This is a genomic window from Paraburkholderia diazotrophica (genome assembly GCF_900108945.1).
GTDB lineage: Bacteria > Pseudomonadota > Gammaproteobacteria > Burkholderiales > Burkholderiaceae > Paraburkholderia > Paraburkholderia diazotrophica.
This window is the reverse complement of the sequence record NZ_FNYE01000052.1, coordinates 1-48,649: the sequence shown is the minus strand read 5'-3', so window position 1 is coordinate 48,649 and position 48,649 is coordinate 1. Positions and strand designations below refer to the sequence as shown.

36 protein-coding genes and 15 pseudogenes are annotated in these 48,649 nt (G+C 59.4%); 18 read left to right on the top strand and 33 right to left on the bottom strand.

The genetic code is table 11. The annotated features are described in order from the left end of the window. Window positions 1-249 precede the first annotated feature (249 nt). Window positions 250-477, bottom strand: a pseudogene (locus BMW76_RS36265) (LysR family transcriptional regulator); the annotation flags it as partial. A 92-nt stretch (window positions 478-569) separates the two neighbouring features. Between BMW76_RS36265 and BMW76_RS36260 the strand changes: the two are divergent. The 4 genes from BMW76_RS36260 to BMW76_RS36245 all read left to right on the top strand — a co-directional run bounded on the left by BMW76_RS36260 (window position 570) and on the right by BMW76_RS36245 (window position 3,055). Next, complete coding sequence (locus tag BMW76_RS36260; RefSeq protein WP_012406825.1) at window positions 570-1,490, top strand: EamA family transporter; 921 nt, start codon at window positions 570-572, stop codon at window positions 1,488-1,490. A 14-nt stretch (window positions 1,491-1,504) separates the two neighbouring features. After that, window positions 1,505-1,810: a hypothetical protein gene (locus BMW76_RS41705; RefSeq protein WP_041747043.1), complete on the top strand. Its 306-nt coding sequence runs from the start codon at window positions 1,505-1,507 to the stop codon at window positions 1,808-1,810. Continuing rightward, on the top strand, window positions 1,807-2,250 hold the full coding sequence (locus tag BMW76_RS36250) for a DUF3757 domain-containing protein (RefSeq protein WP_012406826.1): 444 nt from the start codon (window positions 1,807-1,809) through the stop codon (window positions 2,248-2,250). The genes BMW76_RS41705 and BMW76_RS36250 overlap by 4 nt, the downstream gene beginning before the upstream one ends. Window positions 2,251-2,467: 217 nt before the next feature. Beyond that, entirely contained in the window at window positions 2,468-3,055 is a 588-nt protein-coding gene (locus tag BMW76_RS36245; RefSeq protein WP_062827025.1) for a chorismate mutase, read from the top strand. 1,023 nt (window positions 3,056-4,078) lie between these two features. On the opposite strand, the gene BMW76_RS36230 is transcribed toward BMW76_RS36245, so the two are convergent. From BMW76_RS36230 to BMW76_RS36210, 3 genes and pseudogenes are all read right to left on the bottom strand, one after another. Beyond that, window positions 4,079-4,630: a HesB/IscA family protein gene (locus tag BMW76_RS36230; protein WP_233445561.1), complete on the bottom strand. Its 552-nt coding sequence runs from the start codon at window positions 4,628-4,630 to the stop codon at window positions 4,079-4,081. A 652-nt stretch (window positions 4,631-5,282) separates the two neighbouring features. Continuing rightward, window positions 5,283-5,974: pseudogene (locus BMW76_RS42310) on the bottom strand (DDE-type integrase/transposase/recombinase). A 143-nt stretch (window positions 5,975-6,117) separates the two neighbouring features. Next, entirely contained in the window at window positions 6,118-7,278 is a 1,161-nt protein-coding gene (locus BMW76_RS36210; RefSeq protein WP_090873598.1) for a porin, read from the bottom strand. Window positions 7,279-8,214: 936 nt separating this feature from the next. Between BMW76_RS36210 and BMW76_RS42920 the strand changes: the two are divergent. After that, window positions 8,215-8,501, top strand: a pseudogene (locus BMW76_RS42920) (IS5/IS1182 family transposase); the annotation flags it as partial. Between the two features lie 48 nt (window positions 8,502-8,549). Then, window positions 8,550-9,566, top strand: a complete 1,017-nt coding sequence (locus tag BMW76_RS36205) for a 1-aminocyclopropane-1-carboxylate deaminase (RefSeq protein ID WP_090873597.1) — start codon at window positions 8,550-8,552, stop codon at window positions 9,564-9,566. A 14-nt stretch (window positions 9,567-9,580) separates the two neighbouring features. Here BMW76_RS36205 and BMW76_RS36200 read toward each other — a convergent pair. Both BMW76_RS36200 and BMW76_RS42305 read right to left on the bottom strand, forming a co-directional pair. Continuing rightward, window positions 9,581-10,148: pseudogene (locus tag BMW76_RS36200) on the bottom strand (IS6 family transposase); the annotation flags it as partial. Window positions 10,149-10,206: 58 nt separating this feature from the next. Continuing rightward, window positions 10,207-10,377: pseudogene (locus tag BMW76_RS42305) on the bottom strand (LysR family transcriptional regulator); the annotation flags it as partial. 33 nt (window positions 10,378-10,410) lie between these two features. On the opposite strand from BMW76_RS42305, the pseudogene BMW76_RS42300 reads away from it, so the two are divergent. After that, window positions 10,411-10,727: pseudogene (locus tag BMW76_RS42300) on the top strand (pirin family protein); the annotation flags it as partial. A 77-nt stretch (window positions 10,728-10,804) separates the two neighbouring features. Here the strand turns inward: BMW76_RS42300 and BMW76_RS42295 are convergent. Further along, window positions 10,805-11,084 (bottom strand): annotated as a pseudogene (locus BMW76_RS42295) (IS6 family transposase); the annotation flags it as partial. 765 nt (window positions 11,085-11,849) lie between these two features. Here BMW76_RS42295 and BMW76_RS36180 point away from each other — a divergent pair. After that, the gene (locus BMW76_RS36180) at window positions 11,850-13,232 is read left to right on the top strand and encodes a cytochrome c peroxidase (RefSeq protein WP_090873596.1); all 1,383 of its coding nucleotides are present in this window, start codon (window positions 11,850-11,852) and stop codon (window positions 13,230-13,232) included. 600 nt (window positions 13,233-13,832) lie between these two features. Here BMW76_RS36180 and hypE (BMW76_RS36170) read toward each other — a convergent pair. The 15 genes from hypE (BMW76_RS36170) to BMW76_RS36100 all read right to left on the bottom strand — a co-directional run bounded on the left by hypE (BMW76_RS36170) (window position 13,833) and on the right by BMW76_RS36100 (window position 27,594). Then, window positions 13,833-14,879, bottom strand: coding sequence for a hydrogenase expression/formation protein HypE (gene hypE, locus BMW76_RS36170; RefSeq protein ID WP_090873595.1), 1,047 nt, complete (start codon window positions 14,877-14,879; stop codon window positions 13,833-13,835). Further along, entirely contained in the window at window positions 14,876-16,006 is a 1,131-nt protein-coding gene (hypD, locus tag BMW76_RS36165; protein WP_015004143.1) for a hydrogenase formation protein HypD, read from the bottom strand. Before hypD ends, hypE (BMW76_RS36170) begins: the two co-directional genes overlap by 4 nt. Beyond that, complete coding sequence (locus BMW76_RS36160; protein WP_012406406.1) at window positions 16,003-16,269, bottom strand: HypC/HybG/HupF family hydrogenase formation chaperone; 267 nt, start codon at window positions 16,267-16,269, stop codon at window positions 16,003-16,005. Before BMW76_RS36160 ends, hypD begins: the two co-directional genes overlap by 4 nt. A 116-nt stretch (window positions 16,270-16,385) precedes the next feature. Beyond that, window positions 16,386-18,593 carry a Kae1-like domain-containing protein gene (locus BMW76_RS36155; RefSeq protein WP_245763537.1) on the bottom strand — a complete coding sequence of 736 codons (2,208 nt, stop codon included), beginning with the start codon at window positions 18,591-18,593 and terminating at the stop codon, window positions 16,386-16,388. Further along, a complete protein-coding gene (hypB, locus tag BMW76_RS36150) occupies window positions 18,580-19,458 on the bottom strand; it encodes a hydrogenase nickel incorporation protein HypB (RefSeq protein ID WP_090873594.1) in 879 nt (292 codons plus the stop codon). The genes BMW76_RS36155 and hypB overlap by 14 nt, the downstream gene beginning before the upstream one ends. Before the next feature lie 149 nt (window positions 19,459-19,607). Continuing rightward, window positions 19,608-19,913: a hydrogenase maturation nickel metallochaperone HypA/HybF gene (locus BMW76_RS36145; RefSeq protein ID WP_233445509.1), complete on the bottom strand. Its 306-nt coding sequence runs from the start codon at window positions 19,911-19,913 to the stop codon at window positions 19,608-19,610. Between the two features lie 28 nt (window positions 19,914-19,941). After that, window positions 19,942-20,952, bottom strand: coding sequence for a HupK protein (locus BMW76_RS36140; RefSeq protein ID WP_090873593.1), 1,011 nt, complete (start codon window positions 20,950-20,952; stop codon window positions 19,942-19,944). Next, window positions 20,949-21,629: a [NiFe]-hydrogenase assembly chaperone HybE gene (hybE, locus tag BMW76_RS36135; RefSeq protein WP_090873592.1), complete on the bottom strand. Its 681-nt coding sequence runs from the start codon at window positions 21,627-21,629 to the stop codon at window positions 20,949-20,951. The genes BMW76_RS36140 and hybE overlap by 4 nt, the downstream gene beginning before the upstream one ends. Continuing rightward, on the bottom strand, window positions 21,629-22,507 hold the full coding sequence (locus BMW76_RS36130; protein WP_090873591.1) for a hydrogenase expression/formation protein: 879 nt from the start codon (window positions 22,505-22,507) through the stop codon (window positions 21,629-21,631). Before BMW76_RS36130 ends, hybE begins: the two co-directional genes overlap by 1 nt. Then, complete coding sequence (locus BMW76_RS36125; RefSeq protein ID WP_090873590.1) at window positions 22,504-22,950, bottom strand: thioredoxin domain-containing protein; 447 nt, start codon at window positions 22,948-22,950, stop codon at window positions 22,504-22,506. Before BMW76_RS36125 ends, BMW76_RS36130 begins: the two co-directional genes overlap by 4 nt. Next, window positions 22,947-23,255 (bottom strand): HypC/HybG/HupF family hydrogenase formation chaperone, encoded by a 309-nt coding sequence (locus BMW76_RS36120; RefSeq protein ID WP_012406414.1) that lies wholly within the window; start codon window positions 23,253-23,255, stop codon window positions 22,947-22,949. Before BMW76_RS36120 ends, BMW76_RS36125 begins: the two co-directional genes overlap by 4 nt. Continuing rightward, window positions 23,255-23,899: a HyaD/HybD family hydrogenase maturation endopeptidase gene (locus tag BMW76_RS36115; RefSeq protein ID WP_012406415.1), complete on the bottom strand. Its 645-nt coding sequence runs from the start codon at window positions 23,897-23,899 to the stop codon at window positions 23,255-23,257. The genes BMW76_RS36120 and BMW76_RS36115 overlap by 1 nt, the downstream gene beginning before the upstream one ends. A 3-nt stretch (window positions 23,900-23,902) precedes the next feature. After that, window positions 23,903-24,613 (bottom strand): Ni/Fe-hydrogenase, b-type cytochrome subunit, encoded by a 711-nt coding sequence (gene cybH, locus BMW76_RS36110; RefSeq protein ID WP_015004150.1) that lies wholly within the window; start codon window positions 24,611-24,613, stop codon window positions 23,903-23,905. A 33-nt stretch (window positions 24,614-24,646) separates the two neighbouring features. Continuing rightward, a complete protein-coding gene (locus BMW76_RS36105; RefSeq protein ID WP_090873589.1) occupies window positions 24,647-26,437 on the bottom strand; it encodes a nickel-dependent hydrogenase large subunit in 1,791 nt (596 codons plus the stop codon). Next, window positions 26,434-27,594 (bottom strand): hydrogenase small subunit, encoded by a 1,161-nt coding sequence (locus tag BMW76_RS36100; protein WP_012406418.1) that lies wholly within the window; start codon window positions 27,592-27,594, stop codon window positions 26,434-26,436. Before BMW76_RS36100 ends, BMW76_RS36105 begins: the two co-directional genes overlap by 4 nt. A 798-nt stretch (window positions 27,595-28,392) precedes the next feature. Here BMW76_RS36100 and ectB point away from each other — a divergent pair. From ectB to hypF, 6 genes are all read left to right on the top strand, one after another. Further along, entirely contained in the window at window positions 28,393-29,661 is a 1,269-nt protein-coding gene (gene ectB, locus BMW76_RS36090) for a diaminobutyrate--2-oxoglutarate transaminase (protein WP_090873600.1), read from the top strand. Window positions 29,662-30,244: 583 nt separating this feature from the next. Continuing rightward, window positions 30,245-30,391, top strand: a complete 147-nt coding sequence (locus tag BMW76_RS41495; RefSeq protein WP_177200599.1) for a hypothetical protein — start codon at window positions 30,245-30,247, stop codon at window positions 30,389-30,391. Window positions 30,392-30,539: 148 nt separating this feature from the next. Continuing rightward, window positions 30,540-31,160 carry an N-acetyltransferase gene (locus BMW76_RS36085; protein ID WP_090873588.1) on the top strand — a complete coding sequence of 207 codons (621 nt, stop codon included), beginning with the start codon at window positions 30,540-30,542 and terminating at the stop codon, window positions 31,158-31,160. A 236-nt stretch (window positions 31,161-31,396) separates the two neighbouring features. Beyond that, window positions 31,397-32,215, top strand: coding sequence for an isochorismatase family cysteine hydrolase (locus BMW76_RS36075; protein ID WP_245763536.1), 819 nt, complete (start codon window positions 31,397-31,399; stop codon window positions 32,213-32,215). A gap of 82 nt (window positions 32,216-32,297) precedes the next feature. Continuing rightward, window positions 32,298-33,323 carry a hydrogenase expression/formation protein HypE gene (hypE, locus tag BMW76_RS36070; protein ID WP_090873585.1) on the top strand — a complete coding sequence of 342 codons (1,026 nt, stop codon included), beginning with the start codon at window positions 32,298-32,300 and terminating at the stop codon, window positions 33,321-33,323. Next, window positions 33,317-35,692, top strand: a complete 2,376-nt coding sequence (gene hypF, locus BMW76_RS36065; protein ID WP_090873584.1) for a carbamoyltransferase HypF — start codon at window positions 33,317-33,319, stop codon at window positions 35,690-35,692. Before hypE (BMW76_RS36070) ends, hypF begins: the two co-directional genes overlap by 7 nt. Window positions 35,693-35,705: 13 nt before the next feature. Here the strand turns inward: hypF and BMW76_RS36060 are convergent. The 8 genes and pseudogenes from BMW76_RS36060 to BMW76_RS36030 all read right to left on the bottom strand — a co-directional run. Further along, window positions 35,706-35,900, bottom strand: a pseudogene (locus tag BMW76_RS36060) (Rid family hydrolase); the annotation flags it as partial. Then, a complete protein-coding gene (locus BMW76_RS42285) occupies window positions 35,861-36,220 on the bottom strand; it encodes an FAD-binding oxidoreductase/lyase (RefSeq protein ID WP_245763535.1) in 360 nt (119 codons plus the stop codon). The pseudogene BMW76_RS36060 and the gene BMW76_RS42285, both read right to left, overlap by 40 nt. Beyond that, window positions 36,217-36,648: an FAD-dependent oxidoreductase gene (locus BMW76_RS42280; protein WP_245763538.1), complete on the bottom strand. Its 432-nt coding sequence runs from the start codon at window positions 36,646-36,648 to the stop codon at window positions 36,217-36,219. Before BMW76_RS42280 ends, BMW76_RS42285 begins: the two co-directional genes overlap by 4 nt. 26 nt (window positions 36,649-36,674) lie before the next feature. After that, window positions 36,675-37,471 (bottom strand): annotated as a pseudogene (locus BMW76_RS36050) (ABC transporter permease). An 18-nt stretch (window positions 37,472-37,489) separates the two neighbouring features. After that, window positions 37,490-38,172 (bottom strand): annotated as a pseudogene (locus BMW76_RS36045) (ABC transporter permease). Then, window positions 38,159-38,857, bottom strand: a pseudogene (locus BMW76_RS36040) (ABC transporter ATP-binding protein); the annotation flags it as partial. The pseudogenes BMW76_RS36045 and BMW76_RS36040, both read right to left, overlap by 14 nt. A gap of 62 nt (window positions 38,858-38,919) precedes the next feature. Next, window positions 38,920-40,983: a maltose alpha-D-glucosyltransferase gene (gene treS, locus BMW76_RS36035; RefSeq protein ID WP_090873582.1), complete on the bottom strand. Its 2,064-nt coding sequence runs from the start codon at window positions 40,981-40,983 to the stop codon at window positions 38,920-38,922. 88 nt (window positions 40,984-41,071) lie between these two features. Further along, window positions 41,072-42,550, bottom strand: a complete 1,479-nt coding sequence (locus BMW76_RS36030; protein WP_015004164.1) for an aldehyde dehydrogenase family protein — start codon at window positions 42,548-42,550, stop codon at window positions 41,072-41,074. Between the two features lie 391 nt (window positions 42,551-42,941). Between BMW76_RS36030 and BMW76_RS36025 the strand changes: the two are divergent. Both BMW76_RS36025 and BMW76_RS36020 read left to right on the top strand, forming a co-directional pair. Then, window positions 42,942-43,154 (top strand): annotated as a pseudogene (locus BMW76_RS36025) (hypothetical protein); the annotation flags it as partial. Beyond that, a pseudogene (locus tag BMW76_RS36020) lies at window positions 43,154-43,365 on the top strand (transposase domain-containing protein); the annotation flags it as partial. The pseudogenes BMW76_RS36025 and BMW76_RS36020, both read left to right, overlap by 1 nt. Before the next feature lie 1,510 nt (window positions 43,366-44,875). On the opposite strand, the pseudogene BMW76_RS36010 reads toward BMW76_RS36020, so the two are convergent. Then, a pseudogene (locus BMW76_RS36010) lies at window positions 44,876-45,168 on the bottom strand (IS3 family transposase); the annotation flags it as partial. A 667-nt stretch (window positions 45,169-45,835) separates the two neighbouring features. On the opposite strand from BMW76_RS36010, the gene BMW76_RS36000 reads away from it, so the two are divergent. Then, the gene (locus tag BMW76_RS36000; RefSeq protein ID WP_015004168.1) at window positions 45,836-47,677 is read left to right on the top strand and encodes an alpha/beta fold hydrolase; all 1,842 of its coding nucleotides are present in this window, start codon (window positions 45,836-45,838) and stop codon (window positions 47,675-47,677) included. Window positions 47,678-47,785: 108 nt separating this feature from the next. Here BMW76_RS36000 and BMW76_RS42270 read toward each other — a convergent pair. Together BMW76_RS42270 and BMW76_RS41490 are read right to left on the bottom strand one after the other, a co-directional pair. Beyond that, a pseudogene (locus tag BMW76_RS42270) lies at window positions 47,786-47,940 on the bottom strand (IS6 family transposase); the annotation flags it as partial. 95 nt (window positions 47,941-48,035) lie between these two features. After that, window positions 48,036-48,224 (bottom strand): hypothetical protein, encoded by a 189-nt coding sequence (locus tag BMW76_RS41490; protein ID WP_041766561.1) that lies wholly within the window; start codon window positions 48,222-48,224, stop codon window positions 48,036-48,038. 266 nt (window positions 48,225-48,490) lie between these two features. Between BMW76_RS41490 and BMW76_RS42915 the strand changes: the two genes are divergently transcribed. Then, window positions 48,491-48,649, top strand: a 159-nt coding sequence (locus tag BMW76_RS42915) for a hypothetical protein (protein ID WP_177200598.1), incomplete at its 3' end; no start/stop codon positions are given.

Below are 48,649 nucleotides of genomic sequence, written 5' to 3'. Positions count from 1 at the left end.
CGAAAAGATGGCCAAGCGCCGCGCCAAGCATCTGGGTTCCTTTGAACAGGGCAAGCCCGACTGTGGGGTGAAGTCCAACATCAAGTCGCTGCCCGCTGTAATGGTCGGGCGACGGCACGCTAAATGAACTCGATAACACACTTGCATCTATTGAAAGATTCCGATTCCATTGCAACAGCGTTTGCTCATGCGTATATGATCGCCAACATGGGTCGGAATTGGTTCGTGGCCAACATGGACGAGGCGCGCAAGCGGGTGCGCGTACGGCAGTAGTACGCTGCCCGCCGAAGTCGGCTTCATGTCGCGCGGCGAACGTTCGAGCAGGCGTCAGCATGCCTCTTCGTCTTCAAGACGACGAAGAGGCATGCTGACGGCAGCCTGAGTGAGATGAAGTGCCATTGCAGCATTACTCACGCTGCCGGCTTCAACCACCGTCACGAACGTACGCAGCAGCGTGCTGTCGAGATCTGGAATCATCAATTTCCCTCATGCACACATAAAGATTTCCAGCTTATACCACGCATACATCTGCGGTTAGTATCCTTCCTTCACTCACGCGAGAAATATGGATGAGCGGGGAATTTAACGCAAAACACGCCAAATACGCGTTGTCGAGAGCGTCCGTGCTGTTCTCGCACGCGATCGCGCTGATGTTCGCCTTCGCGTCGATGTGCAGCATTCAACTCGGTGCCGCGCTATCGCTGTCCACGACGATAAAACACAGTACCGTTGGCATAACCTGGTTGCGGTTGTGCTTCGCAGCGATAGCGCTCGCGGCCATTGCGAGACCGCCGCTTCACAAGTATTCTCGCCAGCACTGGGGTGCCGCGGTCGCGCTTGGCAGTGCGGCGGCGTGTATGACGCTGTGCTTCTTCGAGGCAGTGCGGCGTGTGCCGCTTGGGTTTGCAGTGGCCGTCAGCTTCCTTGGGCCGGTCGCGGTCGCGACATTCGGCGAGCGCAGACTCAGAAGATTGATGTGGCCGGTGTTCGCAGTCGCGGGCGTGCTATTGCTAGCTCGGCAGGACGGCATGTGGGTGGTCAGCCCCGTTGACTTGGTCTTCCCGATTGGATCGGCGCTCGGCTGGGTTGCGCACATCGTGTTGAAGAAGCGCGTCGGCATGATGTTTGAGGGGCCGGAAGGGCTTTCTGTGTCCCTGATCGCAGCCGCTGTCATTACCGGGCCATTCGGTATTCTGCTGAGCGGCGGCCATTTGCCCGTGGGGCAACTCGTCAATGCCGCGTATATTGCAGTCTTGGTGCCGATTGTCCCATACATACTTAAACTGATCGCCCTGCGTCGGATGAGCGCATCCGCATTCGGTGTCGTGATGTGCACCGAGCCTGCGATCGCGGCGGCGATCGGCTGCCTCGTACTTGCACAGCCGATAAGCAGATCCCAGTTCGTTGGAACGCTGTGCGTTGTTTGCGCATGCATCGGTGCAGTGGTAGGCGGTATCCGTGCTCACTCATCTCCACGGGGTCGCGTGTGACTGCGAATCGCCTGATGGACGGTCTGCGTGGCGAGCCGTACGTGCTGTGGCGTGCCATGGCGTCCAGTTGGGTGTTCGTCCGTGTCGCTGCAAAAGCGGTGCGACAACACTACGGCCGCGCTTTTCTTCAAGCACGTGTCTCGCTACAGTTCAGCCCCGCGCAAGATCGTCACCGCAGGTACCCTGCGGCCAACGCAGACACTCCAACGTTGCAAGATCGGACGGGCGTGAAAACGTCGCTTGAGAATTCGTCTTTTGAGTCGAAAGGCGAGACGATTTGCAAGAACTCGTTAATCAATATTTCAAAGGAGTACAAATGAGGAAGAAGAAAGGTTTTTTGATTTTCATACTTTCGCTTGGCGTATCAGCTCATACGCTGGCTGCAACGGTAGAAAGCTGCCCTTCTCCAGCCCAGATCAAGAGGACAGTGGGCGTGTACTCGGCGCGAACCAGTGATAACGAAGGTGAATGGCTGGGTATTGCGCCAGCAGGTAGCGGAGGCAATATCAGGCAGTTTAACGCCGCCACGTTTTATCCAGCGCAGGATGATGACGTATCGCGAGGATCGTTAGCCAAGTGCTCTTATGAAGTTGACAAAGGTACCGTAGACTTACGATATAAACCTAATTCGCTTCCGGAGCCGGTTGTCGCGTTGGAGGGTAGTACAGTGTGGCATCGGAAAGAAGGCCCGTTTGGCGTTATCTACTATGAATGCACTGATCCGACCGCTTCGGGTTGTAAATTCACCATCGTTCGATAGTCGGGATGATGCCTTTCCTTCTAGAAAGGCGTCGTAAGAGACGAACCATCTCGGTGCTCTCACGTTCTTCCTCCCGAATTTGGCCTGTCCGTCTGTGCTAGGTCAGGGGCGCATTGACGGAGATTTCCCCGGTCGCTCGACCGGTATCGGGCGACGAGGTGTCTCCAGTCGCTATGCCGCTGGCAAGTATCGACCAATAGGAGTAGCAGTATTGGAAATGAAGAAGAAGGTTGGGCCCGTTGGGACTCGGCATGCCGTGACACTTGCACTAGCTTTATGGTTCGCGGCAGGCTGCTCGCCCGGCATTGGAGCGCAGCAGGATGCGTTCGTGCCGCTTGTGCGTAGCATGGCGGATCGCCTTAACACCGCTGACCAGGTCGCTCTTAGCAAGTGGGACACTGGTCAACCCGTCTACGACGGTCAGCGGGAAGCGCAAGTCATTGCAAATGCGGCGACGATGGCGTCTGAGTACGGGCTAACTACGGAGGATGCGATAAACATTTTCTCGGACCAGGTTGAAGCCAACAAAGAAGTTCAGTACGCGCTGCTTAACAACTGGAGACGTCAGGGCGATGCTCCTGCCACGCCGCGGCAGAGCTTAGCGGGTGTCATCCGACCAATTCTAGATAAGCTACAGGCCTCTATCATGCAGAATCTGCAGAGCGTGGCGCCTCTGCGCAGCATCGCAGATTGCCATGCACTGGTTGCAGCGGCAGTGGGGCAAGTAGCTCAACAAGCGTCGCTTGATGTCCTTCATCGCGCGGCGCTCGATCGTGCGGTCGCACGGATATGTGTCAAATCTTGATTTTCCGACGAGTCTGAAGACGCGCAAACGTCCATTTGAAGGGCACCCTATCCGAGGGTCGGCTCGGAATACCCCCATCGGCAAATTTGGGCGAAACGACGGCCGCTGAACCGTCTGGAACAGGGCAGCCCGATCGTCGCGGTGCGCATAATCAGAGAGTTTCGAGGAAAGCCATGAACTTGTCGGCTGCGTGAAAACACGGCGTCCGCGGCCCGATAGGCTACAAGCGTCATCCGTGTGCGCAAGGTGGGACTCTTGGTCGATGCGTTGTGTCGATGCTTTCATTGTCCAGCAACAATGCGATGACACTGATGTCGATGTCGGCCTGCAACAGATGCGTCGCCGTCGCGTGCCTTATGACCGGGGCGATTTGTGCTTTTTCGACAGACTCGGATAGGTATGCACCACTTCGACGATCGCCTTTTCAGGATGCGATCGACGCTATTGCGGGTCGACGTCTCGCTGCAGTAGTTGGTGAACAATAGCGAGGTCGGCATCGCGTCTCGTTCGCGCATCCATTTCCCGATCGCGTCAGCCGTCCTAGTTCAGAGTGGCACACACCGCTCCTTACGTTCTTGCCGTGAAGATGCAGAAGCTGCTGCGACTGACGAACTCAATCTGTGCAAGAGATTATCGTAATCGCCGCAACTCGTGCGCCGGTGTTATACATCGGTAGCTGCATCGCGTGATGACGTGCTTCGAACGGGGTCGAGAGGTCAGGAGCAGCAAAAATCGCTTGAATTTCGGCTCGCGGCAACGCGCGAATCGGACGTCGATCGGCACGTTTGGTTTGGATGGACAGTACGGACATGGCCAAAGCCGATTGTCGCTTGATTGCTGTCTTGCGTATTGATCTGGTCATTGAAGTCTAAGTTTGAAGTCAGGATCGAGGTGGCCGCTCGTAGTTCGTGGCGTAGGTCATAGAGATCTTCGTCATGAGCCCGCGAGAGACGCAACCACCACCGTTTGTTTCCGCTACGACGCCAATCGAATCAACGAGCAACGTTTTATCGCGTTCCAACTTCAACGAGGACACGTCGAAAAGGCACTACTGTGACCGCAAAACGTTTGTTCGTTCAGGCTATCGATCACGAAGCACGGGTGGGGTGCTCGCTCATCATAGTCGATCTGGGCGCCCGCGAGATACTTCAAGCTGGCGTTATCAATAAATATGGCAACGCCCTGCGTTTTTACCTTAATGTCGGAATGACCGACTGAATCATCTAGCACGATAAAATATCTTATATCGTCGAAGCCACGCACTTCGGCGCGCAGACGAATGTAAATCTGCGTCTCGTCTTGCAGTTTGACCAGTTCTGCGATTTTTTCTGCTGCTCGAGGCGTGAGCGTCGCCATATCATGCGCAGGTTCTGCTAAAAGGGACGAACGTTGAACAACCATAGAAGTTTTTCTCAATAATTGGTTGGGAAGACAGACCGCGTTGCTCGCTAAGCGAAAATGCAAGGTTCGTACCATGCTGAATTTGTGAGGCATGCACTGAATTATTGCGTCAGTTTTGTCAAGTTCGTCGGCATTGTCGACCGATATCGATAGCTTGTGCTTGAAAATTGACATCCTTCAGATGCGTGTACATCCGTCTCAAAACACATGTCATGGAAACTTTCGATTCGCAGCACCACGATTTGGCAGCGAAAGGGGCTGACGGCGACTGTCAACACGCCGCTTCTCGAGCTTTCGCGCAAGCGGCTCGGTTCAAATCGGCAGGCGATCGAATCCAGCGCGGATGTCGGGCAACGCGCGCGTCGCTGTCTTTCATGGAATTAGTCGTGAACGCGGCCCGTGTCGGGAATGAAAGAGAGGCGCGCCGAGCCCTCACGAAGGTTGCCACGGCAGGCGGGCCAGCCCCCATGCAGCTGGCCGTACCGAAGGCGCTGAACCGTATCCCCGACGAACTGCTGCAACAGGCCATTGAGGAATTCCGATGAACCGGGCAATCCAGACACACGAAGGCTCGAAACCGGCAAGCGGATGACATACCGCGCACGCCAACGCTGCCGGAATTCTCCGACAAGGCGGCCGCGCAGAGATCCAGCACCTACTCTCGGAATAGTTCCTGTGGTTCAGCGCGGCGTATCGTGAGCCGATCCGGCGCTACTATGAACCGTGGTCCGTGCCTCCGCGCAGGCCACCACCGCGTCATCGCATCCATCGCGCGATCGATACATCGCCCACCATGTAAACAGGCCCCGCTCGCTGGGGCTGTCGCTCAGAACGGGTCATCGCAAAAATCATTATTCTTAACTGTATCGACTGCGGAAGAGACAGTCCAGCGATGCCGAATGCCGAGGTATTCTTTTAGTATGACGCGATGACGTGCAGCGCTCATCTGCTGTCTGGGGAAGCGTTGACGGATCGGGCCGAAGCGTGAAAGTGCGCGCAGGCATTTCTACCACGCATCCGGCGTTCTCGCCTACGGGTCGGTTAGTGGCTGCTCTCGGCATGCTTGTTTGCGCGTGCAGCCGCTTTTGACGAAAACGTGGGTCACTTGAGCTACTCAGGTATATCGGCGTTTGCCGGCCGGATAACTGCGTAGCTGGTCGGTAACGATTGTGCGCGGCGCCGGGTTCCAGCGCGGTACCCGCCGAAAAAGGCGCTTTGCTGCGGACTTGCCGCGACGCTTTTGCTCCAGCACGTCGAGTTCGGCGCCCGCCATGCTCGTCGAGCGCGCGCCACAACAGATACGGCTCTCTGCGCGAGAGTCATGAACATCTCATCGAAATGCGAGATGCTGCCTGGCTTCCGCCGCGCCGCTTTGGCGCACTGAGTACAGCGCCGAACTTGTCGCCCCGGCAAAGGATTGTTTCGTACGTGTCCACGACACCACGCTCGAGCAACAATTCCTCGAGGCCACACAGGCTCAGATTGAACCGGCAGAACCAGCGAACGGGCCCAACTGATAACGACCGCAGGGAAGCGGTGACCATGATAAAGCGATTTCGTTCATTCTACCGTCACCTCTCCAGCAACCTGACCGTGCCGTTGAGGATTACCGCGAGGGGAGTGATCTACGCTTCGGGTGATGAGGTGGGCTTAGCCACAAATCAGAACTTGTGACGGATGGCAGCGCGAGCAAGGACCTGGCGATTGTTGGATGAATCGTTCATGTTGGCGATGTTGGCAGCAGCGGGCGTTCCGAGAGACGATGTTCCCGATGCTTGCTGCCAACCAATTCCGAAATAAACATCGATGCGTTTCGACAGGAAGTAGTCGGTTGAAATCGTTACCTGATTGAAATGCTGGTTCCCGATTATGTGGCCGGCAGCGTTTTGAACGCCATTCGAATGTAAGTAGTCGTATGATACAGCGACAGTCCAAGTTGGGTTGAAACGATACATTATTCCAACGTCGTAATTGTTGAATATCGCCGTTCCCTCTGCGAGCGACGGGCCGAGATTTGCGTATTGGACGTTGGAGAACGACGCTGCCAAGATAACCGGGCCGATCGTGTAATTGGCTCCTACGACTGCCGACTGGTACGCTTTAGCGGGAACATATCCCTTGTTCAGGGCGCCCTGAAGAGGAGAACCTCCAGTCCTATAGGAAGTAAAAAAGCCTGTGCTTGGCGCTGCGGTGGGGTTCTTAAAATACTCGAATGCTGCCCCCAGTTTTAATGGCCCGTTCGTGTACCCGGCACCTACGGAATAGCCGCTGGTAGATGTAAAATTACCCGCAACGCCACCAAAGCTATACTCCCCCCCGAAGTTCACGCCGCGGATGTCAGCGCTCATGTATCGTACTGAGTTGTTCAGTCGAACTGTGTTGCACGCATTGTCCCCGTCCCCTGGGTGCCCGGCGGGCGCGCCTCCCACGAGCGCTTCGGCAGTGAGTGGCTCGGGGAAGTAGAAAATCATGTCGTATTGACGTCCAAATGTCAGGCTACCCCAGTTGTCGCTTTTGACACCGACGAAGGCCTGACGACCAAAAAGCAGGCCGCCCTGAGCAGCCTGACCGTTATTTAAGTTCACACCCGACTCAAGGGTGAAAATCGCGTGCAAAGCGCCGCCGAGGTCCTCGACACCGGTCACGCCCCACCGACTTCCCATGACACCAGAAAGCGAATCAAGCGAAACCCTCTTTCCGCCGGCAACGTTGCTTTGGTACATGATTCCTTCGTCGAGAACCCCGTACAGAGTCACACTATTTTGTGCCTGAGCGAGTGAGCACACACCGAATAAAGCTACACAGACCGATTTTACTACCACGATTCGTTATCCTATCTAACGTAGTTGTTGCATACTTTTCTTTTACCCGCGGGAGCGGGTGCGAATTGCAAGCCGTCGTCAGGAACCCCGCCGCAATTTGTTATCCGATTTGCCGAGATGCTTTGCAGTCTCGGTAACCCGATGACGCATCACCGGAATTCGTTACATCGGTGATGTGTGCAATGACCTCGTTATTTTTGTCGCGGAGTCTGTCTACGGCTGCGTTTGGCCGAACATTATCGCGCCCACGGATAGACAGGCAACATCCTTCGTTGGCTGGCTCGGCAGCTGTAGCCATTCCTAAGCCGCTTCAGGCCGCCGCGATGATGACCACCTTTATCCCTTTGGTTCAGTTCCATGCTTTGCCGTTGCATAAACATTACGGTGATGAGGCTCCTGCCCGCGCGGCACCAGGTCCTCGCCGAGGTCACGGGCAGCATCAGCGCCAAGCGGTCGCTTGAGATTGTTCGTAATCAGCGTCGTACCGCGAGGCGCGCTGGCGTATGGCGTCGGAGACCCTCTTGCGCGGGCCTAAAATCGCTTTACACTTTCAAAGCATAGGTTATGCCGACTTAGGCTCAATACCGGGACGTTGGTGCACAACTGCACCGGCGACCTTCTACCGAGGTCAACCCGGTGCTCCCCTTAAGGTACGGCGAGCCTTTCATCACGCTGCCCGCAGATAAACCCGCCCATGCAGCCATGGTCGAACGATGGGCCGACTTACAGTGAATGTGCTATCTCCTGCTGCTGACATCGCGCAACGCTGTCAGCCGGATTGGTATCCCCAATGCATGTTTTCATGCGAACCGCTCATGTGCGAAATTCGCCATTTGGTTTGTAAGCATTCGATCATGGGGGAAGATCGAATGCTAGAGAAGGCAGCGGGAAAGAATGAGCGCTCACTAGGTCTTTCGTTAACGCGAAAGAACCTCGCTTCGCAAGCCCAAGGTAATTTACGGCGATCGCGGTTGCGACTCCGATACATATCGCCAGCCGGTGATCGTCGCATCAATCCAGTGATTGCTCGGCATCGATCTAAACATGGCAGCAGTTCCGGCAAATTTCGCTGGATGGTAGACGGACTCACTCGTGGCTCTGCGACTTCCCAGCGTCTTTGGATCTGCTTCAATCGTTGTAGCGATATTCACGAAGCATTCTTCAAATTCGCTTGCTCGCTTGTCTGCGGGAACATATTCAAACGAGCAGAGTCTCATTTTTGAGCTGGCCTCATACCATGAACTCGCGAAAATCACTTACACGGAGCCACGATGAACCTGCAACGATTCGCGCGCTACCCGCTCACCTTCGGACCCACGCCGATCCAGCCGCTCAAGCGGCTCTCGCAGCATCTCGGCGGCAAGGTCGAGCTTTACGCGAAACGCGAGGACTGCAACAGCGGCCTTGCGTTCGGCGGCAACAAGACGCGCAAGCTCGAATACCTGATCCCCGACGCGCTTGCGCAAGGCTGCGATACGCTCGTGTCGATCGGCGGCATCCAGTCGAACCAGACGCGCCAGGTCGCTGCCGTCGCCGCTCATCTGGGCATGAAGTGCGTGCTCGTGCAGGAGAACTGGGTCAACTACTACGACGCCGTGTATGACCGCGTCGGCAATATCCAGATGTCGCGCATCATGGGCGCCGACGTGCGGCTCGTGCCCGACGGCTTCGACATCGGCATTCGCAGGAGCTGGGAAGAGGCGCTCGACAGCGTGCGTGCCGCGGGCGGCAAGCCGTATCCGATTCCCGCCGGCTGCTCGGAACATCCGCTCGGCGGTCTCGGCTTCGTCGGTTTCGCGGAAGAAGTGCGCCAGCAGGAAGCTGAGCTTGGTTTCAAGTTCGACTACATCGTCGTGTGCTCGGTGACGGGCAGCACGCAGGCGGGGATGATCGTCGGCTTCGCGGCCGATGGGCGCGCGGATCGCGTGATCGGCATCGATGCATCCGCGAAACCCGAGCAGACGCGCGAGCAGATCACGCGAATCGCGAAGCACACTGCGGAACGGGTCGATCTGGGCCGCGACATCACCGCACAGGATGTCGTGCTCGATACGCGCTATGGCGGCCCCGAATACGGCCTGCCGAACGAGGGCACGCTGGACGCGATTCGTCTATGCGCGCGGCTCGAAGGCGTGATGACCGACCCCGTCTATGAAGGCAAGTCGATGCACGGAATGATCGACAAGGTGCGGCTCGGCGAATTTCCCGAAGGCTCGAAGGTGCTGTATGCGCATCTGGGCGGCGTGCCGGCATTGAGCGCGTATAGCTTTATCTTCCGCGACGGATGACGGGGTTCACATCCGCCCTGTGCGAAGATGTGCATCGACTCAATGCCGGACAGGATGATGCGCGCGCAACGGAAATCCTTGAAGCCCATCACAGGTACTAATGATGTGCTTGATTTCGTGATGGTCCTGCTCCGCGATGTTGTTCAGGTACTGGATCTGCCAAATTCCCATCGGCGTTTCCCATCCGGCGTTCAGGGCCTCGAGCACGACCCGGTTCTGCGCCGGGCGCGCAGCAAGAAGCCAACCGTGTTACCGGCTTTATCCGCCGCACCTACAAGTACTTTCACTGGCTGCCTAACCTTGATATAGGTCGCGTCCATGCGCCAGCTCTTCCCGGCGGTCGCTTGCAACAGCAGAACGCTTTCTCAAATAGCGGCAGCAACTTGAGGGCCCAGTGGTGCACCGTCGAATGGTCGACATCAACCCCACGCTCGGCCATCATTTCCTAGAGGTCGCGCAGACTCAACGCATAGCCACATACCAACGCACACGCAACAGGATTACGTCGAGCGGATAATGTACCTGCTGCAATACTTTACCGACGCCTGCTGCCAGCATCTCGCGTGCCGCTTTCCGTGTCATCGCGGTCCTATTCGTCTTCCATGCTCGGGCGACAATTTTTATCTCGACGTCTTAGCGCGACAGAACCGTTATTGGCGCGCAACGGCCCACGCGCCTCGACCTTTTCATCGCGCCGTCGACGCTGAACTCCCGGCTGACCGCGCCGCTGTGGCCGTACAGCAGACATTCATGGTTCGCGAGATCGGCGGGCACCGGCCGGGCTGCCACGCCGACGCAGATAACCGGGGCTGGTTCAGGGATCGCAGCCAAACATCTGGTCTGGATCACACGACAAAACTCAAGGAGAAAACAGCATGTTCGAAATCAGACACGCGCGGAACACGGCTGGCTCCGCTCGCGTCATACTTTTTGTTCGCGCACTATCACGACCCGAAGCAGAACGGCTTTTCCGACCTGCTGGTGGCTAACTACGACCGTTTGGCGCCGACGCGGGGCTTCGGCGAGCATCGGCATCGCGACATGAAGATCGTTTCGTACGTGCTCGAAGGCGCGCTCGGACACGATGGCACGGTGATCGTGCGGGGCGGCATCCAGTTGATGAGCGCCGGCACCGGTGTGGCGCACAGCGAATACAACCATTGGAAGGGCGTTGTCAAGTTGGCTGTTGTAGGCCAACTGTTTGGTGCAAAAAACGTTATTCTTATCAGATCTGTATCGACTGCGGAAGAGACAGTCCAACCATGCCGAGTGCGGAGGCGTTCTTTGAGTATGAAGCGATGTCGTGCAGCGTTCATCTGCTATCTGGCGAAGCGCTGACGGATCGGGCCGAAGCGTGAAAGAAATGCCTGCGCGCGACGTGCATCGCGACAACCACACAGCCGGCGTTCTCGCCTACGGGTCGGTTAGTGGCTGTTCTGGGCGTGCTTGTTTACGCGTGCAACCGCTTTTGACGAAAATGTGGATCACCTGAGCGAGCTCAGGTATATTGGCCTTTGCCGGCCTGATCAAATGAAATGATTTATATAAAGGGCGAGAGTCCGAGCAATTGATTCAATTGTAGCCTTTCCGATCAATATAAATTTGCCTTATGCGAATTTAATCAACATTCACTTGTATCAGGCATGACCTGCGGTTAGCATCTGTCCCGTCAAGCATGCGGCGAGGATGTTGTCACGTTGAGGTTTTGGGGGCATATCTGATTCGGCTCGCGACGAAGTTCGACGGATGAATCGACTGATACGAGATCGTCAAGCAGTAGGGCCGGATTTTGGTTGGTAGATAGAGTGTGCCGTCGCGCAGCCTGGCGAACAGGACGTCGCAGCGTCGTCGGGCGACAGCAATGAGCGCCTGATCATGGCGCTACATTTCTTATGTGCTAAAGCCGCAATCTCCGAAGACATGATGGCGGAACGAGGCTTTGTGGTAGATCATTCAACCAACTGCACATCACTTCTTCACGGCGGGCCTGCACCAGCAACAGTTTGAGCGCTCAGCGATGCACCGTCGAATGATCACACAGTCGAATGATCAAATTCCCAGCTCGGCCAATATCCGCCCGAACTGACACAGACTGAGCGGATATACAACGTGCGAGCGCATGCAGAGATGGATTGCATCGAGCGGATATTGCAGACACCTGACTTGCCGTAACGTTCAAGTGCTGTGTCTTCTGTGTGGTCGGCGCGTCGTCGCTTGGCAGCTGATATCAACTGTCCGAAGTAGACGTTAACGAATTCCGATCAAGATCAAACAGGAGAGCAAGTGAAGAAACTTCTGATCGCGTCGATCGCCTTCGTGCTGGTTGGCTATCTCAGTATTAGCGGTATCGCGTATGTACACGACAAGGACTATGCGGAGAGAGCGGTCGCGAGGCCGGCCGTATCCCCACAAGCGTTCGGCGTACGCGACGTGTTAGATCGTAACGCATGCTATTACTGCCATTCGAGGAAAGCTGTCCTACCTAACTATGCCGCGCTACCAGGCATTCGTCAGCTAGCCGAACATGACAGGCAAACTGGACTCGCCTACTTCCGCATCGACAGCCTGTACGCGGCGCTCGAAAGCGGCATGCCAGCTCCCGAAGCCGATCTTGCGAAGCTGGAAACCGTTGTGAACGAACTCGCCATGCCACCAAAGTTGTTCCGCCTCGTACACTGGACAACCGGACTGAGGACCGACGATCAACGCGCACTGCTCGACTGGATAGCGTCACAACGCCGCGCATATGCGACGCGCGGCGTTGCACCGGAATTCGCTAACGAGCCTGTGCAACCGTTGCCAGATTCTTTGCCGACCGACACGGGTAAGGTCGCGCTTGGAAGGCAGCTCTTCAACGATGTCCGACTATCGGCGGACAACACGATATCGTGTGCAAGCTGCCACACGCTGTCGACAGGGGGCGTAGACGGAAAGAGGGTTTCGTCCGGTGTGGGCGGACAGTTGGGCTTGGTCAACGCGCCGACGGTGTTCAACGCGGCGCTCAACGACAAGCAGTTCTGGGACGGTCGCGCTGCCACGCTGCAGGAACAGGCGGGGGGTCCACCGCTGAATCCGGTCGAAATGGCGTCTAGGTCATGGAGTGAAATCATCGATAAGCTGAAGCAGGACTCGTCACTGACACAACAGTTCCTGACGGTGTACCGGGACGGTTGGTCGGGCGCGAACATCACAGACGCGATCGCCCAATATGAGACGACACTGCTAACGCCGAGTCGCTTCGATGCTTACTTGCGCGGCGACAGGCATGCGCTGAATAGCGAAGAACTGCGCGGCTACCACTTATTCAAGGCGAACCATTGCGCGACCTGTCATGTTGGCAAGAATCTGGGCGGGCGGTCGTTCGAGCGAATGGGCCTCGCGGCCGACTACTTCGCCGCGCGGGGCTATACCTCCACCGCGGATAACGGTCGGGCGAACGTTACGAACGACGCGCTCGACCGCCATGCGTTCAAGACGCCGACGCTGCGCAACGTGGAACTGACCGCGCCATATTTTCACGACGGCAGCCGTACCAATCTGCACGAAGCTGTGCGTGACATGGCGACGTATCAGGTCGGTAAGCAATTGTCGGACTCGGATGTCAACGCAATCGTAGCGTTCCTGAAGACGCTAACAGGCACGCGCCAACCCGTCGCGACCCACTAATCCGACGACCGCGGCTGACTCCGTAACGCTCTGGCAAATGCGCTAGACGGTTTTAGTTATGTAGCAGGAAGGTCGGCGAGGCGATCCGTAAAATCAGCTCGTCAACGCTTGCTCAAAAGAGAGCATCATGCACGCACAACAGGTCTCTAGGCGGTGCGCCGGGGAAGTTGTACTGGCGGTGTTGCTCGAGCTGGCAATGGCGAAGTGGAAAGTTGCGTTACATGATGGCCGCGGCGATCAGCCGGCCGTACATACAGCGACGCAGATTACAGGCCGCATCCTGCCTGCAGGTGGTGCTGTCGCTGATTGAACAGCGTCGGCAGAATTGGGCGTTGCCAGCCGAACTACGATCGTCGTAAGCTACGAGGCGGGCTAGGACGCGTTCTGGATCTATCGTGCCTTGCGGGCTCGCGGGATCGAATGTTATGTCGTCGATCCCGCGAGCCTGCAAGCAGGTACGAGCGCAAACAGAGTGATCGTATCACGGTCAACGTGACGGCTTGCGACCAGTTCGCTCTTCAGCTTTCTCATAGTCGGATCTCAATTCGTTTAGCCCGACACATTAACCGATTTGCCTAGTGCTATTTGCACCAGAGCCATTCAACAGATGCGGGGTAGCATCTCACCGTTCAACCAGTCAACGAGCCGTTCGCCGCCGAACGAGGTCTGCATTCTCACGAGGCCGCGCGCATCATCCGTTACTTCGCCGATCAGCGCGGCATCTTGGCCTAGCGGATGAGCGTGCATCGCATCGACGAGTGCGAGCGCGTCCTGCCTTGCACATACGGCGATTAGCTTGCCCTCGTTCGCAATGTACAGTGGGTCAAGGCCCAGGAACTCGCAGGCCGCCCGCACAGTTGTTCCTATCGGTAGCGCCTCTTCCCAGATGCGCATACTGAGACCCGATTGCTGGCTGATTTCATTGAGCGCATTCCCAAGGCCACCACGCGTCGGATCGCGCATCAGTCGCAGCGACGGGCACGTTTCGAGTAGTTGCTCGGTCAGACCGTTGAGCGCAGCGCAATCCGACACGATGCTGCTGTCAAAACCTAGGTTTTCGCGTTGCGACAGCACGGCAAGACCGTGCTCGGCAAGACATCCGGACAGCAAGATGGCATCGCCTGGCTGCGCGTTAGCGCCATCCAACTCGACGCCCTGCGGTACGACGCCGACGCCCGCTGTCGTGATGAACAGTCCATCAGCCTTGCCGCGTTCGACGACTTTCGTGTCGCCCGTGACGATCTGTACGCCAGCCTCGCGTGCGGCCCGCGCCATCGACTGGACGATGCGCACGAGATCGTCCAGTGGCAGACCTTCTTCGAGAATGAATCCGGCGCTCAGGTAACGCGGCTGCGCGCCGCCGACGGCGAGGTCGTTGACTGTGCCGTTGACGGCAAGTACTCCGATGTCACCGCCGGGAAAGAACAACGGGGCGACGACGTGGCAGTCGGTACTCATCGCTAACCGTCCGGCAACAGGCGGCATGATGGCTTGGTCGTTGCCCTGCGCAAGCCATGCGTTATTAAACGCCGGAGCAAATATGTCGGTGACCAGTTGTGCGCTGGCGCGGCCGCCGGCGCCATGCGTCAGGTCGATGCGGCCGTGTTTGAGGTCGAGAGGGCGACCATGAAAGATGGGGCGCTTCATAGGCGAACACATCCGGCTGCAGCTGCATCGTTGAAGCGGGCATACTGGTAGTGTGCTGCGCAGGCACCTTCGCTCGAAACCATGCAAGCGCCAAGTGGTGCCGCAGGCGTGCACGCCGTGCCAAACATCTCGCAGTCAGTTGGCTTGCCGTGGCCGCGCAGAATCTGGCCGCACTGGCAGGCCTTCACGTCAGCGACCGGCTGAGCGGACAGGTTGAAGCGCTTTTCCGCGTCCCATTGCGCAAACGGTGTGCGGATCGCGAGTGCGCTATCGGGCACGAGCCCGAGTCCGCGCCATTCGAAATCGTTTCGCAACTCGAATGTCTGCGCGACGAGCGCCTGCGCCTTCAGGTTGCCCTGTTCGGTGACAGCACGTGTGTACTGGTTCTCAGCATCCGTGCGGTCTTCGTTGATCTGTGTGACGAGCATGAGCACGGCTTGCAGCACGTCGAGCGGTTCGAAACCGGTGATGACCACAGGCTTGCGATAGTCACGCGCGATCACGCGATAAGGTGCTATGCCGATGATCGTGCTGACGTGCGACGGGCCGATGAAGCCATCGAGATTTGCATCGTTGTCGGCAAGCAGATGGCGCATTGCGGCGGGCGTGAGCACGTGGTTGCTGAGCACGCTGAAGTTGTCCTGCCGGTCGGCCTGCGCAGTCAGCAGTGCGACCGCAGTGGGGGGCGTGGTCGTCTCGAAGCCAATGCTGAAAAACACTACCTGTCGGTCAGATCGCGCGCGAGAGAATGCCAACGCGTCGGCGCTCGAATAGACGACGCGCACGTCGGCGCCTGCGGCCCGCGCCTTGTACAGGCTCATCTGACGCGACGCGGGCACGCGTAGCGTGTCGCCATACGTGCAAAGCGTGACGCGATGCTCGAGCGCAAGCTCTATCGCGCTGTCGATACGTCCGACCGGCAAGACACACACCGGACAGCCGGGGCCGTGGATCAACTCGACGCAGGGCGGCAACAATGCCGTTAAGCCATATCGCGCGATAGCGTGCGTGTGGCCGCCACAGAATTCCATCAGGCGATAGCGTCGTTCCGGCTCAACGGCGACATGAATACGCCTCGCGATCTGACGTGCGAGGTCGCTATTGCGAAAATCGTCGACGTATTTCACGCTGGGTTTCCTCCGGATGCGTCGCTCGCTGCCGAGTCAGCGTCACACGAAGCGGCGAGCGCGGCGAGCTGCGCGAGCGTTGCGTCGGCCTCGGCCCGGTTAAGCGTGCCGATCGCGTAGCCGACATGTAGCAGTACGAAGTCGCCGGGCGTGACGTTCTCGATGAGCGCGAGTGAGATCTCGCGTGTTACACCGTCGACGCTGACGCGGGCCCGTTCGCCAGGCTGCAGTTCGACGACTTCGACGGGAATGGCTAGACACATGATCGAACTCCTTTCATTTCAGACGGTCCTCCAGTGTCAGGACAGTAGAGGACTGTAATTGCTGGATTGCGGTCCACGCCTGGCCGTAGCCGAGTGCATCGTCGCCCGGCGGCAAACTATGGGCCCGCACAGCGTGCAGCGCACGTTGCGCAGGGCATCTCGCAAGCCGGGACATCGGCGCGAGATTCGCGCGGCAGCCACCACGGACGGCGATCGGTATCGATGTCGGTGGTGCACGTCGCGTGGCGCAGCCAGTCGGCAAGTGCTGTTGCGAGCGTTGCGTGCCAGTTACGGGCAATTTCGACGGGATCGCGCAGGGCGGCGAGCCGGCGTGCCAGCGGCAGCAGGTTGAGATTCGGGCCGTCGATGTGCCAGCCGTCCGCACGCGAAGTTGCTGGACACCAGAGCGCTTCGAGCGTCATCGCCGCTTCACCTTCATGGTGTAGCGTCGGGCAGATGCCGGCCAGTCCGCCGATGGCGTCAAACCAGCGGCCAAGGCATGTCCTGGTCGGGCAGTTGAAGCCGCGTTCGATCTGCAGGTAGAGTCGTACGGTCGTTGGTGAGTCCGTTGCGGGCGAGAGCCGGCGCGCCTCGGGTTCAAGCGTGTGCAGCAGCGCGGCCGCCATGCGCCAAGATGCGCGGTCGGCGGCGTCCGCGCCGGGCAATGGCAGTCGGCTCAGATGGCCGAGCCGTTGCGCACGGCCGCCGCTTTCGACACGCAGGAGTTCTCTTCCCCATGCGTTCCCGTCGTCGCCCCAGCCGAAACCGTCTAGCGCCAGACCCAACGCGGGACCGGTGTGGCCGTTCTCGGCGAGTACTGCGGCAACATGTGCATGATGGTGCTGGATGCCTAGCAACGGGACACTCCAGCAATCGACCAATGTTTCGGCGAGGCGGGTCGAATAGAGATCGGGCTGAAGATCACAGGCGATGGCGGCCGGTGTGACGTGCATGCGAAAGACATGGTGCTTGACGGTTTCTTCGAGCAACTCGCAGACGCCAAGGCTACGAAGATCGCTGAGATATGGCAACACGTCCGCGAGCCGTCCGCCGGTCAGCGTTACGGTGCTTTTCATCTGCGCGCCAAGCGCGAGCACCGACGGGCCGTCCGTTGGCAGCGGCACGGGTTTGGGCACAGAGCGGCACGCGCGGCGCAGGGTTATCGCAGGCAACGGATGCGCGGCGAGCACCACGCTGTCGTCGCAACGGGAAACGATTTCACGATCGTGATCGAGCACCGCATTGGCGATGTCGGCGAGCGCCTCGCCCACATCAGCGGAATCGCTCAGCAATGGTTCGCCGGACAGGTTCGCGCTGGCAGGAACGCGTATCGTCGGCTGGGCTTCGCCGAGCCAGCGGGTGCGGGACGGTAGGCCCTGCGCCCGATGAAACAACAGGTACTGGATCGGCGTGCTGGGCAGCATCGGTCCGAGCCGGTTCAAGCGTCGCGAGACGACGATCGGGCAGATCGCCGAAGCGAGCTGTTTCGCATTCGACGCATCGCCCAAGTCCACCCATTGTGCGGCCGACGCCACCTTCGGCACCAGCAGCGCAAGCGGTTTGGTCGGCCGACGCTTGCGCTCGCGCAGCCGCTCCACAGCGGCTGGATTCGTCGCATGGCATATCAACTGGAAGCCGTCAAGCCTCTTGACGGCAACGATTTCGCAGCGCGCGATGGTGGCCCATGCCCGCGCGACCGGATCCATGGGCGAACCGCTGCGGGGGGCCGCATAACCCCGCGCACCTGGCGGTCTGAAGCGCAGCGTGGGCCCGCATTCCGTGCAGGCCATCGTTTCCGCATGAAAGCGCCGGTCAGCGAGATCGCTATATTCTGCCGCGCAGCGCTCGAACAACGCAAAGGCGGTCATGCTGGTATGCGCACGGTGGTATGGCGTGCGGTGTATCAGCGCATCGTGCGGACCGCAGTCGGTACAGCAGATGAAGGGGTGTCGCCAGTGCCGGCCGCCTTCAGTGAAAAGCTCGTCGATACACATATCGCGGAGGGCGGAACAGGCAGGAATACAGCTTTGAGACGTCACAGCTTCGGTGCTTTCCGCGATGCAAAAGTACCTCATTCCCGGACTGGGAGTGCCTGCAGTCCGGCGCACCGCGTCGATGTGGGCGAGCAGCGGTGGTTGTTCCGCCAACGCGGCGCGGAAAGCGTCCAGATTGCGCCCTTCACCCCGTATGTCGATCGGCACGCCATTCGTTCCCTTGCAGACCTCGACGCTCAGGTTGAAGTGTCGCGCCAGCCGCCTGACGAACGAACGGAATCCGACGCCTTGCACGATGCCGCTGACCTCTATGCGCTTACGCTCGATCACAATGCGACATGCCCTCGGCACTCTTCGGTCCGGCAACTGCCTGTGCGCTAGCGCAGCCGGCGCGAATCCAGTCGAGCCAATGTTCGAAGCCTTCGCCCGTGCGGGCCGATACGCAGAAGATCTTGATCGAAGGATTAACGCGTCGTGCGTAGCCGCACGCCTTATTCACATCGAAGTCGAGATGTGGCAGCAGATCCGTCTTGTTCAGCAGCATCAGCCGAGCGGCGGCAAACATGTCCGGGTACTTGAGCGGCTTGTCTTCGCCTTCAGTCACCGACAGGACGACAACCTTGTGTGCTTCGCCCAGATCGAAAGAGGCGGGACAAACGAGGTTGCCGACGTTCTCGATCAGCAACAAGCCGCCCTCATTCTGCGGCAATTGGTCCAGCGCGTGCCCGACCATGTGCGCGTCGAGATGGCATCCCTTGCCGGTGTTGATCTGCACGGCGGGCGCGCCGGCCGCGCGAACGCGCTCGGCGTCGTTGGCGGTCTGCTGATCGCCTTCGATTACGGCGACGGGCAGGGTGCCCTTGAGAGCCGACACCGTGCGCACCAGCAGTGACGTTTTGCCGGATCCCGGGCTCGATACAAGGTTCAACGCGAATACGCCACGTTGGCACAGGCGCTCGCGGTTCGCGCCCGCATAATGGTTGTTCTCGTGCAGGATGTCGCGCTCCAGCTGGATGTGACGCCCATTGGTCCCGTGCGGATGCGCGTGGCCGCCGCCTTGCGTGTGGTCGTTAGTGTGCGCGCGGCCAGCGGCGTGCAAGCGCGCCTGATCGTGCTCGTAGGAATGGAGCGTCGTCCACGAACCATCGTCCTCGATCTGGGGTTCGGATGAAGCGCATCCGCAAGTCGTACACATAATTTTATCCTCCGTTCTTGGCACGTCGTCGCGCAGGTCATAAGGAACTCCAACGTTTCGCGGGTTGCGCACTGGAGTGGCGCAACCGGTTGAACCAAAGCCTCGCGTCACCTTTGGCTAGCAAGGCAGCGGCCGTCGTGGCGGGCGCGTCAGTCGACGACCATACCGATGATGCGCATCTGGTCCCCATCCGTCACCGCGAGCTGATAGCTGCCGCAGGCGGGGCAGCCGACGCCGCGCCGCCGCAGCTCCACCGTGTCGCCGCAACGCATGCACCATGCGTGGCCGGGTGGCTCGTGAATCGTGACGACACTGCCATTGGCGAGGGAGCCGCGCAGTGCGACATCGAGTGCGAAACGCAGCGCCCGGGTATCGACGTTCGCAAGCTGCCCGACCTCCAACCCGATTTCGCGGACGCACCGATATTGATGCCGACGTGCCTCGTCCTCGATCACGTCCCGGATGCCTTCCGCAACGGACACCTCATGCACGGCGGTTCACCTCGATCCGGTAGGGTGCGCATGGGTCGAGCAATAGCACGAGACGTTGTGCGAGCGGTTGCGCCGCTTCCCAAGGCAGGCCGCGAAGAGCGGCCGCAAGCAGGTTTGCGCGGCCAAAGTTCCACCAGGTTGGCGGTACGATTCGGTACGCGGCGACCTTACCTTCTTCGAGGCGTGCGAGATGCACGAGCACACCCCGAGCACAGCGCGCCCAGCCGATGCTGATGTCGCCGCACCGCAGGCCGCCCGCTGCAGCACTCGCGCGATTCGCACAAAGCAGTGCGAGATGGCGCAATCGTGTGCTCATCAATCCGCTAGCGAGATCCGGTGCCGTCCCCGGATCGCTCCAGAGGTCCGCATGGGCGGGCCAAGCTGGCCTGGACGCCTCGAATGCGCCTGCATCGCGGTCGAGCAGCATTTCTGCAGCATTTTTGCGCACGCTGCGCAGCACGTCTGCCGGCAGGATCGAAACGGGCCGTGCGGCCTGTTTTTGCAGGCCGTTCAGCCAGCGCGCCGGTAGCGTCCCGGTACCTGCAGCCCAGCTGGCGAGATCGGACTTCGACAGCGCTAGCCACCTGGCGGCAGGCATGCCGAATACCTGGCGCTCGCAGAAATCGGCGATGCGCGCCCGCGAACCGAGTCCCGCCCATTGGGCGATCACGTCGCTTGACCATGTCCCGCCGAACATTCGGGGAAAATCGATTAGCCAGCGCCGCAGCGTTTCGCGTGCAGCTTCGAGCTCGATCTGTTCGTCGTTCGTCGCGACCGGCGAAAAGGTGGGTTGTGAGGCCGCGAGCGCGCGCGCCGATGCTGCGCATTGCGCATGACGGCATAGCACGAGCATCGCGCCGACCACGGTTCGGGCGTCAGACGCATTCCGGCCGATCAGCAAACGCTCGACGGGCACGGGCGACCACCGGCCGACTACCGAGTGCACGCCTTCGTTGTCACCGTCGAGCGTGAGTGTCAGAACCGGAACTTGCAAGGGTGTCACGTCTGCAATCCAAACAGACATCGCCGGAACCGGTCGGGACGCTCCGGGTGTACTTGTGCGGAACCGTCGGGACCCACCTTCGGCTGTGCCACGCTTTCCGGCTCGAATAGCAGCCGCATCGTTTCCCAAGCGGTTTCGAGCGCAGTCGCCTGATCGGCAAATTGTCGCGCAGGTGAAAAAAGCGAGCACATCCGGAACTCGCCGAGCGTATCGAGCCGCGCCGGCATGAACGGCATGATCCCGCCCGGCAGGGCGACTTCGGTCACGGCGTCGGCGCGCGTCGGCGGAAACGGTGCATCGGACGTCGGCAATTGCAGTAGATTGATGCCCCACGGCGTTACGAGCACGCCGATCCAGCTCGACTGCCACGGACGAAAAGCCACCGCAGCGACACGCAGGCGCGAATTCAAAAAGGGCAGGTCGCACATGCGGGTCTGTGCTATCTGCTCGAACGTGCCTTCGATCCGGTGCGTCAGGTCGGCGCTGAAAGACGATGCTGTGGGCGCCATGGCTTCAGTCTGGCAATAACATGAACTGATCGTGCGGGCCATCGCATACCGGGTATTTCCAGTATTGGGCAGATCGGCAAGCGGCGTGCCGGGCGAAACGTTCCAGATGGGATCGCCCTGTGCGGGATCGTAGACATGGTCGTCGCCGAGATAGCTGCCTTCGAACATCAGTCCTCCTCCAGCCATTTCACGATTTCGCGCAGATGCCGCAGCGAGTCCATAAGATCCTCGGCTGCCGCTATGACCATCTCGGGAATCAGGGCAATATCGAGTGTGTCCAGCAGAACCTTGTTAGATCCGTCGAAATAGCGCACACGCCACACGTGACGCCAAGTGGTGGCGATGACCGTGCACTTGCAGTAGCCAGTCGAGAAGATACTGACAGTACCCGCGCCCAACATGTTGTCGAGCCATGCAACATCCGCGGGCGTGACGGGTAACAGGCTGAAGTTAATGACGTGACTGCCCGCGCCGCGCCGGCTGACAGCCCGGGCTTGGGCGGCAGCGATTTCGCTGGCGATGGACGGTGCGCTCGTCAACTTGTGGCTCGACGTGTCCGGGATTGTGCCTTGCGTCGTGCCGCTGTGGCGCGCTTCGTAGAGGATCGCGGCCGGAATCGCGCCGATTTCGATCCGGTCGTCGATGCGCACGCCGTTCGCGCTGTCGACGATGATCCGCCAGATACCCGGGTACCGGCATTCCTGAATGCGGACGAGCGCCCCGGCATGGGCTCGTGCTCCGCGACTCGACACAACCCGCGCCGACACCTCGCCTTCGCCCATGATCTGAGCGAGCAGTCGATGCACGTCGGCACCCAGTGTGCCGACCCGGAAGACGAGTGGGTGCGCGGGCGACGGATTTCCATCAAGCGCGGTGACCATGGCGCGCAACAGCGCCAGCACGTCGCCCGCGCCGTGCTCAGGCGTAGCCGTCGTGCGCCAGAGTTCGCTCGTGGAGGGCAGCGGCAGGCACGACCAGTTATCGGGTTCGGGCAGCGAGCCGGGACCAGCCGCCCTTATGATCGAAACAGGGAACGGGCGGCTCATGATCGGGCTCCGTACACGGAGAGTTCGATCGGTACCGGCTGGGGCAGCTCAGTGCGCATGCGTGTAAAGCACTGCAGATAATCCTCCCGGTCGCGCAGTCCTTCGATCGCGCCAAGGTAGCACCCTTCACGCAGGAATATCAGCGCCGGGCGACGCAGCACGCCAAAGCGATTCGCGATCGCTGCGCTTGCCGGCGGGGTGGCAAAGGCCGCGCGGAACGAGTCTGGCCCGAACTGGCGCACTATTTCGGGCAGGACCACCGTCAAGTCGAGAAATTCGGAATGCCGTGCCGGATTGCCGAGCGGAAGCGTGACGAGGGGAGTGCGGGCGCCGACGGCGATGCGGTCAAACGTATTGTTCTGCTGTTCCAGAAAGCCCTGTTTGAGCGGAAGTTCGCGCAGGCACTCAAGCATCGGCGCGGCGGATGTGCGCAGTGTTGTCATCGCGTAATGTTCTCGCGTAAATGCGTTGGCAACTCTGGCTCGCGATCGGCCAGATCTGCAAAGTAGGCGTCAAGACCGCTTTCGCCGTGGGCGATCGCATCGAGCGAGGCGAGGGCCGATTCGATGTCGCGTGCGCGCGCCTCATCAATCACCTCGCGCGCCGCGCCAAGGAACGTCAACACCCACGTATCGGGAGCAAGCGGTCCCGTAAGCGACAGGTCGACCATACAAGGTCCGTTGCGGCTTTCGCATTGCGCGCGCAGACCGTTGGCGCGTCGCACGCGCGCAGGAATACCGACGCACATCAGCACGGTTCCGAAGGATGCCAGAAGCGCGTGTCGCCATGCCGGTTCGCGCTATGCGGCGATGGACGTTCGCCCTCATAGCGGGACAGCGCAAGACCGTTGGCGTTCAACGACGAAACTAGCGCATCGCAGTCAGCGTGTGTAACGGGGGATGCACCCCACCGCCGCAGCCATTCGCACGCTACCGCAATGGCGGGCTCGATCTGGGCACGGACGGCTGGACGCAGACTGCCGCCGAAATCATCTAGTTCGACCGGCTGAACACCGATCAGCACCACATTGTCGGGGTAATTGCCTCTGAGCTGCGCGCAGGCGAGCACATCCGAAAAGCCGGCCTGATGCAAACTCAACTTGCGGGCGCTCAGGCAGGCGGGTACCGCGTCGCCTTCCCGCACGGCGAGCGTGCCCGGCTTCAGACCGAAATCAACTGCATCAAACACGATGAGCCGGTCCGCCGATTCAACGAACGGCAATAACGCGAGCCCCTGCGTACCGCCATCCACCAGGTCCACATGCTCCGGCCATTGCCAACGCGCGTTGAGTCGTTCCACCGCCCGAACACCGAAGCCTTCGTCCGCCCACAGCACGTTGCCGATGCCGAGGACGACGATATGGGGCAGGGTGTGTGCCGTCGTTGTTGCCATCGGTCAGTTCTTGAACATCCGGAAGCCGCTGACCATCGTGGAGATCATGCTTTGTTTCGACATGACGTCTTCGCGAATTGCGGCATAGACGTGAATCATCACGAACAGCACTATGCTCCACATGCCGAGCCGGTGCCAGCTGTGCAACGACAGGCTGTCTCCGCCGTGCGCCGCGATCGTCCAACCGAGCAGGTGAGAGGCCCAGCTATCATTGCCAAGACCTTCGCCGTACAAGGCAAAGCCGCTGACGCTCGTCAATATAGCCACAATAAAAAAGCCAAACATCGCGATCTGGCCGAGCGGATTGTGACCGACATACTTGCACGGATAGCGTGCAAGGAACAGATGCCAGCGCAATTCGTAGAGCAACTCTCTCCACCACTGGGTGTCCCAGACGGGCACGATAAAAATCTCTCGCGCAAACGCGTTGCCGAAGAACGTGAAGCAAACGCGGAAGACCAGGCCGACCGCGAGTACATAGCCCGCGCAGAAGTGCCCGAAGCGGATATAACCCATCAGGAAATGAGCATCAGTTTCGCCCGACAGCGTCGGAAGCGGCTTTCCGACGAAATAACCAGTAGTGCAGAGCACTATTACCGACAGAACCGTTAACCAATGCCACAGCCGCACCGGCACCTCATATACATAGACCGACGTAATCCGCCTGCTGTCGAGCTGCGAAGGGGCGTTGCCGTCAAAACCATAGGTCTTCATATGCTGGTTCCTAGACATCGTTGCCTGGCCGTCTCAGCGCACCGTGACGTTGACGTGTTCTTCGCCGGCAGGTCCGATGACATGGGTGGAGCACGCAAGACATGGATCGAAGCTGTGCAGCGTGCGCAGGATCTCCAGGGGCTCGTCGGGACGGGCCATCTTCGTCTGAATCAGGCTCGCCTCGAATGCGCCAATCCGCCCCACTTCATCGCGAGGACTCCCGTTCCACGTCGTCGGCACAATGCATTGATAGCTGTCGATCTTCGTGTCGCGGATCTTCAGCCAGTGGCCCAGCGCGCCACGTGGTGCTTCGGTGAACCCCACTCCGCGTACGGTCGACGGCCATGTCGACGGCTGCCATTTGTCGACATTTGCCGTCGATATGTCACCGGCCTTTATGTTGGCCATCAGCCGCTCGAAGAAGTACTTCATTTTGTACGCGGCCCACTGACCTTCGAGCGCACGGGCCGCGGTGCGGCCGAGCGTCGAGTTCAGCGCGGCGAGCGGCACATCGAGCCGCCGGAGGAGGGCATCGACCGTCTCGCGGATGTCCGTGCGGTTCTGATGATAGCCGATCAGGTAACGCGCAAGCGGACCGACCTCCATCGGGTGACCACGCCAGCGCGGTGCCTTGATCCACGAGTACTTGCCCGACTCGTCAATCTGCTTGATCCTCGTTTTACTTCCCCGGGTCGCCTTGCCGAGTTCGAAGTGCGGTTCGGTCTGACCGTCATACGGGTGCAGGCCGTGCGTGCCCTCGGGATAGCAGTACCAAGAGTGCGCGACAAACTCTTGGATTTCATCGGGATTGCAGAGGTCCACATCGTGGATCTCGTTGAAGTTGCCGTTGATCACCGCGCCGCGCGGCACGAGCAGACTTTGGGCGCTGTAGTCGTTTGCGTGGTCGGGAAAGTCGCCGTACGACAACACAGATTGCGAGGACAATCCGCCACCGATCGAACCCCAGTCCTTGTAAAAACCGGCGATTGCGATCACGTCCGGCAGATACACCTGATCGTAGAACTTGATCGTCTCATCGATGATTCGAGAAACGAGATTCAGACGCTCCATGTTGATTGCGCCTACCGCCCCTACGTCGTCGATGTTGATTGCACAGGGCATGCCCCCGACGAGCCAGTTCGGGTGCGGGTTCTTGCCTCCGAACACCGTATGGACTTTGACGATTTCCTTCTGGAAGTCGAGTGCTTCGAGGTAGTGGGCAACCGCCATCAGATTAGCATCCGGCGGTAGCCTGTACGCCGGATGGCCCCAGTAACCATTGCGGAACGGGCCAAGCTGGCCAGACTCGATAAAGCGCTTCAGCCGAGACTGCAGATCACGGAAATAGCCGGGTGACGACAGGGGCCAGTCGGAGATGCTTTGCGCAAGCTCCGAGGTGCGCTTCGTATCGGCCTGCAGCGCCGATACCACATCGACCCAATCGAGCGCATGAAGATGATAGAAGTGGACTAGGTGGTCGTGCGCCCAGAGCGTTGCCTGCATCAGGTTGCGGATCAGGTTCGCATTGTCGGGTATCGGGATGTTCAGTGCGTTCTCGACCGCGCGCACCGAGGTCAGCGCGTGCGCGCCGGTGCACACGCCGCAGATACGCTCGACGAACGCCCACGCGTCGCGTGGATCGCGGCCTTTCAGGATGACCTCCAAGCCGCGCCACATCGTGCCAGTGGAGACCGCGTTCGTAATGACGTTGTTGCTGTCGAGATTGACCTCGCAACGCATGTGCCCCTCGATCCGCGTTATCGGATCGACGACAACACGACGCCCGGTGTTGTCGAGTGTGAAGCCCTGAGTCTGATAGCTCATTGGCGATTTTCCTCTTGTGCTGCTTTATTATGTGCTTCGCCGAGTGATTTCAGCTCCTGCATCTTGACCACTGAACTCTTGATCGCGCTGACGACTGCATGCGCCGCGATTGCCGCGCCGGCTGCACCCACCACCGCCAGACCGATACGGTCGGCATTCGATTCAACGCCGAACTGGTTAATGTCGACGACCCGGTCGTAGAATGAGCCCTTGTCCCAGAAGCCATTCTCCGAGCAGCCAAGACAGCCGTGGCCCGACTGGATCGGAAACGATACGCTGTCGTTCCAGCGCACTGTCGAGCACGCGTTGTAAGTGGTCGGTCCCTTGCAACCCATCTTGTACAGGCAATGGCCCTTGCGCGCACCCTCGTCGTCCCAGTTCTCGACGAACTGGCCCGCGTCGAAGTGAGGCCGGCGATAACACTTGTCATGAATGCGCTGCCCGTAGAACATCTTAGGTCGCCCCTGACGGTCGAGCGGCGGGATACGGTCAAACGTAATCACGTATGTGATGATCGCAGCCATCACCTCGGGAATCGGGGGACAACCTGGCACCTTGATTATCGGCTTGTCGAGAATCACGCCGGCGATCGGTGTTGCGCGAGTCGGATTAGGCTTTGCTGCCTGCACGCAACCCCATGATGCGCAAGCACCCCACGCGATCACCGCTTTGGCGTCCGCGGATACACGCTTGAGCTTTTCGATGAACGGCTCGCCGCCAGGAAAGCAGTACATGCCGTCTTCGTTCAGTGGCGGATTGCCCTCGACGGCGACGATATAGCGGCCCTTGTAGCGGGTCATGATGTGGTTCAGGATTGCTTCGGCCTGCATGCCGGCCGCCGCCATAATCGTGTCGTCGTAATCGAGCGAAATCATCGAGAAGATCGCGTCCTTCGCAAGTGGGTGAGAGGAGCGGATGAACGATTCAGTGCAGCACGTGCATTCGAGGCCATGCAGCCAGATTACCGGGGTCCTTGGTTTCGTTTCCAATGCGTGCGCGATACGAGGGATGAACGACGAACCGAGGCCTAGCGCCGTGGCGGTCAAACTGCAAAACTTGAGGAAACTGCGCCGCGTCGCCCCATGACTTCGCATGACATCGTAAAAGCTTTCCAAACCGCCCCCTTTTGCCGATAAATTTCCAGTAGGGAAGATCATTGCGGACCACAGAGCTACACGGCTGCAACTATTGGAGGTCGAAGTTGTCATTGATCTGTTCCTGTTGCTCCACACGCTGATCAGGCCCAGTCCGCGGACCGACTCTAAGCAGCTTTCGGGCCATGCCGGTCCGAACCCTCGTAAGTTACCGGTAGGCAGGAAGTTGGCGGATATTTGTTGAGAAATTGCGCCGGGCTGACAAATGTCCGTTTCCTGACAAAACGAACGCATTACTAGCAAATGACCAACACCAGTGCCGTGTAGCACTTCTGACTAAGCCCTATTGCACGGTATGTCTGGCGACTTCGCCACGTTCGGGTACGGCTTTTGCCACATAAGCCGTGAACCCGCTCTCGCAACAACTGTAGATGCATCCATTGACGCCGGTATCACCAAGCTAGAACACAACGGAGCTAACGCCAGAATGGAACGTAACATGATGGCCTATGTGGAGTACAAATGGACCGATTATTGAAAACCGGAGTACGAGGTAAATCGCACCGCGTTGCGTTTGCTTCAACGCGTTGAGCACATTGAAACGGCGCCGTACGTCTCTGACATCGCACGTACGAGAGGCATGAGCATCCCTCTCGCGCAACACCGTTAGCTCGCTTGTGCCTCCTTTGCACGCGGATCTCCAGGTGCTGTGGTTCCATGCCAGACGTGGTTATATATTCGTCACTCGTCTATTGCGCCCGGAACAGCACGACTTCCTCCGGCTTGGCTTGCGGAAAGATGACGCGAAGGGAATGGCTGGACGCAGATAAAAATCCAATGCAGGGTTATGCCGGAGAATTCATGGAGCACATGATTGAGAAGCTAACGGAGCTAGAATCCAATGTCCGCACCTATTCGCGCGCTTTTCCAGTCGTCTTCTGCAAGGCGCGGGGCGCGGAGATCTACTCGGTCGATGGCCGACGCTATATCGATTTCTTAGCAGGCGCAGGAGCGCTCAATTACGGGCACAACCATCCGGCTCTGAAGGAGTCGATCATCGAGTATTTACGGGGCGACAACCTCGTTCATTCACTGGACCTTTGGACTACAGCAAAATACACTTACCTAGACACCTTCGATCGTCTGATATTGAAGACTCGTCGACTTGACTACAAGGTGCATCTGACAGGACCCACTGGCACCAACGCGGTCGAAGCCGCCATTCGCTTAGCTCGGAAGATAAAGAAACGAAGTACCATTGTTTCGTTCACCAACGGCTTCCACGGCATAACCATGGGTTCGCTCGCGCTCACGGGAAATGCGAAGTTTCGGAGCGCAGCCGGTTTGCCGTCCATGGGCAACGCGTTCATGCCATTCGACAATTATTTTGGCGAAGGTGTCGATACTTTGAGGTATTTCAAAAAATGCCTGAGCGATCGCTCCAGCGGTCTGGACTACCCAGCAGCTGTTATCGTTGAAGTGGTGCAGGGAGAAGGTGGGATCAATGTCGCTTCTCCGGGGTGGCTGCAAGAACTGGAGACGGTCTGCCGAGATCAAGACATCTTGTTGATCATCGACGACATCCAGGCGGGGTGCGGTCGGACCGGCCGGTTCTTCAGCTTCGAGCACGCTGGGGTGGTGCCGGATCTCGTGACCAACTCGAAATCGCTGTCGGGATTTGGATTGCCTTTCTCGCAGGTCTTGATTCGCCCTGAGCATGATCAGTGGGAGACCGGGCAATACAACGGTACGTTCCGCGGAAACAATGCGGCCATGATTACGGGGGCTAAAGCACTGGAATACTTTTGGTCGGACGATGCTTTCGCAGACGAGGTCCGGCGGAAAGGAGAAATAGTCAGGGAAGGCTTTCTCGGGCTGACAGACTTATTGCGATATCGTCAAGTTGAGGCCGAGGAACGCGGGCTCGGACTGATGCGCGGCATTGACGTTCAATCAGGCGCCTTGGCAACCAAGATTACTGCCGAGGCGTTCCGACAGGGGCTAATCATCGAAACATCCGGCCATTCCGGCCAGGTAATAAAGTGTCTTTGTCCGCTGGTGACGACCGGTGATCAGATCGAGGAAGCAATGCAGATACTGAGACGCAGCATCGATAACGTGCTCGGATAGGTGTTCGTTCTTGCGCGGCCGCTGGTTTGAAAATGTATGAGTATGGGCAGTGTTCGAGCGCGGAATCTCGATCGATCAGTTCGCAAAACGGAACCCTGTAATGTGGGCAGCTAACCCACGGGTATCAGCCGTCCACCGTCGACGTTACAGGCTGCGCCGCCCCCCAGCTGATGGTTTCCGCTTCTGCAATCGAAACACGCGTTTTGCAACATCTACGCCGACCGCGGCAAGCTTCATCGGGGGTTCTCCCTCTCGAGTCATACGTTTCGAGACTGTACTTTGGCACATTCCGATGCCGTCGGTAGTGAGAACCAGCTCCTATCTTTGCCCCCTGTCCGATCTACACCATCCTTCCACCTTGCGGGGGGCCACTCCATTTCAAGTGGCGGCAGCGACCCAGAAACGATAAGTCTGGTCTGACCTACGCTATTGCGACACCCGCGCCTCTCACCGTATTTCCACCGGAACGGTAGACATCGGCCTGATGCAGGTCAATTCCATCAACTTTCTACATTGCGCGTGAGGATGATCGATGCGATTATGCTCCGTACTCCTGACATGAACGCCCAACGATCACGTCGATATGATTCTGGAACGTGATCACGCGCGCGATCAAGACCCGGCAGACGAGGCGCGCCTCGTCGAACACCTCGTCAAGCTCAACGCGCCGTTCGTGTCTTATTTATTTGAAGTCGCGCACAGCGTGCGCTTGCCGGCACCGAATCCCTGAGACGGCTATGACGGCACCGGTCGCGGCGATCACCACGGTGGCCCAAAGCGGCGTGCTCGCGTGAGCTGCATGCCGTCCTCCGCGCAGCGCGCGATGCGTCGCCGCGGCGCGACTCCCTTAATCCGGTAGTTCACTGCATGAGGGCTCTATGACATTTGAATGGCCGTCATCGTTGTCGCGACAGGACATGACCGAGCTGGTCGACCTGATGAATACGGTATCGACGCGCGAGACGACGCTCGGATTCTTCGAGCCCATCACCGCGTCGACCGGTCTCAAGATGATGGAGTCTCTCGATGCTGACCTCCGCGCGCGCACGGTCGACCTACTGATCGCACGCGAGCAGCAGGGCGGTCGGATCGTTGGCATGCTGATTCTCGCGCGTCAAGCATTGCCCGCGCGGCGGCACATCGTCGAAATGAAGCGCTGCGTGATCGAGCCTGGGTATCGAGGGCGGTTCTTGCTCGACGGCTGGCGGCTTGCGCTCGAACGTGTCAACGAGATGGGCTGCGAAATGATCGTTATTGATGTACGCAGCGATGGTAAGGCCGAGCAGCTATGGCGTCGCCTTGGTTTTGTTGAGTACGGCCGACTTGACGACTTCGCGCGCGTGAACGGCCGCGTGATCACGGGTTATTTTCTGCGCGCGTACGTGGACGACGTGATCGCATACCAGCAGCGCACGAAAAAGTTCTGGCACCGCCCGGACACGCCGACTCTCGGCGAGTCCCAGTTCGAGACCACGTCCGTCCAGCGGGACGACGCATGACGCCGGCCCACGTTGGCGTCGCTCCGCGCGATGTGCGTGCAGGGTGCGTGGGCCGCTCATACGAACCATGCGGTTGGGCCGTGGATCGTGGGCCGCGCAGCGGTAGTGCAGGGCATCTGCAGCTTCGGGATGACCTACGCGGTGACGCGGCTGATCACGTGGCTGGCTGTGCGATTCCGGTGCGACGCGCCGGAGCCACGCGCCGCGAAGTCGATCGTGCTCGCGATCGGCTGGGGATGCTGGTCGTGCAGGTGCTCGCGCACTGGCTGGCCGGGCACGCCGCATATCGCGGCGAAGATCCCGCCGGCCGCTTCGCTCGGTACGATCTATTGCACGGCCGACACGTTCGGCCGCGTGGGGCTCGACGCGCACCGTGCGGGCGACGGCGTAGCGAACAACCATCGACGCCGCTACGGCCGTCAGCGCGACCGTGGCCGTCACTCACCTATCCGACAGGAATGCATGACATGCCAAACAACATTGCGGTTCTGACGAATGATATGCAATACGAACTTGTTAACAAAAATCCCGAGCGAATCCGCGCCGTGGCCGATGCGAAGGGCAATTTCTGCCGGTTTCTAGACGGCATGCGGGAGCGAGGCTGTGAGATCGTACACCTGCAACTCATCAATCGAGAAGACGACGCGAATGCGGAGCGGTACAACGGCTATCTGCCTGTGACGAAAGGTAGCGAAGGCGCACAGATAATCGCCGAGTTCCTCGTCGAATCGGATCTGGTCGTCGAAAAGAATAAGGACAGCGGCTTTTACGAGACCGATCTCCACGAAATGCTCCAGGCGCGCGGCGTCGACACCCTGGTCGTGACCGGCATGCAGACGCAGATCTGCGTGCAGACTACGGCGGCGGATGCGTTCTTTCGGGGATACAACATCTGGGTGCCGTCCGACTGTGTCGTGTCCGCGCAGGAAACGGACAAGAAGCGAGCGCTTGAATGGCTCGATACCTATTGCGCGACCGTGACCGAATCGGCCGAGGTACTGCGCATGATCGACGCGTTCGGTCAACTGCCTCGCAAGGTGATCAAGACGCCTTGACGCACGGGCTCGCCGGGCGCGGTGCCGCACACGCGGCCAGCGGGCGACAGCATGTATCCCGAAACTTTCGATCGAAGCATCCATGAATATCAATGATCTTTCGCGCTCGACGATCGTGCTCGACCACGGCACGGGCGCCAAACTCAGCCGCGAACTGGTAGAAATGATCGTGTCGGTGCTGGGCGATAGCTATATCGGTGAAATGGAGGACAGCGCGCTGCTCGACGTCGACGGTGGACGCCTCGCGATGACGACGGATTCGTTCGTCGTCGCTCCACCGCTGTTCGGCAACGGCGACATCGGCAAGATTGCGGTGTGCGGCACCGTCAACGATCTCGCGGTGATGGGGGCGACGCCGAAGTTCCTGTCGCTCGCACTGATTCTCGAGACGGGTCTGCCGTTGAGCACGCTTGTGCGAGTGCTGGAGTCGATTCGCGACACGGCGCGCGAAGCGAACGTAAAGATCGTCGCGGGCGATACGAAGGTCGTCGGCAAGGGGGAGGCGGATCGGATCTTCATCAATACGGCGGGCGTTGGATTCTTCGGGCGCGCTCCATTGCGGATGAAGCAGGTGCGGCCGGGCGATCGCGTTATCCTGAGCGGGTGGATCGGCAATCACACGATCCACCTGTTGTCGATTCGCGAAGGGCTCGGATTCGAGACGCGCGTGCTGAGCGATTGCGCGCCGCTCAACCATATGCTGGCCATGCTGTTTGACGCGATGCCGGAAAGCGCGCTGCGCTCGGTGCGCGACGTCACGCGCGGCGGCCTGTCGGCTGTGATGCACGAATACGCGTCCGCGCTCGATTCGACGATCGAAATTCGTGAAGCCGACCTACCGATCCAGGCGGAGACCGCGATGGCGGCCGACATGCTCGGCGTCGATCCAATCAACATGGCGAACGAAGGCTGCCTTTGCCTGTTCGTCGCGCCGGAGCATGTCGAGCAGGTGCTAACGGTGCTGCGCGGTCATCCATACGGCAGGCAGGCGGTCGAGATCGGCGAGGTGCGCGACGCGGGCGACCGTGCAGTCGTCATGCGCACCCGCAACGGCGAGCTGTGCACGATTGAGGAACTGGCGGGCGCGGAGTTGCCGCGCCTATGCTGACCGGCAACGCAACCGCCGTCGCTCCGCACGCCGGTGGGAACGGGCCGATTCGATGGCGCGTGCGTGTTACCGGCGTGGTGCAGGGCGTCGGCTTCCGGCCGTTCGTGTACCGGATTGCGATGTCGCGCGGTTTGCGCGGCTGGGTGCTGAACGATGCCGACGGTGTACTGATGGAGGTGGAGGGCGACGCGCACCCACTGGCCGATTTCGCTGCGGCACTACGCGCGGAATTGCCGCCACTTGCGCGCGTAGCGTCGCTGCAGTCGCACTGCGTCGCGCCGTTGCTTGACGCGACGGAGCGCTTCGTGATCCGGGATAGCGAGCGTAGCGGCAGCCACCTAGCGCAACTGCCTGCGGATTCGCACGTGTGCGATGCCTGCTTGGGCGAGATGGCAGATCCGGCCAACCGGCGCTATCGCTATCCCTTCATTAACTGTACAAACTGCGGGCCGCGCTTCTCGCTGATCAAGGCGATTCCGTACGATCGCGTCAATACGACGATGCGCGCGTTCACGATGTGTACGCGATGCGAGGCGGAGTACCGCGATCCGTCCAACCGCCGCTATCACGCGCAACCGAACGCGTGTCCGGAATGCGGGCCGCGGGTGGAGCTATATGATGCAGACCGGATGCTGTCGGCCGGTGACGACGCGTTGCGCGCGGCGATCGACGCGCTGCGCACGGGCCTGACGGTCGCGGTCAAGAGCGTCGGCGGCTTTCATCTCGTCGTGGACGCGCGCAATCCGGACGCGATCGCGCGCCTGCGCGACCGCAAGCGCCGCAATTCGAAGCCGTTCGCGCTGATGATGGCGTCGGTCGAGACGGCCCGGCGCTGGACCGACTGCAGCGAAACTGAGGCGGAATGGCTGAGGTCGCCCGGCCGGCCAATCGTGCTGCTGCGCAAGTTAAACGGCGTTGGCCTGGCGGAGAACGTCGCGCCGCGCAATCCGAACCTCGGCGTGATGCTGCCGTCGGCGCCGCTGCATTACCTGCTGCTGTCCGATCCCGACCTGCCGGCATTGGTGATGACGAGCGGAAACGTGTCCGAATTTCCGATTGCGTATCGCAACGAGGAGGCACTCGCGCGCTTGTTCGAGGTGTCCGACCTGGTGCTGCTGAATGACCGCGACATCGCGATTCGCATCGACGACTCCGTGATTCGTTGCTCGAACCACCCGCAGTTGCCCGAACCGCAGATCAGTTTCTTCCGGCGCGCTCGAGGCTTCGCGCCATACGTAATAGAAGTGGGTCGATCGATGGCGCCAGTAGTCGCCTATGGCGCGGAACTGAAGACGACAGTCGCGCTCGCGGATCGCGAGCGAGTCTATGTGAGCCAGCATATCGGCGATCTCGGCAACGACGACACGTTTCGTTCGCACCAGACGATCGCGTCGCACTTGGCCGATCTGTATCGCGTGAAGCCTACAGTGGCCACCTGCGATCTGCATCCGTCGTTCCGGTCGACCCGGCTCGCGTCGGACACACATGTGTCGCGTCAGCAGGTCCAGCATCACCATGCACACATGGCGTCGTGCCTCGCCGACAACGGGCTCGACGGACCGGCCATCGGAGTAATTCTGGACGGCGCCGGCTACGGCATCGACGGCACGATCTGGGGCGGCGAGTTTTTCATCGGCGACGCACAGGCGGTGCACCGCGCGGGACACTTGCGTTACCTGTCGCTGCTCGGCGGCGACAAGGCGGTGCATGAACCGGTGCGCACTGCACTCGCACTTGCGCTCGAATCCTTCGACGGTGATGAAGGCATGCTGGCGCGCGTGCCCGCGCTTGCTGCGCTTGGCCACGAAGCGCGGCAGGTGTACGCGACAATGTGGCGGAAGGGCATCAATGTGACGCGCACGTCGAGCATGGGGCGGTTGTTCGACGGCGTCGCGGCGCTGGCGGGCGTTTGCTCGCGGGCGGAATATGAAGCGCACGGGCCGATCGAATTCGAGGGGCTGCTTGCGCGCGATCTGGTGATGAGCGAACCGTATCGTTACGCTTTTGACCCGTCCGCCGACGTGCCGGTCGAGCTTGACTACCGGCCGCTCGTGCGGCAGGTCGTGTCGGATACTGCCGATAGCGTCGAGTTGGCGACGATCAGCCGGCGCTTCCATTCGACGATCGTACTGGCGATTGCGTCACTGTGCGACCTGCTGCGCAGCCGGCATGCGCTCGACACGGTCGTGCTGAGCGGCGGCGTGTTCCTGAATGAATTCCTGCTGGTGAATGCGCTGGTCGAACTTCGGCGGCGAGGCTTCGACGTACATGCGCATCGCGACGTGCCGACCAACGACGGCGGTATTGCACTCGGGCAAGCGGTCGTCGCAAGCGCGAGAATCACGGCGGAACGCAAGGCCGTCATATAAATGGCTCTTTCAGGGATTGAACGAGGCGCGACTTGTCGATGCCTGCTTTCTCAAGGAAGCCGTCGATCTTTTCCAGCGCGCTCGCCGTCTGCACCTTCACATCCGCAGCGTAGTCGTTCGATGTCTGACCGCCAATAAACACGAGTCCCGCTGCCTTCACGACACGGCTCACGCGCTGATTCGTTTCAATTCTCGCGATTGCGGACATACGCTGGTTGGCCCCTTTTCGTAAGTGAATTGGGTTTGCCCGTCATTTTGCGCGGCAGGCAAGAGCGCCCAGCAGGGTGTGGAATGACCGTTGAGCGTCGGGTAGTGCAGGAACGGCGCGACGCGCTTGCTGATGAGCACCTGGCCGCGATTCGGCGTGACAGTCGCATGCAGCCCGACGTGCGGCGCAAGCGCGCGATTGCCGAGGCCCGCAGCCAGCACCACGCGCGCCGCGCGATACGTGCCGCGCTTGCCCTGCACGGCGAAACCGCTGCTTTCGGGCGCGATGCGCTGCGCTTCCTCGCCGTTGACGAGCTTCACGCCACGCTACTGCATGCCCATATGCAGCGCGCAGCAGCCTGAGCAGATTGACGTGCCTGTCCATCGGCGTGTAGCTCGCGCCGATCACGTCCGGCCCGATCTGCGGCACGCGTTCGCGGACCTCGCGCGCATCGAGCAGCTGATACGGGTAGTTGCCCAGCTCGCGTTGCAGCGTGCCGAGCCGCTTGGCGCGTTCTGCGAGCGAGCAGCGCCGCGGCAAGCGCTGGCCAGCGCGTCGCAGAGCTGCGCGACCAGCGCGCATACGGCGGCAGGCCATAGCCTTTGCGCTGAATCCAGACCAGCCCGAAGTTGCCGCGCGACGCGCGAAACGCGCCGTCGCCCTGATCGAGCACGCTCACGTGCACGCCTTCGCGTGCGAGGCCCCAGGCGACGGCGGAACCGACCCGCCCGCCGCCCAGCACGAGCATATCGGGGATGGCGGATGGAGTGCGGATCATCGAGCTTCTCCGATCAGGATGCGGTCCAGTCCGACCATGCGGTCGAGCAGCAGCATCAGCAGGACCGTGCCGACGACAGCATTGCCGACACGGAAGCGACGAGGGGATCGATGGTCTGCACGATCTGGTTGTACATTGCGACGGGTAGTGTGGTCGTGTCGGGCGGCGCGACGAATATCGTCATCGTGAGTTCGTCGAAGCTCTGGATGAACGACAGCACCCAGCCGCCCGCGACGCCCGTGAGGATCATCGGCAGCACGACGCGGCGAAATGCAGTGAAGCGGCTCGCGCCGCACGACAGCGCCGCGGGCTCGGCATCGCGGTCGAGTCCGACGGCCGACGACAGCGCAAGACGCAGCGCGTACGGCAGCACGATGATCACGTGCGTCGCGATGAGCGCCCAGAACGAGCCGCTCAGGTTCAGCAGCGACAGGAAGCGCAGGAATGCGATGCCGAGTACGACGGCAGGAAGCATCATCGGCGAGAGGAAGAAGCTCATCAGCGCGGCGCGGCCCGCGAAGCGGTAACGCGCGATCGCAAGCGCGGCGGGCACCGCGAGCGCGACACCGATCGTCGCGGCCGCGAACGCGAGCCGCACAGACAGCCAGAACGCCGAGACGATGTCGCCGTTGTCGAGGGCCGCGCGAAACCAGCGCAGCGACGCGCCGTCGAACGGCATCGAAATGAAGCCCTTGTCGGTGAACGCTACCAGCAGCACGGCGACGAGCGGCGCGAGGATGAAAGTGAGGAACAGCGCGTTGAACAGCGTGCCCCAGAATCCGTTCTGTTTCATCGCGTCATCCTCATCGTGTTACTCGAAAATGTACTTAAAGCGGCGTTCGCCGAGTCGGCTGCGACCCATCACGACCGCGATGTTCGCGATCAGCAGCAGCAGCGCGATGCTCGCGCCGAGCGGCCAGTTCAGCGTGCCGAGACTCGTCGTAGGCAGCCGTCGCGACGACCTTCAGACGGCGGCCGCCGATGAGCGCGGGCGTCGCGAATGCGGACGCGGACGGCGCGAACACGGTGATCGGACCGGAGAGCACGCCAGGCATGATCTGCGGCAGTACCACGCGGCGAAACACGCGCAGCGGCGAGCCGCCGAGAGACAGTCCCGCCCATTCGACCTGCGGGTTGAGCTTTTGGAGCGTCGCCCACACAGACATCACCATGAACGGCACCAGCACGTGCGTGAGCGCGATAACCATGCCTGTCATCGTGAAGACGAGGCGGATCGGTTCGGACGTGATATGCAATGCCTGCAGCGCGTCGTTGAGCACACCGTTGTTGCCGAGCAGGACCTGCCAGCCGAGCGTGCGCACCACGACCGAAATCAGGAGCGGCCCGAGCACGATCAGCAGGCACAGCGACTGCCACGGCCGCTTCATGCGCGCGAGCGAGCGGCACGAAAAGCAGCGCGCCGAACAGCAGCAGCGCGGGCGCGGACAGCAGCCACGGCGCGGCGCCCGCGCGCGGGTCGTCAAGCGTTGCCATGGGCGCTCTCCCGTGTCAGCACGCGCAGATCGTCGTCGGTAAACGAGAGGCCGACTTCGTGGCCTTCCTCGGGCGGCGGCGCGCCGTAGTTCGGCTGCGCGACATGCAGCTTGCCGAGCTCGGTGTCGACTTCGAGCAGCCATTGATTACCGATGAACACGCGTGTCGCGATGCGCCCGTGCATACGTGCGTCGCCATTCGCCAGATACACCTTCTCCGGACGGATGTACACGTGCACCGCGCCCTGCACGTCGCGGCCTTCGTGCGGCACATGCAGCGTCGTGCCCGCGACATCGACTTCGGCGCAGCGCGGATTGCGCCTGAGCACTTCCCCCGGCGGCGTGTTCGTGCGGCCGAGAAATGTCGACGCGAACGGCGTGGCGGGGCGCTCGTAAGCATCGACCGGCGTACTCAGCTGCGCGATGCGCCCGCGCTGCATCACCGCGATGCGGTCGCTCATCGTCATCGCTTCGACCTGGTCGTGCGCGACGAGGATCATCGTGATGCCGAGACGCTTCTGGATCGCGCGCCGTTCGATGTGCATTTCCTCGCGCAGCTTCGCGTCGAGATTCGACATCGGTTCGTCGAGCAGCAGCTCGGGCCGCCTCGCGAGCGCCCGCGCGATGGCGACGCGCTGTCGTTGGCCGCCCGACAGTTCCTTTGGATAACGCGTGTCGAGGCCTTTTCTGAAGCGCTGCGTCTGATTCAACTGCCGGGATATTTCCGGGTGTGCGCCCTTCATGCACGTCAACTGGAAAGAGAACTCGCAATTCTCAGTGATACACCTCGGTGACCCTCAAGCACTATTCGCAGCTTACCCAGTTCGCCGAGGTGACCGATAACCGAATCGGCGAGCATGTCGATGACAGGTCCTGGCGCGGTGCAGGGTAGCGTAATAGTCTCATCAACGGTGCTTGCGCCAAAGTTCAGAGCTGTAATCTGAGTCTCTTTCCCTGCAGGAAGTTCATGAACCATTACTAGGAGGCCTGGCGCGACAACGTCAGGAATCTCGATTTGCCTACTCGAGGCAATGCCGTACGAGTCTCGCACAGCGAGGAGACGCTTGAGTTGCGAGGCGAAAGAAGCAGGGTCGGCGAGTTGCTCCGGCAACGCACCGTACAAGGCCACTGCGCGCGGTATGCCTTCTTCAGATGTGTATGCGTGCGGGTTTTCTCCTGTCAGATCATAAGCACCGCGTTGTACCCAGCGCGTGTCTCCGTCAGTCGTTCGCTCCTCGACGGCCTCAATGGGTAGGGGCAGTGCGCCGACAAGGTCCCACCCCGATATTGCAAAAACGCCGGGCTGCAAAGCATTGAACATCGCAAGAAGAAGATGAATTTGTCGGATATTGTCTCTGTCGCCGGGCGTTATGGCGTCCAGGTCCCGAATATTGAGTGCCGCAGTGATGACGCTGACTGTCGTGCAAGACACGCCGTTTGTCACGAAAGGAAGATTGTAGGGTGCATGCTCGCCGCTCAAGCGCTCGTACATCTTCTCCCGGATATGCTCTCGAAGGGTGTTGCCGTTCCATGTCTGCCCTTGGAAAATAAAAGTTGTGTTAGCGTGTAGCGTCCAGAAATGTACGAGCTCCAGCGTCAGTTCATCGTGGTTCTGAAGTGCGTGAATGAGAGACGCCGGGTCGATGCCGTACTGATGGACCTTGCGTAGCATCAGTCGCAAGAACTCAGTGTCTCCAGTCAGAAGTGCATGCTGATACGCAGGACGTGTGACGAAGTCGTAAGACAGGTCAGCGCCATTTTTGGACATTGCCGCCATGTCGTCGAGGGTGAGATTGAGTTCCTGAAAGCTGAACCCACCGGCCTTACGAATCGCCCCGGCGAGAAGCTGGTTGCCCGCGACCGCGAGTGGATGGCTCTGCGACCATGCATTGCCGTGTGGTCTTCGCTCGATGCCCAGGAAGCCGTTGGCATCTAGGCGAAGTCCGCGAGCGCCGAGGACGTCCAAGGAGTGCAGAGCATCACCGATACTGATTTGTTGGGCGGCCAATGTTGGGTCGAGCCAGTTTAGTGACGGTTGACCTTCCTTAAAGTAGTGAAGGTATACCCACCGGCGCATTACGCCGTCTACGCCAAGTACAGGAGCGGTTGCACTCCAGTCTGTTTCCTTGACGCCTGGCGCAAAAAACATTACTCGCTGAAGTTGGCCAACGATGTAGCACTTGCTTTTCAGGGTGTCGACCACGTCAGCCGGCAGATTGATGGAATCTTTTCCTTCAGGTACGTCTGGCAAAATGTTCCAGTCGCCAGGCATGATCTCGATCATATGGTAAAGGCCCGGATAGTCCCCGTAATTCATCTCAGCGAGCCGGAAGTCGGGGCCTTTGCCAGTATGCAAAGGAATGACATCGTCAATGACAACGGCGTTGTGCGCTGCCGCCATGCCACTCATTGATATGAAGTCTTCTTCTGTACCGAATCTGGAATCGATCTCCAGGCCGATGCGATCAAAGTTGCCGTCTACCGAATGGGTAAAGCGCTTGCCATTGAGACCACCGGCGACTTTGGTTGGACCCGGGTGAATAGCATTAATACCCATCGAGGACAACGAACGCCACAGTGTCTCGCTTCCCAATGCCTGGAGTACCGACTGTCCCGGCGCGGCTATAACCGCGCCCGGGTACGCGGTGAACCAGACAGACGAATTTGCGCACACCCCACGCGGGCGGGCCTCGGCATAGGGGTGAAGCCAAAGCTTGGCTTGCCCCGCATAACTGCGTGCCCGTGCGCGAACTTGGTGGAGCATTGAAAGACTCACGAGCCACTGGATATGCTCTGAAGCCGGAACATTCATGGCAGACCTCCTCGAGATATTCTTGAGGCGATATCAGCGTTTGGGCGCGCTCAACCAACGCCTTGGATACCCCGAGGCCAATGAGTCTTCATGCCTCGCTAGAGTTTGCGCGCACGTCACCGCGCGTGCCGGGTCCCGCCTGATCGTCATAGCCGACGATAGCCTTCACTTCGAGAAACGCCTCCAGACCCCACTCGCCATATTCACGGCCGTTGCCCGATCGCTTATAACCGCCGAACGGCGAGCCCGCGTCCCACGCCGGATAGTTCAGATAGACGCTGCCCGCGCGTAGCCGGAACGCCACACGCCGGGCGCGCGCCGGATCCGCGGATTGAACGTATGCAGCAAGTCCAAACGGTGTATCGTTGGCAATCGCGATCGCGTCTTCCTCGTCGCGATACGGCATGATGGCGAGCACTGGACCGAAAATCTCTTCTCGTGCAATCGTCATCGAAGGGTCGACGTTTGCGAATACCGTGGGCCGCGCATAGTAGCCGCGCGTCAGCCCATCGGGACGTCCGGGCCCGCCGGCTGCGAGCAGTGCGCCTTCCTCGATGCCCTTTTTGATCAGCTGTTGCACGCGTGTATATTGCACGTCGCTCACCACAGGGCCCATCATGGTGCGGTCATCGTTCGCGGGACCCACACAGTGAGAGGCCGCCGCATGCTGTGCAATGCGCACGGCCTCGTCGTGCAGCGCTGCGGGCACCAGCATGCGTGTCGGCGCGTTACACGACTGGCCGCTGTTGCCAAAGCACTCATAGACACCCGAGGTGACGGCGGCTTCCAGGTCCACATCATCGAGAAGAATATTTGCGGACTTACCGCCAAGTTCCTGATGCACGCGCTTGACAGTCGGCGCCGCGAGCTTCGCGATTTCCACGCCCGCCCGCGTCGACCCGGTGAACGAAACCATGTCGACGTCCGGATGACTGCAGAGCGCCGCGCCCACAGTCGGGCCGTCGCCGTTCACGAGATTGAACACGCCCGGCGGCACGCCTGCGGCATCGAGAATCTCGGCGAACAGCACGGCGTTCAGCGGCGAGATCTCGCTCGGCTTGAGCACCATCGTGCAACCGGCGGCAATCGCGGGGGCGACCTTGCAGACAATCTGATTGATCGGCCAGTTCCATGGCGTGATGAGCGCGGCCACGCCGACGGGCTCGTAATTGACAAGCGTCGTGCCCTTCTTGCGCTGCCACGCGAAGCGCTCGCAGGTACGCAGGAGTTCTTCGAGGTGACGTCTGCCGAGCGCGGCCTGCCATGTATGCGAAAGCATTTTCGGCGCGCCGATCTCGCGCGAAATGACATCGGCCATCTCGTCGTAACGCGCCGTATAAGCGTCGAGTATGCGGCGAATCAGTGCGATGCGCTCGGTCAGCGGCGTCAGCGAAAACGCCGCGAATGCGCGCTTTGCGGCTGTCACCGCGCGCTCCACGTCGTCGGCGTTGCCGAGCGCGATCTGCGCGAACGCCTCTTCCGTGCAGGGATCGACAACGGCGAGGTGCGCGTCGCCCGACGGCGCGACCCAGATGCCGTCGATGTAAAACTTCTGTGCATTCAACATCCGCTTCTCAGTCAGAGAGTGTTTCAAGAAGAACTGCCGGGATTGTTAATCCAGTGCCAAACCCGTTAGCTTCGACCGCAGCCTCTCCAGGGTGAGCTGGGTAGCCGGGCGTATTGATGCATGGCTCCCCGGCTTTCGTCGTCTGCGCATACGGTTTGAAAGACGCGTCGACATTTACAATGGAGTGCTGACGATAGGATGCCACCTAGTTTGCCGGTTGACATCTTCAATGTTCCGAAGAGTCTTTTGAAATGTCCTGCAGGCCATGCAAAGTATTAGGAAGGAGCGCGCAACAATAAAACCAAACAGCGCTCTCGAGTCGCCTGATGTGCAGTATAGCGAAAGGGTTTTTTTGCGCCTTTGATCGCCATCAATGCATGACTAGGTTTTACTGAATACATCGTCGGCGCTTCCCCTCCCCGAGTTACGTCTCTACATAAAACTAGAAACGTGCATTGAAGCGACCATTCATCAACTCGGGTACCCGACGAAGAACTCTCTGAAGTCCTGGCATCACGAATATGAAAAATGTCATGATCTGCGGTCGGGCTACGTGCGTTCGAAGCCGAAGTACTCTTCCGAACAGAAGAAGGCGGCCGTTGACTGGAAAATCAGATCCGTCCCTGGGCCATCAATCGGCCGAACTGGCTAGCTGCGGGTTCGCTGCGCGCCGGGCAACGTGCCGCTGCAATCATGAGCCTGATTCGAACCGCGCAGCTCAATGGCCATGATCACTGGTCTATCTGAAAGACGTGCTCAATCGATTGCCCACTCAACGAGCCGACGACATCGCTCAGTTACTACCGCATCGCTGAGCACCCGCCGTTGACTGATCGCCGCTAGCCAGCTCGCTCCCGTGCCTTCACCGGGCGCTTACGCAAGTTCGGCAGTTTGTGGATCTAACGGCGTGAATGACTATGTCGCTAAAGGTCATTAATCGTTTCGTCCAGCGCGTTATTGTCGAATGGCTGCACTCTGCTCACCGAGCGCTTGTGCCTGCTTCGGCCAACCGGCTCGCTTATCGAATTGATGCGCACAGGGCGGACCTAACCGGTCATCGCAACAGTCGCCGCCTTAATCCGCCATCGTCGCGGCAATCCATGGTGTTGGACATCCAACATTGTCGGATGTGCAACACCAATCCGACAACCGACACTTGGCAGAAAATCCCACAAGTGTTTTGGAGGGTGGACGGCCATCAACCAGCCCGATCAGCAATGCGTCGGAAGATCCTCTCCTGTGTCTCGTGGCCCTGGCCCAACTATTGCGTCTGCAGTCGCGGGGCAATCGAAGCGGAAGGTAATGAAGCATGAACACGAAACCAGACTCTCACGAACCACAGGCAAGACCCGCAAGAAATGACAGTCGACATGTTATCGCGGCGTCCACGGAATGTGCCGCGCTACGCGTCATTACCGAACCGGCGCTCTGGATCAGCAGTTCTATTCCGTTTCCTGAACAGGAAATTTTTTCGTGCGTTGCGGTGCAGCCCGACGAACGATGTATCTCACAAAGAAAGAGTAATCGTGCTCAATCCACAATCACGAATTGAGTCAGAGCCATTAAATGAAACATCTATTCTCTGTTACGGCTAATTGAACTTTCCTCGTGTCGCAAAAGCGCTTAAACTGACATCGTCTCCGATGAAACCGATCATGCGCTGTGCGGCTTTCCACGATTGCTCGTTCGTCGCCGATGATCTGAAAGACTTCCCGCGAACTCGATATTGCTTTTTTATCGGGTAAGCGCTGTTTTGCCGTTTCGGAAGCGTGTCAGGAACTCGGTCTCATAGGCCCGGGAAGAAATGCGCGGCTGGCACCGCGAGATATGGCGCCGTTGCGCGATGTGGTCACCCGGTGGGCTCACTTTCGCATCGGCATATCAAGGTGCGATCTCGTTATGAGCAGTTGCGTTTGATTTGCGACGTGCCAGTGCCGCCGCATCTCTCGCGGTTACCGGTGCTAATACGAATGGTAACCGATGGACTTGGCCGCTGCGTTCAGGTCCGCATGAAATGCGGTACATCCAGAAAAGCGTGTTTGCTGACTCATCTGAGTATTACATCGATATACTAAATTAGTGGGAAATATGCTATACATTGTCGCACAGGACTGCAGCATTAGAACCGAACGTGCCTGAATATTAGGCGAGAGCTGGAAGAAGGTTGCATGTGCTTTTCGATAGCTTAAGCCGGACCAGCGGCGCATCAAGGATATGGAGCGGGAGGTCGTGAAACTGCGGGAGATCAAAGATTCTGCGCAAGGCGCCCGCATATTTTGCGCAGGCGGAGCTCGACCGCTGACAGAAATGATGACCATTATTGACGATCTCTGTGATGGTGAGACGCACGCCCGCATATTTGTCAGCGACAAGCAGTCGCGCCCGATGGTAGAAGTAGGAACTACGTGCGAGACCTAGAACGGCGAACAGTGCTGGGATCGCATAGGTTTGTCTCAGGGCATCAATCAGCATCGACTTCTCCCGGCTGCTCAGGAGCTGCAGGTCGACGACCGGGTCTTTTTTAACAGTTCGTTGGCCTTCTTCAGCAGGTCGTGTTCGAGTTGCAACTGCCGCATGTCGCGTTGAAGCGATTAGACTTTACGATCCAGTTCTGCTCGAATAATGAGCTACCCGGCTATCTCGAGCTTGATTTCGTCGAGCATTGTGGTGGCACCAAGATCGACGGCGACTTCGTGCATAGTTTCGTGATGACAGATATCGCGACCCGCCGAATGCCTGGCCATGCCACATCGAAGCCGTGCACTCGTTGCCGAGCATATCGAACGGGTTAGCCGAGTCGTGCCATTTCCGCTACGCGGCCTCGATTGTGACAACGATTCTGGCTTCATGAATGAGACCGTCTTTGAATTCTGCAGACGATGGGTATTGAGCTGACACGTTCACACGTGCGTGCAAGAAAAGTGATCAGGTGTGGGGCGAGCAAAAGAATAGATCAGTCGTGCGTCGCCTCGTGAGATATCGTAGCTTGCGATGTAAGTTATCCTCATTGTAAAGGGGATTTGCTCGGCCTAGTTTCTACTATCGGCGACACAGCTTCGCCTCACGTGTGATGTACAGGTGTTGCCTGTAGCTCATTCGTGATATGAAGTCCATATTGTTTAAGTCGAAATAAAATATATTTATATCGATCTTAAAAGGCTAAAAATGAATTTACTGTTCCGCATCTAACCATTGACATGAATCAATTTAATTGTCCGATCCAAGGTTAAAAATACGATGGTACTTTTACCCTGATTGAGAGGCGATGTTAGCTTTGGAAGACTAATGATTGATCGGATAGCGAAAGTGCTGAAGACAGCAAGACACATTGGAATTTTCGGGATTTCTCTGATTGCAGTCGGGTTCTATGGTTGCGGTGGCTCGGACGGTAGCTCACGCGCCGATGCCACGCCCGCGTCGGGTGATTCAGGCGTCGATGCCGCGCTCGCGCCGTACTATAAGCAGGCAATATCTTGGCACGCCTGCAGCTCCGACACTTTTCAGGATCTCGACAGCGACTTGCTGAATCAGCTATCGAGCAGGGCTGGATGTGCAACGGTAAAGGTGCCGCTGGATTACGATGATGTTTCCAAGGGCAGCGCCGGCATTGGCGTCCTGAGAGTGAATGCAGGCAAGCCTGCGAGCCGGCTGGGCGCCATATGGATGAATCCAGGTGGACCAGGTGAGAGCGGGCTGAATATGCCTTTGGGCGTGTCGAAGCTATGGCTTCTTGGAAATTCGGCAAATCCTGTAGGTCAAAAGTTGTTGCAGCTGTCGGATGCCTACGACCTGATCGGATTTGATCCACGAGGTGTGGGCTCCAGTATCCAGTTGGTATGCAACTCTAATGCTACCCGGAGATTTATCCCTTTCACCGACCGTTCTGCCGCCGCAAACAGCGCACAGATGATTGATGGCCGCGAGGTCGCCTCCGCTTGTGGTGGCACGCCTCTGACCTCATACATCAATACCGAATACACGGCCCGAGACATGGAGGTTATACGTGTGACACTGGGATACGACAAGTTGAACTACTATGGTACGTCATACGGGACGGCTCTCGGGGGCCGCTATGCCAGCCTGTTTCCTGATCGTACCGGTCGTATGATACTTGATAGCGTCGTGGATATTACTCTTCCATTGGCCGAGACTTCCCCCGCCCAGGCTCCTGCATTCCAAAAGATACTGGATGAGATCGTTGCCCCCTATGTCGCTGCCCGTAACGACGTACTCGGCTTGGGCTCGAACGCGGACGACGTCAAAAAGATCGCCAGGAGCGGTCCTGCGTGGCTCACAAGCTGGCTTGGCGAGACCATGTCTCGTTCGCTGTATGCTCAATGGCAGATAGATGACGTCGTCGCAGATTTGGCGGTGGCCAAGGGAATAAACAAGGTACTTACGGCGAATCCAATGATTTCCTCCGATGCCCTCCAACGCGAGATAGCCTTGCTGCATTTCTTTCCACAAGAGAGTGAGGACGCAGAAGCTACCGCGCAAAAGAAAGCTAAGGACGCGGTTAGCACATACGCTGCCGCAGTTTCCGGGACGACACAATCTGTGCATCTCGACGGCACGGACGGCACGTACTGGTCCGTCGTCTGCAATGATGGAGCCCTGATCCACCCCAGCGAGAAGTACTGGACCGACCTCGGAAATGCGCTTGCGCAGTCTGCGCCGCTTATTGGTGGTATGTATTCGGATCTGCCGTGTCTGTACTGGCCGTTCAGTGCGCGAAAGCCGCCATCGTTTGTTCGTGCCGCGACGCTATCGTTCCTCCTGCTGCAGGACGAAAACGATGGCCCCACCCCTCTGTCGGGAGCGCGCGCGACTGCCGCCGTATTGAAAAATTCACGGCTTGTGGTTCAGAGCACGACGTACGACCATGGAGTTGCGTTCACCCGCAGCGAATGCGTTAGCGGTTACATGGCAGACTACCTGCTGCAAGGCACATTACCTAACGAGGGCACCATGTGTGCAGGAAGCGGCCTGTCCACATCGACATCAACTACCACTATAAACAGCAAACGTGCCGTTGGCGCCAGAGCAGAAGAGTACCGAACGGATATGTACACCGATGATGTCGAGGCAGAAAAGACTCTGCAGAAGCTGCGAAAGATGATCAGATAGCGTTCCGATGGGATGTGTCGCGATGGTGTAATCAGAACGAGTAAGCCCTGTTACGATGGGGAGATTCATCGTGCTAACGGGTCGACCAGAATCGTTGGATCCGGAACCACGGATCGTTTCGTACGTGGCCACGACACCCCACTCGCGAGCAACAATTGCTCGATGTCGCGCGGGCTCAGGTTGAACCGGAAGTACCAGCGAACGGCGCAGCTAATAACGACAGCGTAGCGGTGGCCATGATAAGGCGATTCGGTCTTCTTCATTGCTTCATTCTACCGACACCTCTCCGGCAACCTGACAGTGCCGCCTGAACATCCCGCGCCGGTATTTCCGATCGGCTCCGCGCTCGGCTGGGCCCCTACATCGTGATGATGAAGCGGATCGGCACGCTGTTCGATGGCTCGTAGGGGCTCTCGACGTCGCTGATGGCTACGTCGGCCCGCTCGGTCCGCGCGTGCTTGCCGTCACTGAAAAGATCCCCGGCCTCGAGCCGTACTTCTTCGAGATGGGGCACGTGGTTGAGGCAGCGCCCGACGAACGCGACCAAGCACGGCTCGCCGGCGTTCCTGCTCCATAGGATCTAACACCGTCTAGGCGCGTATGTCGAAACCCTCGCGTTCGAACATTAATTTTTCGATGTCGCGAAAACTCAACTGAGACTGAAAAATCCGACGCGCAGCGTCCCGGCTTCTTAATCTACACATTTTTAGGCAACCACCGCGGCAACGTGACAATGCGCCTGTAAGCGCTGCGCGCGTGGAATCGACTGCCGCCGAATCGGCATTCACTCTATACCTCAAGAGAACAAATCGTATGGCTTTACTTCGCATGGCAACGGCGTTGCTGCTGGCTGGACTGATCACCGCGCACACTGCATACGCACAGGTGACGCTCAATTTCGTCAACGCCGACATCGACCAGGTCGCCAAGGCGATTGGCGCGGCGACGGGCAAGACGATCATCGTCGACCCG

What these genes read in the sequence shown, in the direction of transcription:
- BMW76_RS36075 (WP_245763536.1), top strand. Translation starts at nt 31,397, where the DNA reads ATGCTGGTCGTGCAGGTGCTCGCGCACTGGCTGGCCGGGCACGCCGCA.
- BMW76_RS41705 (WP_041747043.1), top strand. Translation starts at nt 1,505, where the DNA reads ATGGACGGTCTGCGTGGCGAGCCGTACGTGCTGTGGCGTGCCATGGCG.
- BMW76_RS36250 (WP_012406826.1), top strand. Translation starts at nt 1,807, where the DNA reads ATGAGGAAGAAGAAAGGTTTTTTGATTTTCATACTTTCGCTTGGCGTA.
- BMW76_RS42280 (WP_245763538.1), bottom strand. Translation starts at nt 36,648, where the DNA reads ATGCTCGTGCTGGGCGGCGGGCGGGTCGGTTCCGCCGTCGCCTGGGGC.
- BMW76_RS36260 (WP_012406825.1), top strand. Translation starts at nt 570, where the DNA reads ATGAGCGGGGAATTTAACGCAAAACACGCCAAATACGCGTTGTCGAGA.
- BMW76_RS36100 (WP_012406418.1), bottom strand. Translation starts at nt 27,594, where the DNA reads ATGATCTTCCCTACTGGAAATTTATCGGCAAAAGGGGGCGGTTTGGAA.
- BMW76_RS36230 (WP_233445561.1), bottom strand. Translation starts at nt 4,630, where the DNA reads ATGTCAATTTTCAAGCACAAGCTATCGATATCGGTCGACAATGCCGAC.
- BMW76_RS36205 (WP_090873597.1), top strand. Translation starts at nt 8,550, where the DNA reads ATGAACCTGCAACGATTCGCGCGCTACCCGCTCACCTTCGGACCCACG.
- BMW76_RS36085 (WP_090873588.1), top strand. Translation starts at nt 30,540, where the DNA reads ATGACATTTGAATGGCCGTCATCGTTGTCGCGACAGGACATGACCGAG.
- BMW76_RS36105 (WP_090873589.1), bottom strand. Translation starts at nt 26,437, where the DNA reads ATGAGCTATCAGACTCAGGGCTTCACACTCGACAACACCGGGCGTCGT.
- hypB (WP_090873594.1), bottom strand. Translation starts at nt 19,458, where the DNA reads ATGTGTACGACTTGCGGATGCGCTTCATCCGAACCCCAGATCGAGGAC.
- BMW76_RS36245 (WP_062827025.1), top strand. Translation starts at nt 2,468, where the DNA reads ATGAAGAAGAAGGTTGGGCCCGTTGGGACTCGGCATGCCGTGACACTT.
- hypF (WP_090873584.1), top strand. Translation starts at nt 33,317, where the DNA reads ATGCTGACCGGCAACGCAACCGCCGTCGCTCCGCACGCCGGTGGGAAC.
- BMW76_RS36030 (WP_015004164.1), bottom strand. Translation starts at nt 42,550, where the DNA reads ATGTTGAATGCACAGAAGTTTTACATCGACGGCATCTGGGTCGCGCCG.
- BMW76_RS36120 (WP_012406414.1), bottom strand. Translation starts at nt 23,255, where the DNA reads ATGTGCGTCGGTATTCCTGCGCGCGTGCGACGCGCCAACGGTCTGCGC.
- BMW76_RS41495 (WP_177200599.1), top strand. Translation starts at nt 30,245, where the DNA reads ATGATTCTGGAACGTGATCACGCGCGCGATCAAGACCCGGCAGACGAG.
- hybE (WP_090873592.1), bottom strand. Translation starts at nt 21,629, where the DNA reads ATGTTCGAAGGCAGCTATCTCGGCGACGACCATGTCTACGATCCCGCA.
- hypE (WP_090873595.1), bottom strand. Translation starts at nt 14,879, where the DNA reads ATGAAGCGCCCCATCTTTCATGGTCGCCCTCTCGACCTCAAACACGGC.
- BMW76_RS36115 (WP_012406415.1), bottom strand. Translation starts at nt 23,899, where the DNA reads ATGGCAACAACGACGGCACACACCCTGCCCCATATCGTCGTCCTCGGC.
- ectB (WP_090873600.1), top strand. Translation starts at nt 28,393, where the DNA reads ATGGAGCACATGATTGAGAAGCTAACGGAGCTAGAATCCAATGTCCGC.
- BMW76_RS36000 (WP_015004168.1), top strand. Translation starts at nt 45,836, where the DNA reads ATGATTGATCGGATAGCGAAAGTGCTGAAGACAGCAAGACACATTGGA.
- BMW76_RS36160 (WP_012406406.1), bottom strand. Translation starts at nt 16,269, where the DNA reads ATGTGTCTAGCCATTCCCGTCGAAGTCGTCGAACTGCAGCCTGGCGAA.
- BMW76_RS36125 (WP_090873590.1), bottom strand. Translation starts at nt 22,950, where the DNA reads ATGACAACACTGCGCACATCCGCCGCGCCGATGCTTGAGTGCCTGCGC.
- BMW76_RS36130 (WP_090873591.1), bottom strand. Translation starts at nt 22,507, where the DNA reads ATGAGCCGCCCGTTCCCTGTTTCGATCATAAGGGCGGCTGGTCCCGGC.
- hypE (WP_090873585.1), top strand. Translation starts at nt 32,298, where the DNA reads ATGAATATCAATGATCTTTCGCGCTCGACGATCGTGCTCGACCACGGC.
- cybH (WP_015004150.1), bottom strand. Translation starts at nt 24,613, where the DNA reads ATGAAGACCTATGGTTTTGACGGCAACGCCCCTTCGCAGCTCGACAGC.
- treS (WP_090873582.1), bottom strand. Translation starts at nt 40,983, where the DNA reads ATGAATGTTCCGGCTTCAGAGCATATCCAGTGGCTCGTGAGTCTTTCA.